Annotated in this window: 42 protein-coding genes and 1 tRNA gene (2 of these 43 cut by a window edge); 14 read left to right on the forward strand and 29 right to left on the reverse strand. The window is 39.6% G+C overall.

The features are described 5' to 3' along the window. On the forward strand, window positions 1-432 hold the 3' portion of the coding sequence (locus tag ACVWYN_RS05220; protein ID WP_457287775.1) for a GNAT family N-acetyltransferase. The gene continues 6 nt to the left of window position 1, outside the view; 432 of the gene's 438 nt are visible here — the last part of the coding sequence; its start codon lies beyond the left edge, outside the window; its stop codon occupies window positions 430-432. A gap of 22 nt (window positions 433-454) precedes the next feature. Here ACVWYN_RS05220 and ACVWYN_RS05225 read toward each other — a convergent pair whose 3' ends face one another. The 3 genes from ACVWYN_RS05225 to ACVWYN_RS05235 form a co-directional block, all read right to left on the reverse strand. Beyond that, on the reverse strand, window positions 455-1,015 hold the full coding sequence (locus tag ACVWYN_RS05225) for an NADPH-dependent FMN reductase (protein ID WP_457287776.1): 561 nt from the start codon (window positions 1,013-1,015) through the stop codon (window positions 455-457). Between the two features lie 172 nt (window positions 1,016-1,187). Beyond that, window positions 1,188-1,439: a hypothetical protein gene (locus ACVWYN_RS05230; protein ID WP_457287777.1), complete on the reverse strand. Its 252-nt coding sequence runs from the start codon at window positions 1,437-1,439 to the stop codon at window positions 1,188-1,190. 309 nt (window positions 1,440-1,748) lie between these two features. Beyond that, window positions 1,749-1,824: transfer RNA gene (locus ACVWYN_RS05235), tRNA-His, on the reverse strand. Between the two features lie 176 nt (window positions 1,825-2,000). On the opposite strand from ACVWYN_RS05235, the gene rnhA reads away from it, so the two are divergent. Together rnhA and ACVWYN_RS05245 are read left to right on the forward strand one after the other, a co-directional pair. Further along, the gene (gene rnhA / locus ACVWYN_RS05240; RefSeq protein WP_457287778.1) at window positions 2,001-2,474 is read left to right on the forward strand and encodes a ribonuclease HI; all 474 of its coding nucleotides are present in this window, start codon (window positions 2,001-2,003) and stop codon (window positions 2,472-2,474) included. Window positions 2,475-2,560: 86 nt separating this feature from the next. After that, window positions 2,561-4,942 (forward strand): GH92 family glycosyl hydrolase, encoded by a 2,382-nt coding sequence (locus ACVWYN_RS05245; RefSeq protein WP_457287779.1) that lies wholly within the window; start codon window positions 2,561-2,563, stop codon window positions 4,940-4,942. Here ACVWYN_RS05245 and ACVWYN_RS05250 read toward each other — a convergent pair whose 3' ends face one another. Continuing rightward, entirely contained in the window at window positions 4,943-6,325 is a 1,383-nt protein-coding gene (locus ACVWYN_RS05250; RefSeq protein WP_457287780.1) for a sugar porter family MFS transporter, read from the reverse strand. It abuts the gene before it with no gap. 38 nt (window positions 6,326-6,363) lie between these two features. Continuing rightward, a complete protein-coding gene (locus ACVWYN_RS05255; protein ID WP_457287781.1) occupies window positions 6,364-8,166 on the reverse strand; it encodes a class I mannose-6-phosphate isomerase in 1,803 nt (600 codons plus the stop codon). A gap of 154 nt (window positions 8,167-8,320) precedes the next feature. On the opposite strand from ACVWYN_RS05255, the gene ACVWYN_RS05260 reads away from it, so the two are divergent. Next, window positions 8,321-9,052, forward strand: a complete 732-nt coding sequence (locus ACVWYN_RS05260) for a GntR family transcriptional regulator (RefSeq protein ID WP_457287782.1) — start codon at window positions 8,321-8,323, stop codon at window positions 9,050-9,052. Here ACVWYN_RS05260 and ACVWYN_RS05265 read toward each other — a convergent pair. From ACVWYN_RS05265 to ACVWYN_RS05280, 4 genes are read right to left on the reverse strand one after another with little or no spacing between them, the layout of a single operon-like run. Further along, window positions 9,049-12,192, reverse strand: coding sequence for a GH92 family glycosyl hydrolase (locus tag ACVWYN_RS05265; RefSeq protein WP_457287783.1), 3,144 nt, complete (start codon window positions 12,190-12,192; stop codon window positions 9,049-9,051). The genes ACVWYN_RS05260 and ACVWYN_RS05265 overlap by 4 nt on opposite strands. A gap of 12 nt (window positions 12,193-12,204) precedes the next feature. Beyond that, on the reverse strand, window positions 12,205-13,521 hold the full coding sequence (locus tag ACVWYN_RS05270) for a hypothetical protein (RefSeq protein ID WP_457287784.1): 1,317 nt from the start codon (window positions 13,519-13,521) through the stop codon (window positions 12,205-12,207). Between the two features lie 41 nt (window positions 13,522-13,562). Then, complete coding sequence (locus ACVWYN_RS05275) at window positions 13,563-14,054, reverse strand: metallophosphoesterase family protein (protein WP_457287785.1); 492 nt, start codon at window positions 14,052-14,054, stop codon at window positions 13,563-13,565. A gap of 40 nt (window positions 14,055-14,094) precedes the next feature. After that, entirely contained in the window at window positions 14,095-14,799 is a 705-nt protein-coding gene (locus ACVWYN_RS05280) for a tRNA1(Val) (adenine(37)-N6)-methyltransferase (protein ID WP_457287786.1), read from the reverse strand. 103 nt (window positions 14,800-14,902) lie between these two features. On the opposite strand from ACVWYN_RS05280, the gene purL reads away from it, so the two are divergent. From purL to ACVWYN_RS05295, 3 genes are read left to right on the forward strand one after another with little or no spacing between them, the layout of a single operon-like run. Then, window positions 14,903-18,562, forward strand: coding sequence for a phosphoribosylformylglycinamidine synthase (gene purL, locus ACVWYN_RS05285; RefSeq protein ID WP_457287787.1), 3,660 nt, complete (start codon window positions 14,903-14,905; stop codon window positions 18,560-18,562). A 1-nt stretch (window position 18,563) separates the two neighbouring features. Further along, entirely contained in the window at window positions 18,564-19,190 is a 627-nt protein-coding gene (locus ACVWYN_RS05290; protein WP_457287788.1) for a M23 family metallopeptidase, read from the forward strand. Next, window positions 19,187-19,945: a hypothetical protein gene (locus ACVWYN_RS05295; RefSeq protein ID WP_457287789.1), complete on the forward strand. Its 759-nt coding sequence runs from the start codon at window positions 19,187-19,189 to the stop codon at window positions 19,943-19,945. The genes ACVWYN_RS05290 and ACVWYN_RS05295 overlap by 4 nt, the downstream gene beginning before the upstream one ends. A 51-nt stretch (window positions 19,946-19,996) precedes the next feature. Here the strand turns inward: ACVWYN_RS05295 and ACVWYN_RS05300 are convergent, their stop codons facing one another. Continuing rightward, window positions 19,997-20,854 carry an energy transducer TonB gene (locus ACVWYN_RS05300; RefSeq protein WP_457287790.1) on the reverse strand — a complete coding sequence of 286 codons (858 nt, stop codon included), beginning with the start codon at window positions 20,852-20,854 and terminating at the stop codon, window positions 19,997-19,999. A gap of 85 nt (window positions 20,855-20,939) precedes the next feature. Then, window positions 20,940-23,117: a GH92 family glycosyl hydrolase gene (locus tag ACVWYN_RS05305; RefSeq protein WP_457287791.1), complete on the reverse strand. Its 2,178-nt coding sequence runs from the start codon at window positions 23,115-23,117 to the stop codon at window positions 20,940-20,942. A 255-nt stretch (window positions 23,118-23,372) separates the two neighbouring features. On the opposite strand from ACVWYN_RS05305, the gene ACVWYN_RS05310 reads away from it, so the two are divergent. Next, window positions 23,373-25,556, forward strand: a complete 2,184-nt coding sequence (locus ACVWYN_RS05310; protein ID WP_457287792.1) for a glutamine synthetase III family protein — start codon at window positions 23,373-23,375, stop codon at window positions 25,554-25,556. An 81-nt stretch (window positions 25,557-25,637) separates the two neighbouring features. Continuing rightward, window positions 25,638-26,822 carry an AIR synthase related protein gene (locus ACVWYN_RS05315; RefSeq protein ID WP_457287793.1) on the forward strand — a complete coding sequence of 395 codons (1,185 nt, stop codon included), beginning with the start codon at window positions 25,638-25,640 and terminating at the stop codon, window positions 26,820-26,822. A gap of 536 nt (window positions 26,823-27,358) precedes the next feature. Here ACVWYN_RS05315 and ACVWYN_RS05320 read toward each other — a convergent pair. From ACVWYN_RS05320 to ACVWYN_RS05340, 5 genes are all read right to left on the reverse strand, one after another. Beyond that, the gene (locus tag ACVWYN_RS05320; protein ID WP_457287794.1) at window positions 27,359-28,474 is read right to left on the reverse strand and encodes an FRG domain-containing protein; all 1,116 of its coding nucleotides are present in this window, start codon (window positions 28,472-28,474) and stop codon (window positions 27,359-27,361) included. A gap of 2 nt (window positions 28,475-28,476) precedes the next feature. Continuing rightward, on the reverse strand, window positions 28,477-29,187 hold the full coding sequence (locus ACVWYN_RS05325) for a hypothetical protein (RefSeq protein ID WP_457287795.1): 711 nt from the start codon (window positions 29,185-29,187) through the stop codon (window positions 28,477-28,479). Window positions 29,188-29,478: 291 nt separating this feature from the next. Then, on the reverse strand, window positions 29,479-29,691 hold the full coding sequence (locus ACVWYN_RS05330) for a KTSC domain-containing protein (RefSeq protein WP_457287796.1): 213 nt from the start codon (window positions 29,689-29,691) through the stop codon (window positions 29,479-29,481). 7 nt (window positions 29,692-29,698) lie between these two features. Then, a complete protein-coding gene (locus ACVWYN_RS05335; protein ID WP_457287797.1) occupies window positions 29,699-31,600 on the reverse strand; it encodes an ATP-binding protein in 1,902 nt (633 codons plus the stop codon). Beyond that, window positions 31,593-32,834 carry an SIR2 family NAD-dependent protein deacylase gene (locus ACVWYN_RS05340; RefSeq protein ID WP_457287798.1) on the reverse strand — a complete coding sequence of 414 codons (1,242 nt, stop codon included), beginning with the start codon at window positions 32,832-32,834 and terminating at the stop codon, window positions 31,593-31,595. Before ACVWYN_RS05340 ends, ACVWYN_RS05335 begins: the two co-directional genes overlap by 8 nt. Window positions 32,835-32,987: 153 nt before the next feature. On the opposite strand from ACVWYN_RS05340, the gene ACVWYN_RS05345 reads away from it, so the two are divergent. Beyond that, complete coding sequence (locus ACVWYN_RS05345) at window positions 32,988-33,149, forward strand: hypothetical protein (RefSeq protein ID WP_457287799.1); 162 nt, start codon at window positions 32,988-32,990, stop codon at window positions 33,147-33,149. Window positions 33,150-33,711: 562 nt separating this feature from the next. Here ACVWYN_RS05345 and ACVWYN_RS05350 read toward each other — a convergent pair. The 12 genes from ACVWYN_RS05350 to ACVWYN_RS05405 all read right to left on the reverse strand — a co-directional run bounded on the left by ACVWYN_RS05350 (window position 33,712) and on the right by ACVWYN_RS05405 (window position 52,742). Continuing rightward, the gene (locus ACVWYN_RS05350; protein ID WP_457287800.1) at window positions 33,712-34,410 is read right to left on the reverse strand and encodes an SGNH/GDSL hydrolase family protein; all 699 of its coding nucleotides are present in this window, start codon (window positions 34,408-34,410) and stop codon (window positions 33,712-33,714) included. Window positions 34,411-34,496: 86 nt separating this feature from the next. After that, window positions 34,497-35,744 (reverse strand): L-fucose:H+ symporter permease, encoded by a 1,248-nt coding sequence (gene fucP / locus ACVWYN_RS05355; protein ID WP_457287801.1) that lies wholly within the window; start codon window positions 35,742-35,744, stop codon window positions 34,497-34,499. 23 nt (window positions 35,745-35,767) lie between these two features. Further along, window positions 35,768-38,206 carry a glycoside hydrolase family 95 protein gene (locus ACVWYN_RS05360; RefSeq protein WP_457287802.1) on the reverse strand — a complete coding sequence of 813 codons (2,439 nt, stop codon included), beginning with the start codon at window positions 38,204-38,206 and terminating at the stop codon, window positions 35,768-35,770. 4 nt (window positions 38,207-38,210) lie between these two features. Further along, a complete protein-coding gene (gene xylA, locus ACVWYN_RS05365) occupies window positions 38,211-39,539 on the reverse strand; it encodes a xylose isomerase (RefSeq protein ID WP_457287803.1) in 1,329 nt (442 codons plus the stop codon). A 23-nt stretch (window positions 39,540-39,562) separates the two neighbouring features. After that, window positions 39,563-41,050 carry a xylulokinase gene (locus tag ACVWYN_RS05370; protein ID WP_457287804.1) on the reverse strand — a complete coding sequence of 496 codons (1,488 nt, stop codon included), beginning with the start codon at window positions 41,048-41,050 and terminating at the stop codon, window positions 39,563-39,565. Window positions 41,051-41,066: 16 nt separating this feature from the next. Further along, a complete protein-coding gene (locus tag ACVWYN_RS05375; protein WP_457287805.1) occupies window positions 41,067-42,335 on the reverse strand; it encodes an MFS transporter in 1,269 nt (422 codons plus the stop codon). A 46-nt stretch (window positions 42,336-42,381) separates the two neighbouring features. Continuing rightward, entirely contained in the window at window positions 42,382-44,595 is a 2,214-nt protein-coding gene (locus ACVWYN_RS05380) for a DUF7133 domain-containing protein (protein ID WP_457287806.1), read from the reverse strand. A 104-nt stretch (window positions 44,596-44,699) separates the two neighbouring features. Further along, the gene (locus ACVWYN_RS05385) at window positions 44,700-46,898 is read right to left on the reverse strand and encodes a GH92 family glycosyl hydrolase (RefSeq protein WP_457287807.1); all 2,199 of its coding nucleotides are present in this window, start codon (window positions 46,896-46,898) and stop codon (window positions 44,700-44,702) included. 64 nt (window positions 46,899-46,962) lie between these two features. After that, window positions 46,963-47,802 carry a ThuA domain-containing protein gene (locus ACVWYN_RS05390; RefSeq protein ID WP_457287808.1) on the reverse strand — a complete coding sequence of 280 codons (840 nt, stop codon included), beginning with the start codon at window positions 47,800-47,802 and terminating at the stop codon, window positions 46,963-46,965. 41 nt (window positions 47,803-47,843) lie between these two features. Continuing rightward, window positions 47,844-48,491 (reverse strand): DUF6266 family protein, encoded by a 648-nt coding sequence (locus tag ACVWYN_RS05395; RefSeq protein WP_457287809.1) that lies wholly within the window; start codon window positions 48,489-48,491, stop codon window positions 47,844-47,846. After that, window positions 48,491-49,141: a DUF6266 family protein gene (locus ACVWYN_RS05400; protein WP_457287810.1), complete on the reverse strand. Its 651-nt coding sequence runs from the start codon at window positions 49,139-49,141 to the stop codon at window positions 48,491-48,493. Before ACVWYN_RS05400 ends, ACVWYN_RS05395 begins: the two co-directional genes overlap by 1 nt. Window positions 49,142-49,547: 406 nt before the next feature. After that, the gene (locus tag ACVWYN_RS05405; protein WP_457287811.1) at window positions 49,548-52,742 is read right to left on the reverse strand and encodes a TonB-dependent receptor; all 3,195 of its coding nucleotides are present in this window, start codon (window positions 52,740-52,742) and stop codon (window positions 49,548-49,550) included. 339 nt (window positions 52,743-53,081) lie between these two features. On the opposite strand from ACVWYN_RS05405, the gene lpdA reads away from it, so the two are divergent. The 4 genes from lpdA (at window position 53,082) to ACVWYN_RS05425 (ending at window position 57,645) form a co-directional block, all read left to right on the forward strand. Then, window positions 53,082-54,470, forward strand: coding sequence for a dihydrolipoyl dehydrogenase (lpdA, locus tag ACVWYN_RS05410; RefSeq protein ID WP_457287812.1), 1,389 nt, complete (start codon window positions 53,082-53,084; stop codon window positions 54,468-54,470). A gap of 211 nt (window positions 54,471-54,681) precedes the next feature. Further along, window positions 54,682-55,521, forward strand: a complete 840-nt coding sequence (locus ACVWYN_RS05415) for an MBL fold metallo-hydrolase (RefSeq protein ID WP_457287813.1) — start codon at window positions 54,682-54,684, stop codon at window positions 55,519-55,521. 195 nt (window positions 55,522-55,716) lie between these two features. Next, entirely contained in the window at window positions 55,717-56,577 is an 861-nt protein-coding gene (locus ACVWYN_RS05420) for a sigma-70 family RNA polymerase sigma factor (protein ID WP_131552811.1), read from the forward strand. A 123-nt stretch (window positions 56,578-56,700) separates the two neighbouring features. Beyond that, complete coding sequence (locus ACVWYN_RS05425; protein WP_457287814.1) at window positions 56,701-57,645, forward strand: M28 family peptidase; 945 nt, start codon at window positions 56,701-56,703, stop codon at window positions 57,643-57,645. Between the two features lie 3 nt (window positions 57,646-57,648). Here ACVWYN_RS05425 and ACVWYN_RS05430 read toward each other — a convergent pair whose 3' ends face one another. Beyond that, window positions 57,649-57,671 carry the end of a hypothetical protein gene (locus ACVWYN_RS05430; protein WP_457287815.1) on the reverse strand. The gene runs 244 nt beyond the window's last position, so only the last 23 of its 267 coding nucleotides appear in the window; its start codon lies off the right edge, out of view; it ends in the stop codon at window positions 57,649-57,651.

Consider the following 57,671-nt stretch of genomic DNA (forward strand, 5'->3'; position numbering starts at 1 on the left):
CTACATAAAGCAATAACAAAAACAGATATTGAGCGCTGCCGCAATGTGATCATAGGATTACGGCCGGAGCTATCCACAGAAAATTACATAGAAAAGGTATGGGAAATGATACAGGAAGGATATGAACTTCATTTCATTCTTGATGACGAAACCGATAATGCAACTTGCTTTATCGGTTTCCGCACTTTTCAAATGTTGCGTACCGGCAAGATGATCTATATAGATGACCTTTTTACCTTACCTGAATACCGCGGAAAAGGATATGCCGGAATGTTGCTGGACCACGTCGAACAGCTTGCGCTTAAAAACGGCGCAAGTAGCTTACACCTCGACAGCGGTTATTCGAGACATGATGCTCATAGATTATACTTGAATAAAGGCTACATTATGGAATGTCAACATTTCGCTAAACAAATAATAAACCAGCCTTAATATAAATTAACCGGGGAATCGCTTATTTATCGTTAATCGCTGTTCGTTCGATCCATTTCATAAACGCCACCCAATAGTCATCAATATATTTTTGTGTACGCGGGTTATTAATCTTACCGTCTTTGTCTAACACGTTAACAATCTCTTCCAAATAAAATTCTGGTTGTTGCATTGTCGGCGTGTTGATATACATTAAAACCTGTCGTAAATGATTAACGGCCCCGAAAGCCCCAAGGCGAAAAGGTGTACAACCAATTACTCCTGCCGGCTTTCCGTACCAGCTATTCTGTCCGCTCGGGCGAGAACCCCAATCAATTGCATTTTTTACGACAGGAGAATACGAACGGTTATATTCGGGTGTAGCAAATAAAATTGCATCTGCTTCCTGTATAGCACTTCTTAGGTCAATTACAGATTTCGGTAAATCAGTTTCCAGATCTTCGTTTATTAGGGGAAGGCCTGAGATGTCTATGATTTCAAAATCTGCTGCTGCCGGTACACTTTTCTCAAATGCTTTAAGCAATTTTAGCGTATAGGACTCCTTGCGTAAACTGCCACTTATTGCGATTATTTTATATTTCATGGTGCATATTTAATGAATTACTAAAAATGAGATTTTTGTTATCCCTATTAGGTTGGGTTATTATAAAATAAGAAGTATTTAACCAATAGGTTTTTTAAGGGTTTTAACTCTTAAAATATTAAAACAAAATTAAAAGCTTTTAGTACGATATAAGGTACCAGAAGCAACCATTTTAACCCAATCTTTCTGAAAGCCATTTTATCGTACCTCTGTAAGTTGAAATGGAGTTTCCATTATCTGTACGCTCTTTAAGGTCTTCCATGAAAAAGTCAAACGCTTTGGAAGTCGGAGTTAACTTTCTTTTATCCTCTGTTGAAATTTCAGCTGCTTTAATCAGCTCTGCCGCTTTTATTTCTATTGCAGCTTCCTGATGGTTGATATAACCAAGTGTTTCCAGGTGTTTTGCAAAAGGGTTGTATTGCAAATTTCTTAAAGCATACTCCCAGTCACTTCTTAAAGATTCAGCATTCTTTTCTCTCTCTACACCTTTATACCGGTTGATATCACCATATTTTTTTTGAATCGCTTTGTTTTACGAAAACAAAACTCTCGAAGCTCTACAGGTACCCAAAAGGTAAATTCTATGTACCATTTTTTAGGATTACTGTTTTTGATAGTTGGTTTGGAGAATAGTTTCATAGGTGAATACCCGTTTTTATGTTTGTCCCCTTGGTGTCCCTGATTTGCCCAAAAACAAGGAAAACAGCCTTTAAAGACTGTTTTCAACTATCACGGGTGGAATATGGGGCTCGAACCCACGACCCTCGGTACCACAAACCGATGCTCTAACCAACTGAGCTAAAACCACCATGTGTTTTTCAACGCTACAAAAGTACGATTAAAAACATTTTATTCAAATCTTTTTAAAGTTTCAGCTCTTATTTCTTTTAATCCTTTAAATTTCAGTCTATTGAATTTCTCCCCAAATACTATTGACAATACAAAAATTGCTTTTATGGCTTAAAAACATAGATTTGCTGTAGTTATGATCGAAATTTATACCGACGGAGCAGCAAGTGGAAACCCCGGACCAGGTGGTTATGGCGTTATTCTACGATCCGGAAAGCACTACAAGGAAATTAGCGGCGGATTTAGGATGACCACCAATAACAGAATGGAACTGCTGGCAGTAATTGTTGGTCTTAATTCGATTAAAAGCCCCGGACAAGAGGTTACCATCTTCTCTGACTCTAAATATGTAATTGACTCGGTAGACAAAAAATGGGTATTTGGATGGGTTAAAACAGGCTTTAAAGGAAAAAAGAACAGAGATCTTTGGATGCAGTTTCTGGCCGTCTATAAGCAACATCAGGTTAAGTTTGTTTGGATAAAGGGCCACAATAACCACCCAGAAAATGAACGTTGTGATGTGCTTGCCGTCGCCGCTTCTAAAAACCGTGCAGCTCTTGCGATTGATGCAGAGTTCGAAAAAGAGAGGGATAAGCCATCTCTTTTATAAGTTTCTATACCCTATCCAGTAATTTCATTCAAAAATAATTAGTATGTTTATACATAGTTTTAAATAATCGACTAAAATATAAACTCATGTACATACAAACACCTGCCTCTTGTTATAAGAAATTCTACATCTTGTTTTTTTTAAGTTGTTTAGCTTTAGCTTCATGTACCATACAACAGGAATCTGTGTTAAAGTATGTAGATCCAAACATCGGCACAGCCCATAGCAGGTGGTTCTTTTATACACCGGCGGCACTTCCATATGGTATGGCTAAGTTGGCTCCATCTACTAATGGCCATTATGGTAATCCTTCTGGCTGGGAAGCAGTGGGTTATGATACCCGGCACAATTCTATTGAAGGTTTTGTTCATTTTCATGAATGGCAAATTGGTGGCGTATCTTTTATGCCAACAGCCGGACCTTTAAAGGTTAAACCAGGTACGCTTGAGGCTCCGGAAACTGGATACAGATCTAAGTTCGATAGGAAAAATGAGGTGGCAGAACCGGGTTACTATAAGGTTTTGCTGGATGATTACGGGATTAAGGCAGAGCTTACCGCAACGGAAAGAGTAGGTTTCCACAGGTATACTTTTCCTAAAAATGATCAGTCGCGCATTATTCTCGATATTGGCAACAAACAGGGCGAAAGCTCTGACGTGACAAATGCATCAGTTAGAATGACTGACGGTACTCATTTTGAAGGTTATGTTACTACCTATCCCAAATACATCCAACAGTATGATTCCAAAGGGAAGATCTCTATGTACTTTTTTGGAGAATTGAGCAAAAAGCCGCAGCACATTGGTGCATTTGATGCTGCCGAAGCTCATCCTGGCGCAAGTAGCGCAAAAGGTAAAGGCGCGGGCTTATACCTGGAATATAGCACCGCTGCGCAGGAAATAATAGAAATTAAAGTAGGCATGTCATACACTTCGGTGGCCAATGCAAAGATCAACCTCCAAACTGAAGCCTCCGGATTAACGTTTCAGCAGGCTAAGGATAAAGCGCAGCAAATCTGGCAAAGGGAACTGAGTAAGATCTACGTGCAGGATACCAGCAAGCAAAATAAAACTAAGTTCTACACCGGTTTATATCATGCGCTACTTGGTCGCGGTATTGCCAGTGATGTTAATGGCTATTTCCCTAAATATGGTGCGGATTCTATTGGCAGGTTACCTTTAAAAGCTGATGGAAAACCCAACTATAATTTTAACAATACAGACGCCATTTGGGGCGCTTTCTGGAACCTTACGCAGCTTTGGGCACTCTCTTATCCTGATAGATATAAGGATTTTGTGCAAACACATTTGGAAGTTTACAAAAACAGGGGCTGGTTTGGTGATGGCATCTCTAACGGCCAGTTCACCTCTGGTGTGGGCACCAACTTTGTGGGTTTATCTATTGCCGCTGCCTATAATTCGGGCATCAGGGATTATGATATTGATCTTGCTTATAAAGCGATAAAAGGGAATGAGCTAAATGGAAAAGACCGACCTGTAGGTTCTGGAAAACTAGATGTAGAGATTTTCAATAGGAACGGTTACGTACCATTCATCGAGAAAAGTACGACGGATGAAACGGGCTCTCAATTCTCTGCCTCTCATACTATGGAATACAGTTATAGCGCTTTTGCGGCAGCGCAGATGGCTAAATCTCTTGGAAAGACCGCCGATTATAACGATTTCATCAGCAAATCTAATGGCTGGAGGTTACTGCTTAATCCTTCCAGCAAATTAATACAACCAAAATATGCGAATGGAAAGTTCATTGACAAATTTGATCCGTTACAGCCATGGCGCGGTTTTCAGGAAGGAAATGCTGTACAATACACTTTTTACGTGCCACAAAATCCAGGCGGACTAATTGCTGCTATTGGAAAAGATGAGTTTAATGATAGGCTGGATAAAATCTTTACCATTGCACAGAAGGATGGTTTTGGTGGCGGTAAAGAGATTGATGCTTTTGCAGGTATCAAATCTAACTACAATCATGGCAACCAACCCAACCTACACGTAAGTTGGTTGTTTAATTTTTCCGGAAAACCGTGGTTAACGCAAAAATGGGTAAGGTCCATCTGTGATGAGTTTTATGGCATTGAAAGCATACATGGGTATGGTTACGGACAGGACGAAGATCAGGGTCAGTTGGGTTCCTGGTATGTAATGGCCTCCATGGGATTATTTGATGTAAAAGGACTAACAGACCTGCGCCCTATTATTGAATTGGGTAGTCCTGTTTTTCAAAACACCAGCATCAGCCTTGGAAATGGTAAACACCTACAGATCATTGCCAACAACAATAGCAAGGAAAATGTATACATTCAATCTGCAAAGTTTAATGGTGTTGTGCTCAGCAATTGCTGGTTATACCGGGATGAGTTAATGAAAGGCGGTAAGTTAGAGTTCGTTATGGGCAATCAGCCAAATACAGAATGGGGAGTACAAACGCCTCCCCCTTCTGCACAATAGCTATTTCTTCTCTTTCCAGAAGGTTTCAATTTCTTCCAGCGACTTCCCTTTGGTTTCTGGCAGGAGTTTGTAAACGGTAAGGAATGCGATGAAGCAGAAGAACCCGAATACCCAAAAGGTGACTGCAGTTCCTGCTTCTTTTAATAGTATAGGGGTAACCTGACCCATAATGGTATCAGCTACCCACATCACCATAATACTTACTCCCATTGCTTTACCCCTGATTCTTGTTGGAAAAATCTCAGATGCCACAACGAATTTTAGTGGACCAATAGAAAAGGCAAAACAGGCCAGGAAAAGCGTCATGCTTAAAATCAAGAATACACTGGTAGTTAAACCCAGGTAAAATAATACCCCCGTGGCAACTAAACTTACTGTCGCACCAATTGTTCCGGCAATGTAAAGCGGCCGCCTACCCCATTCGTCTACCTTCCAGATGGCAATAAAAGTAAAGACCAAATTGGCAATACCGAATATGACCTGTCCCAAAAAGGAGTTACTCAGCGCAATACCGGCATCGTTTAGTATAGACGGACCAAAATAGATGATGGCATTGATGCCACTTAATTGAGAAAACAATGGAAGTAATATACCCAGTAACAATGCTTTTCTTAACGTCGGACTGAACAGTTCTTTGTAAGTCCCCGTCTCATCGCTTTCTTCGATATTCATGGCATTTGCAGGCTGTTCTTTACCATTATTGATTTTTTCAAGGATACTTAGACCTTCTAATTTAAACCCTTTTCTAAGCAACCAACGCGGACTCTCAGGCACAAAAAATAATCCAATAAGGAACAGAACAGCTAGTATGGTGCCGATACTAAACATTCCTCTCCAAACTTCGGTTACAAATACCAGATCTGTTAAAGAGCTCGTGGCATGTGACATGTTTAGCTCTGAATGATTTAACAATAGCGAATTTGTAATATAAGCCAGCAAAATTCCTACAGTTATGGCCAGTTGATAGCAAGTAACCAGTCTGCCCCTCACATTTGCAGGAGCAATTTCTGAGAGGTATAAAGGCACTACAATAGAAGCGATTCCTACCCCTACTCCACCAATAAGTCTGGCTACGATAAGCAAGTTTAGGGAATGCACCAGTGCGCATCCAATGGCTGAAATTAAAAACAACAGGGCAGAAAGGAACAGTAATTTCTTACGTCCAAGCCTATCGCTCAAATCTCCGGAAAAGGCAACCCCAACAATACAGCCCACCAGTGCGGAGGAAACAAACCAGCCTTCTTGCAGGGCTGTTAAATCAAATTGTTTACGTACAAAAGGCAGTACACCAGAGATAACTGCCATGTCAAAGCCAAATAACAAGCCGCCAAGAGAGGCGACCACGGTTATCAGGGCCAGGTAAAATTTATAAGATGTGTTCATACTTTATTTGGTTATTATATTAGTTCTATTTAAATTTTTCAGGTTGGATTGATCTCGGCCTTAATAAATGACTGGATCACTTTAGCACGCTGACTACCTTTATTTATCAGCTTATAGCTTTTAGCCGCCGCTGGTATTACAAATGTTTCGGCATATGCAAATTGCTGTGCAGGATATCCCTCTATTTGTACCGTTACAGCAGTTCCTTCTACCAGCATCAATACCTGACAGGATTCTTCTGTTTTTAATTCTACCTGTGTATCAAATTCTATCCTACTAATATCATAAAAATGATCTTTATGGGTAGATAAATGAATCAACTGCCAGTCATCCCCTTCGCCAACCACTACGGGATGCGCCACATGCTCTTGCTCCACTACCGCGCCTTTTCTTTCAAACCTGAGGTTGTTAAAAGCATGGGCAATGTTGATTGGCCGCGGATTACCGTTAAGGTCCAGCGATAACCAATCGTACATTTTAAATGTAAAAATATAGGGTGTAGCGCTGATTTCAAGCACCATATTATTTACACCAGAGCTATGTACGGTACCATTAGGGATAAGGAACAAGTCGTGCTTATGCGATGGAAAAGCTTGAACAAATTGTTCTACATCAATCTCTTTATGCTGTTCCTTACTCTCTTCCAATGCTAGTCTGAATTTTACAGGATCAATATCTTCCTGAAAGCCCAGGTATACTTTAGCGTCTGGCTTACAATCTAAAATATAATAGGTTTCATCTTGTGTAATGGTTTCTCCAAAATTCTCCTTGATGTATTGTTTTGAGGGATGGCATTGTATGGAAAGATTACCGCCATCATAGGTATCTAGAAAATCAAACCTGATGGGGAAGTAAGGACCAAAATCATGAGCATGCTTACCCATAATAGCCTCATATTCATAGCGCATCAGAAAATCAAATGAAACTTCCAGCAGGTGTGTATCGCTTTCAAATATGATCCCGTTTTCTGGTGTGATCAGTTCAAACGACCAGGCATAGTTCACTTCGTCTGCATTCAAGCCTTTAATGTGTTCTTTCATCCATTGGCCACCCCATGATCCTTTTTCAAACCATGGCCTTACACGAAAAACAGAATGTGCCATATCTTTTAAGCCGACTATAAGGTCTATTTTATACATCCAGTTGAGAGCAGGGGATTGCTGTGCATCTGCCACAACCTCCACCCTTGGTAAAAGTTGATTTCTGTGCTGATCCAGCATAACCCAGTCTACAAAGTAAAACCGCTTGTACATTGCCGCTGGTTTTTCTGACTTGCCTTTTCCAATATTAAAAATTTTCCCTGCACGCATACGGTACTGGATTTCGTTTTTAGGGATATCAAAATAGGCTACCGGACAATTCCAGTTGAGCAATCCGGCACCTATACCAATAACGATATTGACGTTATACGCATCATCTGGCAATAATTCCTGCAGATCAGCACGGTATAAGTCGCCCAGATTTAAACTTGTTTTAGTACCCCACACATCCTCGGCTTGATTTAAAAAAGGCGCTACCAAGGCATCAATCTCTGCTTCGCTTTTGAGGTAATCTGCCGTGAAGTACCAATTGGCAATTATTCCGCTAGCCGCAAATTCCTGCTGGATTTGTTGATGAACCTCATCAAAAAAAACTCCGCAATAGCCATCTAGCAATACCGTTCCATTGGCTTTGATCCAGTTTACCAAAGATGCATATCCTTTAAAAACCTTTCCATCACCTAAAGCATGGTATGGAAAAGGATTATAAACACCATCATCGGTAGCATTTGATGAAATTTTATAAGGTAAAAGTGGCTGTGAACTCTCTCTCCAAGAAGTATTGATTATGGGCTCGATCATGAACTATTTAAATAATTGTTAGTCAAATATAATCAATATGTATCAACATATAAAATAGAAAAACAAACATATTGTACACACATAGTTTTCTCCTTAAAACACTCATTTTTGTTATATTGCATCCATTAAAACAGGCTAACGACTAATTACATCTATGAAAATTGCACTTAATCCTAAAAGCTCAGTACCACTGCACCTGCAGGCAGAGGAGTTGTTGCGTAAAATGATCAAAGACCCATTTTATCAGAACGGAAAATTGCTCCCTAATGAAGTAGATCTGGCCAGTCAGCTTAACATTTCCCGTACCACATTGCGACAGGCACTAAACAAATTGGTTTATGAAGGCCTGCTGATCAGGAAAAAAGGTGTGGGCACAAAAGTGGCTGATGCCATGATCAGTTCCAAGTCTGCTAACTGGCTCAGCTTCTCGCAGGAAATGAAGGCAAGAGGGATTCCGATCAAAAACTTTGAACTGCATGTAAGTTGGGTTTATCCCGAAGAGAAAATTGCCGGCTTCTTTAACATACCAGCCGATCAAAAAATATTAAAACTAGAGCGACTTAGGGGCCGCGTTGAAGGCCCCTTTGTGTATTTTGTATCTTACTTTCATCCGCGTACCAGCCTAACCGGCGAGGAAGATTTTAAACGCCCCTTATACGATATCCTGGAAATGGACTACAATGTAATCTCTGCGCTTTCTAAAGAAGAAATAAGTGCAAAATCTGCAGATAAGTTCATTGCATCCAAACTGGAAACTGAAGTAGGTAGCCCAATACTATTCCGTAAACGATATGTATACGACCAGGCTGATAGGCCTATAGAGTACAACCTTGGCTACTACAAGGCAGATAGCTTTATCTATTCAGTAGAAAGCAGAAGGAGCTAATCTATACCCCAGTTCATATTAGGCTTTGGTCCCATTTGTAACACCAGCTTCCCTCCTTTCAAAAGTTCTGAAGCAGGAAACTTAAACGAATTCAACACTTTACCATTTAATGTTGCACTTTGAATGTATTTATTGTCTCTGGATACGTTTGGCGATTCTATAACGAAAGACTTGCCCCGTCCGTATTGTCCGCCCAGATCAATGGAAACTTTTGGATAAAGCGGACTACTTATTTCGTAAACCGGATCAGCACTACAGCCCCCATCGGTTTGAAATAAACCCATTGCTGCCATCACAAACCAGGCACTCATTTGCCCCTGATCTTCATCACCCAGGTAGGCATTTGCCGGTCCGTAACCGTAATACCTATCTATTATTGCCCTACTCCAGCGCTGTGTTAGCCACGGTTTTTTAACCCAGTTGAACAGGAATGCAAAATGCATACTTTGCTGGTTTCCTTGTATAACAGGATAATCCCAATATTGATCACCAGGCGCATTATACCTCATTTTGTCGCTCTCTCCAAAGCCCCATGAAAGCCTATCAATAAACCTGTCTACCCCAATTGCTTTTGCCAGTCCCGGAACATCCTGAGGAACAAAATAGGTGAGCTGCCAGGCATTTCCTTCTACATAATGTTCATTAGCACCTGATTTAAAGGGATCAAAATTTGGAAACCAGGTACCATCGGATTTCTTTAGCACAGCAAATCCTGACTTTTCATCAATCACATTTCTCCAGTAGTTGGAACGCAGAGCGAATTCTTCTTCTTTGTCATTTTTACCCAATGATTTTGCGAATTGCGATACTGTCCAATCATCGTATGCATATTCCAGTGTATTGGAAAACCGGCCTTTATCGTAAGGCACGTATTTATATTTCAAATAGGCCTCCAGATCACGGTTACCTGCAAAGCCTAGTCCTACTTTTTGTGCTGGTGTAGTTTGCATCTTATTTACCGCTTCAAATGCTTTTTGAGCATCGAAATCACGAATACCCATTTGATAGGCACCCACAATTAATGGAATTTCATGTTCTGCCACCATTACGGGAACGTAGTTCATCCCTGCCGGTCCTTTAGCCAGCCAGCCATTGGCATCGTACATCGCCAACTGCGACTTCACCCATCTTGACGACCACTCTGGCGTAACTAGGTTCCAGAACTGGTTTAAGTTCCAAAAAGTATTCCAGAATGCATCACAACCCAGGGCCAGTGCATTTGGATCTGTTAATTTTTGAACCTTTTGTTTGGCATCTACCCAACTGCCATCCAGATCGCTCCAGGTATTTCTGCTGGCCAGTCCACGGTACATGTTGGTATAAAATCTTATTTTTTCTCTTCTATCGTTGGTAGTAATGTCCACTCTACCGATGAGCTTATTCCAGGTGCTGCGCTGTCCTTCTCTCACTTTTTCAAAACTCCAACCATAGGGCTTTGCTATCTCCTCCTCCAAGTTCTGTGCTGCGTTTTCCATATTAACAATAGAGATACCGGTACGAACCTGTACTACCTGATTGGTTCTGGTATCAAATTCTACATAAGCTCCAGCATCTTTAACCTCTCCTGTTTCCGTGAAATTATTACCGGTAATCTTATCGTTAACCCAGGTACCAAATTTCTTAATTGGCTGATCAAATTCAATCACGAAGTGGATGGTATAGTCCTGATTTACATCACCCGACCATGCATTTGCCGTAAACTGTCTGCTAAATCCTTCTATGCGATGGTCACTCACTTTTTTAAGCGTCGCATTTTTCAAAACGTAACTGTATTCCGCAGGGATTTGTAAGTCGATCATTACCCTGGAATCCGTTGCTTTGGGGTAAGTATACCGCTGGAAACTACACCTGATAGTAGCTGTCAATTCTGCCTTTACGTTGTAGTTCTTCAAATTTACTTTATAATAGCCTAAAGGAGCCTCTTCGGTAGCTTTATCGATCTCTGAACGGTAACCATCTCCTTTAATCCGCTCATCTCCCCCTTTAATCTTCAACGGACCATTAACAGGGAGCATTCCAAGTCCGGCCATTGTCCATTCATGTATATGGCTAAACACACCAATACTTTCAAAAGTGGGATCATAACCTGCCTGCCAGCCTGGGTTTTGGTTATCCGGACTAAGTTTTACCATACTGAATGGCATCCATGGTCCGGGTGCAATCATCCACCTGGAATGTGCAGTACCCATTTTGGTATCCACATAATCTGCAGGTGTAAAAAGTTGCTGGGCGCCACGGGTAACCTTTCCTTTTTCTAACAAATGTCCGTTACTAAAGATTTCGTAGGTGCTGGACCGGGGTGATTTAACTGCAGTCATAGGCACTTCAAACTGATACCTGGCGCTATCAAGTGTGCTTTTAAAGACCTTTACACCATCAACATGTACTGTTATAACAGGTTTACCTGCAAGATGTTCCACATCTACCAGCAATGGCTGAACCTTTTTACCTGAATCATTTAGCTCATATGTGGCAGCCTTCACCCCCCTGATAAATAAATTGGAGTTATTGGTTAAGGTTGCGGATGCTGGGCCGAGCAGTTTAACCTGATCAAACACCAGCCAGGAACCGTCAAGGATGGTCATCAGTACTTCGTTACCACCTCTTTTTAACAAACCTTTTGGAATTGGCAATTCCCATATCAATTCTTTAGCCCCTGAAAGATCGCCTTTTACAGCATCATCTGGCAAGTGCTTGTCCAACTGTTTTAAAAAGCTCTTTCCGTTAATAGTAACTTTAAATAAGGGTGGTGTAACGGATTGGTAGCCTACAAGATCTATAACCAATTTATAGGCTCCGGTAACTGGAGCCTCCTTAAATCCAAACAAGATATTAGCGTTTTGTGTACGCAGTCCTGAAGTTGGACCGGTACCGCCCCATGAATCATCCGGTCCTGGTAATACATAAGGGAAATCCTTTTCAGGTTTAGAAAACCCGATAAGAAAAAAGCGGTCTTCCCATCCAAAATCCTGATCAAGGAACTTGGCGTAACCCGAAGGAGCCAGTGCCATCCCATCACTTTTATTGTCTGCCTTGCCAATTTCCCAAATTACCTTTGTCTGGGCATAAGTGATGTTACTACCTATGCAAAAAAGTATGGCTATAAGTAAGGAGCACCTGTTGAATTTCTTGCTGATCATATCTTTAAGATGTTATTTCATTTTTAATTCTGCTTTTTCCAGCTGGGAGATTGCAGTCCAAAGTACACCTGCTTCGCCACGGAAACTAGATGAGCCCTGCGGGCGATTATCAGGGGTGTACCATTCATAAAAACCTTTGTTCTTCATAACCCGTTCCAGCATGGGCGTTAAAGCTTCTTTGGCTTCTTTCATATACCCAAACCGAATCAATTCAGAGATCATCCTGCCACCAAACCAGGTCCAATCGCCCCCATTTTGATAATTATATGGATTCATACCGCTATTTTTAAATGTACCCTTAGGATAAACCGGATAAATAGTTAGCCCAATAGTGGCGGCCTTGGCAGCCTTTACATTTTGTTGCATTTTTACGTAGGCTTGTTTTACTTCCTGCTTGCTCATCAATCCCGCTTCGATGGCAATGGTTGTACCACCATGATAATAAATCTCTTCTTCATTTAAAGTGGATGGAAATGGAGACCCATTTAAATAAATGTGTGGCTTAAACTTTTGCAATTTTTTATCCCACAAATGTTTACGAACATTTAATTTAATCATTTTCATAATTGAATTCCAATATTTACGATCGGCATTACTCAAATCGGCAAACCCCAAATAATTATCAATAGCGATTACAAACATGGCATTATCATAGATATCAATTGCTTTATGTGTCTCCTTATTAATTTCTACACCCCAGTCATGCTCTGGTTGAATATCACCCCAGTCTGAAGTGGTAGCTCCCCAGATCAAGCCATATTTTGCTTCAAAGCGATATTTTAACAGAAATTGCATGGCCATACCCAACTGCTTTTGCATTGTACTACCAGCAACAGTGTCTGTCAATATTGATTTATCACCGGTGCTTTTTATGTATTTAGAAACAGCCTGTATTAAAGACGACTCCTGGTCTGTCTCTACGGTATTTTTATGCCCGGCGTAGCCGGGTGCCAAACTAGAATGGTAATAGTTGTATGGAACACCAGATCCCTTTGGATTGGGTACATATCCATCCAGGATACTGCCATCTGGCTGTTGAAACTTTAGAAAAGTGATTAAGTTTTTCTTAATTAGTTCGTGATCGCTTACTTTACAAGATACATTCATAAAGGTGTTAAAGTCGCGGATCCATACCTCTCCGTAACCATCTCCTGCCGTAAAACCCTTTTTAACCAGATTCTCTGCCATAGATTTCACTGTCTTTAACATCGTGTCCAAAGAATCGGCTGGAACTATTGCCGGTGCGGCAGACAAACTAGGGGCGACAGACAAACTAAATGAGGTACAAAAGTTGACGAGTAAAATAGAAAACAGGATTTGGAATTTCATGTATAACAAATTGAATGTACATACATAGTTACGAATAATATTTATCGATTCCCAATCTCAATAACAGTCATATCATGCATTTTACCATCGGTGATGGAAAACTTAATAAGTGTTTTGACCTTATGCCAGCCAGAATTACCTGCAGCGCCTGGGTTTATGTGCAAACAATCTATTTTTTTATCAAACATTACTTTCAGGATATGAGAGTGACCCGTGATAAAAAGCTTTGGCGGGTTGGCATAGATTTCATTTTTTATGTTCAAAGCGTACCTGCCAGGATAGCCACCGATATGCGTGATCCAAACATCAAGCCCTTCTACCATAAACCTGAGGTGCTCTGGGTATTCCGCTCTTATTTGCTGGTCGTCAATATTTCCATATACTCCACGAAGCGGTTTAAATGCCGCCAGTTTATCGGCTACGCCGGAGCCAAAATCACCGGCATGCCAGATCTCATCGCAATCTGCAAAGTGCTTAAATACCGCATCGTCTAAAAACCCATGTGTATCTGATATTAAGCCTATTTTTACCATGTCAGTTATATCGCAGTGTTAAAACTAAATTAATCATTGTTTAAAAAGCGAGGAAGAAATCTTTAAGCAAAAGTTTATAAGCAGCTGTATGCTTACCAATATCTTCATAAATATAAAAGTCTTCCTGCAATAGTTTTACCTGAACCCTACCCATACAAATTATTTTTCTGATAACTGGCTTATTGATGTCAGACCTGATGCTAATTTCATGTTGAAGGAATAAATTATAGCTGGTCGACCGCTCAATGATAAAGTCGGCCTGCTTTACCGGTACGATCAGCCACAACAATCCATCATCAGATAAAAGTTCTTCACTTTTGGCTATTATGGATTCAAAGAACTTCCAATCCGCATGGCGCGCAATACTCTTCCTGCCCTCCGGATTTTTAAGGTCGTTTACAAAGAATGGGGGATTGGAAACGATCAGATTATAATGGTTAGTGGTAATATAGGCTTCCAGCGAAGTGCCATGAGCGCACAACCTATCAGAAAAAGATGAGCTATCGAAGTTCTTTGCAGCTGCAAGCGCCGCCGATTCATCAATTTCTATCGCATCAATTACAGCATCGGTATAGCTCTGTGCCAACATTAACGCAATAACACCGGTACCTGTTCCAATATCCAAAATACTTTTTGGTTGTTGATGCGCAGCAATAGCACCCAGCAATACCCCATCAGTATTGATCTTCATGGCACAACCACTTTGGTCCACATTAAACTGTTTAAATTTAAAAACACTGCCCATACGGTATCGGATTAGGGCAAAGGTAAAAAAGCACAGAGATAATGCGAGGTATCCTCGGCGTTTTAAAATTTTAAAGCTAAATTTGCATCTTCAAAAAATAAGCATGATTTATTTCTTTTCAAGCCAATCCAAAACGGTTTTCGCTTTACAAATAGAACGGGAACTAAGCTCAATAGATACTTCAAAACTAGAATGGCTCTTTGGCGGCGCAAAACTTCAACAGGAAACTATCCTTAAAGGCTTTTTTGTAGGCCCACGTGCAGCAATGATCACTCCATGGAGTACCAACGCTGTAGAGATCACCCAAAACATGGATATCCAAGACGTAATCCGCATCGAAGAATTCAATAAAGTTGAAGAGAATGATTCAAACTATGACCCCATGCTTTCGCAAAAATATGCAGAACTGAATCAGGAAATATATACCATCAATATCCAACCTGAATCTATCCTTCAGATCACTGACATTACTGCTTACAACAAACAGGAAGGTTTATCCTTAAGTGAGGAAGAAGTTCAGTACCTGGATTCGCTTGCCGACAGGATAGGCAGACCACTTACCGATTCTGAAGTCTTTGGCTTCTCGCAGGTAAACTCTGAGCATTGTCGCCACAAGATCTTCAACGGTAAGTTTGTAATTGATGGTGTGGAGCAACCAAGCTCTCTTTTTAAATTAATCCGTAAGACTTCAGAAACTCATCCTAATGATATCGTTTCTGCTTATAAAGATAACGTGGCCTTTATTAAAGGTCCAACAGTACAGCAGTTTGCACCAAAGCGTGCTGATGTGCCCGACTATTACACCCTGAGCGATTTCGAATCTGTAATTTCGATAAAGGCTGAAACTCATAATTTCCCGACTACCGTAGAGCCATTTAATGGTGCGGCAACTGGTTCAGGCGGCGAGATCCGTGATAGATTGGCTGGCGGACAAGGCTCTTTACCCCTTGCTGGTACTGCGGTTTACATGACTGCTTTATCTCGTTTGGAAGATAACCGACCATGGGAAAAAGGTGTTGAAGAAAGACAATGGTTATATCAGACTCCAATGGACATCCTGATCAAAGCCTCAAACGGAGCGACAGATTTCGGCAATAAATTTGGCCAGCCCTTAATTACAGGCTCTGTACTCACCTTTGAACACGAAGAAGATTCCAGGCGACTGGGCTTTGATAAAGTGATCATGCTTGCAGGTGGTGTAGGCTATGGAAAAGCCAGTCAGGCACAAAAGAAAAAACCTGCAGCGGGCGACAAAATTGTTATCCTTGGGGGCGAAAACTATAGAATAGGTATGGGTGGTGCGGCAGTTTCTTCTTCAGATACTGGTCAGATGAGCAGCGGCATTGAACTGAACGCGGTTCAACGTTCAAACCCTGAAATGCAAAAAAGAGTTGCTAATGCCGTTCGCGGTATGGTGGAGAGTGAAAACAATAGCATCATTTCTATACATGACCATGGTGCTGGCGGACACCTAAACTGCCTTTCTGAACTAGTAGAAGAAACTGGTGGTAAGATCGATTTAGATAAATTACCTGTTGGTGACCCTACCCTTTCCGCTAAAGAAATTATCGGAAACGAATCTCAAGAACGTATGGGTCTGGTGATTGGCGAAAAAGATATTGAAACATTACAAAAGATTGCAGACCGGGAGCGCTCACCAATGTATACGGTAGGTACCGTAAGCGGCGACCATCGTTTTACGTTTGAATCTGCATCAACAGGTGTTAAACCGATGGATCTGGAACTGAAAGATATGTTTGGCAGTTCTCCAAAGGTAGTAATGGATGATAAAGCGATTAACAGAAAATACAAACCGGTAACCTATGATCCAGCTAAACTAAACGAATATTTAGAACAGGTTTTGCAATTAGAGGCAGTGGCCTGTAAAGATTGGCTAACCAATAAGGTTGACCGTTGTGTGGGTGGCCGTGTAGCTAAACAACAATGTGTAGGCCCTTTGCAATTGCCTTTAAACAATTGCGGTGTTATGGCATTGGATTTTCAAGGTAAAGAAGGCATCGCAACTTCCATCGGCCATGCGCCTATTTCTGCATTGATTGATCCCGCAGCTGGAAGCAGGATTGCAATAGCAGAATCTTTATCCAACCTGGTATGGGCACCGCTTAAAGCTGGTTTAAAAAGTGTTTCACTTTCTGCCAATTGGATGTGGGCTTGTAAAAATGAAGGTGAAGATGCCAGATTGTACGATGCAGTAAAGGCATGTTCAGATTTTGCTATCGAACTGGGCATAAATATTCCTACCGGGAAGGATTCTCTTTCCATGAAACAGAAATATAAGGATGGTGAAGTCATTGCTCCAGGTACAGTAATTATCTCTGCTGCAGGCAACTGTAACGACATTACCAAAGTTGTTGAGCCTGTACTACAGAAAGATGGCGGTGCCATTTATTACATCAACCTTTCTAACGACAATTATAAGCTTGGTGGATCATCCTTTGCACAGATATTAAACAGAGTAGGTAACGAAACTCCAGATGTTAAAGATGCCGAACAGTTAAAAATAGCATTTAATGTACTGCAACAATTAATTAAAGCAGATAAAATACAGGCTGGTCATGATATTGGTAGCGGAGGTCTGATCACTACCCTATTGGAAATGTGTTTTGCCGACCGTGATCTGGGAGCAAATCTTAATCTTGATGTTCTAAAAGAAGCTGACCTGATTAAATTACTCTTCTCAGAAAATATTGGTGTGGTTTTCCAGGCAAATGATACTGTAGAGCAAACCTTCAAAGCAAACAATATTTCGGTTTACAAATTAGGTACAGTTACCTCAAATGCATTACTGAATGTTGTACACACAGATACTTCATATGTTTTTGATATAGAACACTTAAGAGATGTTTGGTTCAAGACTTCATACCTGTTAGATATTAAACAAAGCGGACCAGCTAAAGCTAAAGAACGTTACCAAAACTATAAAAACACACCATTAAAATACAGCTTCCCAACACAATTTGATGGAAAGAAACCAGTAATTGACCTAACTAAACCGCGACCGAAAGCTGCCATCATACGTGAGAAGGGCAGTAATTCTGAAAGGGAACTAGCTAATGCCATGTACCTTGCCGGTTTTGATGTAAAAGATGTTCACATGACCGATCTAATCTCTGGTCGCGAGACTTTGGAAGACATTAAATTTATCGGTGCGGTTGGCGGCTTCTCCAACTCTGATGTTTTAGGCTCTGCAAAAGGTTGGGCCGGTGCATTTTTGTACAATGAAAAAGCGAGAGTTGCCTTAGAAAACTTCTTTGCCCGCCCTGATACGCTTTCAGTTGGTGTTTGTAATGGTTGTCAGCTGTTTGTAGAGCTTGGTTTAATTAATAAAGACCATCAAGAGAAACCTAAAATGCTGCACAACGAAAGCCATAAGCACGAAAGTATATTTACATCCCTAACGATAAAAGAGAACAACTCCATCATGCTTTCCACATTGGCAGGCAGCACCCTGGGTGTTTGGGTTTCACATGGTGAAGGCCGATTCCAATTGCCATACACAGAAGATAAATACAGCATTGTAGCCAAATACACGTACGAAAGCTATCCTGCCAGCCCGAATGGTTCAGACTATAACACAGCAATGCTTTGTGATGAAAGTGGCAGACATTTGGTGATGATGCCGCATATTGAGCGTTCTTTATTCCAATGGCATTGGGCCAATTATCCGGCCGGCCGCAAGGATGAAGTATCTCCATGGATGGAGGCATTTGTTAATGCCAGAGAATGGGTAGAGAAACACTAGTATGAAATGTATATCCCTTACTTTACTGATCTTTTTAAGCACGCTCATCAACCCAACAATTGAGAGCGACAAAGCAAGGTGGAAACCATACTATATAGAAACCAATCCGACTACTACCGTAACGGATTGGTTTCTACCTTTTGATGCCATAAACCGAAAGGATATCAAACAAATTAAGATCATCAGTATTTTCGGTGATCATCGCGATAGTTATTTAAAAGGCCATATCCATACAGCAATTGACATCAACCCCGTAAATCCAAAAAGCAAGCTAATACCTGTCTACGCTATGGCGAATGGTATTGTTTGTTCCGTGCATTTAGGGGAAAACCAAAAAACAGTTGTGGTTAAACATAAACTCAAGGACGGCAGCATAATGTTTAGCTCCTACAAACACCTAAAAGAGGTATATGTGGCACAAGGGATGCAAGTTACCCCTTCTACAAAACTGGCCAGGTTATTTACCGTACAGGAATCCAAAAAGTACAATGGCGACTACCACCACCTTCATCTGGAAATAAGAAAGGCTTTTGACGATTACGGGTGTGCTAGTTGGCTTACTTTGACTAAAGAGCAGTTGAATGCCCGGTTCTATAATCCTTTATCCTTTTTGAAAGAGAAGTTATGAAAAAATTATCCTTATCATTCCTATTAGCATTAGTAATGTTTTGTTCATTTGGACAAGACCTTAAGCCCAAAGAGCAAAAGACAGTTACTGATTTTATAGAAAAAGTAAAACAAGGTCAAAAGGAAACGTTGGCAACTCAGGTATCCTTTCCATTAAAAAGGCAATACCCTCTGCCATCGATAAATGACAAACAAAGTTTTTTAAGCAGGTACAATGAAGTATTTGATGAACAGCTGATAAAATTGATTGTCAATTCCAATCCATCTGCTGACTGGTCGGCCGTTGGATGGCGAGGCATTATGCTAAAAAATGGTATTGTCTGGCTGGATTATAACGGTCAGCTTTCCGCGGTAAATTATCAATCTGTCAATGAAAAACAGAAGCGGTCACAACTAATTAAACAAGACAAAGCCAGCCTCCATTATTCCCTTAGCAATTTCAAAGAACCTATCCTTATTTGCGAAACATCGAAATTCAAGATCAGGGTAGATGATATGGGTGGCCAACAATACAGGTACGCTTCATGGAAGTTAAATAGCAAAAAGGGCGACAAGCCTGAATTGATCATCTTAAAAGGCAAATTAACGTTTGAAGGAAGTGGCGGAAACCACAAATATGAATTTAAGAATAGTGGGTACGTTTACACTTTGAGCGTTTGGGTTATAGGAGAAGAAGGCCGTCCTGCAGGATTATTGACAGTTTATAAGGGAAAGAAGCTAATTTTAAAAAGCAACATCGAATCCATAGCAGAATGAGAGCTGCTTAATCTCAACACTTAGAAATACCGCAGCTTCTCATTATAAAACCTACAAACTAAGACTAAAAGTAATGGGCATATTAAACCTTACCCTTACCGGCTTGCCGTTTTGCCTGCCTGGTTTCCAGTTTGGCGATTTTTTAATTACTCTTGATGCTTCTTCATCCATTCCATAGCCTACTCCCCTCACCACCTGAACATTAGATATAGAGCCATCCCGTTCTACCACAAAACTGATGAAAACCTTACCCCCTTTACTTTGATCAACCGCCATCTCCGGATATTTGAGGTTTCTGGATACATACTTATACCATGCCTTCATTCCTCCTTCAAATTCAGGGAAAGCTTCAATTCCTTGCCCCTCAAATATTTCATCTCCATTGGCATTTGTGCCGCCTGTTCCGGCATTTACACCAGATCCGTTACCATTGCCATCAGCAGGTACCAAAACTAAATTGGTTGCCAGCCCATCTTGTACAGTCGGGCCAATTACTGCCTTTTCCACTTCTTTTATATTTGGTAGATCAACAGGGGGTGCATTCTCAACAGGCACCGGATGATTAGGTAGTTTAATCATTTTGACCTTCTGTTTAATCGGTTCCGCAGCAGGGGGTTTTATTTCCTCCTTAGTTGGTTTTGGTGCCTCAGGGGGTCTCAGCTGGCTTACTTCTACAATTCTATCATCTGGTAATTTCACATTTTCAATGGAAGAACCTTTGCTTAAAAGCGAATAAATCTTTGGTGCAGCAAACAACAGAATAAATAATGTTGCGCCTATAAATAAAGCGCGTAGGGTGTTGCCTGCAGATTGTGATCTTAAAGCATAGGCGCCATACGATTGGTTCCTGTTTTTAAATACAAGATTGAGCCACTCAGTCTTGTACAAATTTGTTGAAGTGTTAATCATGGTTCTTAAGTATTAGTTTGCTCATATGATGAGTTCCACACTTAAATTCCATATTAAGTTTATAATTTATTTTTTCACGAGCACCCTAATTTATCACGCTACTGCCCCAACTCTTATTTGGTCGGCTACCCATTTGAAATTGCAACACTCCTCCAGCCAAGATATCTCGATGCGTAAACCAGGGGTTATTTAAAGGCTTGCCGTTTAAAAGCGCGCTTTGGATGTAAATGTTCTCTTTTGAATTGCCAATCGCATTAACTGTAAACGTTTTCCCATTGGAAAGATTGATACTGATTTTGTTAAAAACTGGACTACTTATACTATATACCGGAATTCCAGGAGTTACAGGAAAGAAACCCATCATGGAAAAAACAATAAAGGCCGACATACCTCCTCCATCTTCATCACCCGGAATACCGAATAAATTATCTGTATACCAAGTATCCAAAAGCATTCTTATGCGCTTCTGTGTTTTCCATGGAGCACCCATGTAATTATAGAGATAAGGGATATGAAAACTAGGCTCGTTACCCATAACAAATTGACCTACCAGTCCGGATGCATCTGGCTGGGTTTTCCAGAAGTTAAATTTTGTAGCACCCAAATCTGCTCTAAAGAGTTCGTCCAGCTTGTCCTCGGCGTTGTGTGGGCCACCCATTAGATTAATCAAACCTTTGATATCGTGCTTTACCACCCAATTATAAGTGTAAGCGTTATTTTCTGTAAAGAACTCTCTACCGGCAGCCTTTGGATCCATATTATCTATCCAGTTGCCATTCTTGTCTTTCGCCCACATAAATCCTTTATCTGCCCGGTACACATTTTTGTAGTTTTCCGATCGCTTTAAGAACAGCTTTTCATCATCCTTAAAATTCAGCACGTTAGCCAGCTGGGAAATATTCCAGTCGCTGAAACTATTTTCTAGTGTCACAGATACCGACTGCCTCTTCTCCCATACATTTTCAACCTGGGGGACAGTCTCTGCTTCGCCATAAGGCAAACCTGGCATGTATCCTTTTTCATTATAAAAGGAATCTAGTACAGTATTCGGACCATTATTCCAAGGTAACAGGGTCGCATGCAGCGAGTTTTTCTTCAAACCTTCATAAGCCAATTTAAGATCGAAATTGCGTATCCCTTTAAAATAAGCATCAGAGAACCAGGAAGCAGCATGGTTACCAGTCATCGCTGGCCAGTCGCCAAAAATTGTGGCAAATGCTGGTATATATCCTCCCTGCTGATACATAGTGATATAAGAATTGATTTTATCGGCTTCCTTTGCCGGGTCAAGGATCATGTGCAATGGTTCAAGAGCAATGTAAGTATCCCAAATCCAGTTGTCTACAAAAAAAGGCTTGTCACTTTTATGAATTTGATGATCGTATGCACTGTAATACTGACCATATTCGTTGATATCAACCATCCGCTCATAACTACGGTATAAAGAAGTATAGAAAACACGCTTTTGCGCCAATGTACCGCCCTCTATATTAATTTGCGACATCACTTTATTCCAGGCGGCATACGCTTTGCTTTTAACCGCACTAAAATCCCAGGTGGGAATCTCCTTTAAAAGATTTTGTTTAGCCTGTTCTATACTGATGTAAGAGATGCCGTATCTGAAACCTACCTCTTTTGTTGTCTTTACCAACAATTGTTTCTTATCACTAGCGTTTTGATACTTTACGTCAGACAGATCAGCATTGGTCTCTGCATAGAAATAGGCTTTCATTCCTCTAAATATTTCAGTTCCACTCAATGTCCTTTTTCCGGTAACGTTAATTTCTCCACCCTCATTAAAAATCCCCATCCTTAAATAGTGAAGTTGATCATCCTGAAATTTCACCTTAAAATAGCCGCTTTTTTCTGAAGGACTAAATTCTATGACCGTACTTTCCTCACCTAATTCAGATTTATAGTAGTATGGCGTTAAAATTTCATGATTATATACCGATTTCTTATTCCAAAAGGAATTATCTGCCTTTCCGCTTAGCGGCATAAACTGAAAAAGAGAAACAATACGATGAGAAGCCACCGTTAAAGGAAAAAAACTGATCTGATCATCAATCGCATCTTTTCTAACCGGAAAAACACGAATTAGATGATTGGGTAGCTGAACAGTAGGCCTCGTAGGTTCAAGAATGAGACCTACACCCCCTATAGAAGGGTCTACATAATCAAGGTTAGCTATTTTGGTTTGAGAAAAAATGTTCGTTATAGTAGTTAAAACGAAGATTAATGCGATAAACAACTCTTTTTTCACTTGACACAGGTTAGGTTAATAATTGGCTTTCTAAACCTATAAAAAACTACTTGTATATACAAGATGTATAAATACTTATATTTTAACCAAGATTGAATCTCCCCAAGATTGTCTAAAAAATGTTTAAATCTTAAAATATTATCAAAAAATAATAAAAAAACCTTTGATTATATATTCACATTCGTATTTTTACAGTCAATTCACTAGAATAACTGAAATAAAAAGTTTATTTTCAAAACAATATCAAACAAATAAATGAAAAGCTTAAGGACAATTGCATTAAAAGAGGCACAATCAAGAATTAATCCAGAGGTTAAAGCCCCGGCGGCTAAAATTTCTGAATTTTTTGGCATTAATGTTTTCGATAAGAAAAAAATGAAAGATTTCTTATCTAAAGAGGTTTATAATAAACTTATTTCATCCATAGATAATGGTGAATTAGTCAACTTTGAAGATGCAAATCACATTGCTAATGCGATGAAAAGCTGGGCTATGGCTAAAGGTGCTACGCACTATACGCACTGGTTCCAACCATTAACTGGTACTACTGCAGAGAAACATGATTCATTTTTTGAGCCAAGCAGTGATGGTCCGATTGAGATATTTGCAGGCAGTGCTTTAGTACAACAAGAGCCTGATGCATCTAGCTTCCCTAATGGTGGTATCCGTAATACTTTCGAGGCACGTGGTTACACTGCCTGGGATCCTTCTTCACCTGCATTCATTATGGAAAGCGCTGCTGGTAAAACACTTTGTATTCCAACAGTTTTTGTTTCTTACACTGGTGAGGCATTAGATTACAAAGCTCCTTTGTTGAAAGCATTAAATGCAATGGACAAAGCGGCTGTTGATGTTTGTCAGTTCTTTGATAAAAGCATTACCAAAGTAAACGCATCTTTAGGTATCGAGCAGGAATACTTCTTAGTAGATCTTGCTTTGTACAATGCACGTCCGGATTTAGTATTGACAGGACGCGCTTTATTCGGACACATGTCTGCTAAAGGTCAGCAATTAGAAGATCACTATTTCGGTTCTATCCCTGAGCGTGTTTTTAGTTACATGGTTGATTTTGAACAAGAAGCTTTAAAATTGGGTATTCCTTTAAAAACAAGACATAATGAGGTAGCTCCAATGCAATTCGAGTGTGCTCCTATTTATGAAGAAATCAACTTAGCGATTGATCACAATCAATTGTTGATGGATTTGATGGAGAAAGTTGCTTTAAGACATAAATTCAAAGTGTTATTACACGAGAAACCATACGCAGGCATCAACGGATCAGGTAAACACAACAACTGGTCATTGATTACTGATACTGGTAAAAATCTTTTGGCACCAGGTAAAACGCCTAAAAACAACTTGATGTTCTTAGCGTTCTTTGTAAACACCGTTAAAGCTGTTCATGAGCATGCAGATTTATTAAGAGCTTCTATCGCATCTGTAAGCAACGATCACCGTTTAGGTGCTAACGAGGCTCCACCAGCGATCATCTCTATCTTCCTTGGTCAGCAGTTAAACGAAGTGTTGGACGAGATCGAACACTCACGTATCAGCAAAAAAGTTAAAGAAGACAATACACTGTGGTTAGGCATCCCTAAGATTCCACAAATATTGTTAGACAATACAGACCGTAACCGTACTTCTCCTTTTGCCTTCACTGGTAACAAGTTTGAATTAAGAGCAGTTGGTTCATCGTCTAACTCATCAGCACCAATGACGGTATTAAATGCAATCGTTGCTGATCAATTGGTTAAATTCAAAGTTGATGTAGATAAACTGATCAAAAAAGGCGAGAAAAAAGATGTTGCCTTGTTAACAGTAATCAAAAAATACATCAAAGAATCTAAAGACATCCGTTTCGAAGGAAATGGTTACAGCCAGGAATGGGCTGATGAAGCTGAAAAACGTGGCTTGTCAAATATCAAAACTACTCCAGTAGCTTTAGACGCTTACGTTAGCGAAAAATCTACTGAATTGTTTACTAAAACCAACATTTTCAGTAAACGTGAACTTCATGCCCGTCATGAAATTTTGTTAGAGAGCTATTACAAAAAGCTTCAAATTGAAGCAAGGGTAATGGGTGAAGTAGCAAATAGCATGATTATTCCGGCTACTATCGCTTACCAAAATACTTTAATCGAAAACGCCAAGGGATTGAAAGAACTTGGCCTTGGAGATGATGCTTTAGAAACTCCTCTTGCTATCATCAACAAAATCTCATTACACTTAGGTGTGGTTAAAACAAGCATCGATACCATGTTAGAGGCACGTAAAGTGACCAACCACATTGAAGATACACGTGATAAAGCAATCAGCTACGATTTAGAGGTTAAATCTTACTTTGACACCATTCGTTACCATACTGATAAATTAGAGCAAATTGTTGACGACAGTGTTTGGCCTCTGCCTAAGTTCAGAGAATTGTTATTCTTGAAATAAACAGTCCACCTATACTAACTATTTTTTAGTTTTATAACCTCTGCTGTAATGGCAGGGGTTATTTTTTTATATTTGCAGCACATGAGTGATAATAGGTATAACCAGCGCGGGGTTTCTGCTTCTAAGGAAGATGTACACCAGGCTATTAAGAACATCGATAAAGGTATATTTCCACAGGCTTTCTGTAAAATCATTCCAGACATTCTGGGTGCTGATGAGGCATTTTGCAACATCATGCATGCCGACGGCGCCGGTACAAAATCTTCTTTAGCTTACGTTTACTGGAAAGAAACCGGCGACATATCTGTATGGCGAGGTATTGCGCAGGATGCCATCATCATGAACATAGACGACCTGATCTGTGTAGGCGCAACTGAAAACATCTTGTTATCTTCTACTATCGGTCGCAACAAAAATCTAATCCCCGGAGAAGTGATTGCGGCTATTATCAACGGCACAGAAGAAATCCTTGCCGAATTGCGTGATCAAGGTATTTCCATATATTCTACCGGAGGTGAAACTGCTGATGTAGGTGATCTGGTACGTACCATCATAGTGGATTCTACGGTAACTTGCAGGATGAAACGTGAAGATGTGATCAGTAACCATACCATCCAGGCTGGCGACGTGATCGTAGGATTATCTTCTAGCGGACAGGCCACTTATGAAACGGAATACAATGGTGGGATGGGTTCCAATGGACTAACTTCAGCCAGGCATGATGTTTTCAATAAATCGGTTGCCAATACTTTCCCTGAAAGCTTTGATCCTGCTGTACCTTTTGATCTTGTTTTTTCGGGAGGCAAAGGCTTAACAGATCCAGTTGCAATAGATGACAATGGCACAACTGTTACCGCAGGTAAATTAGTTTTATCACCAACGCGAACCTACGCCCCAGTCATCAAAAAAGTGTTGGAAGGATATAGAAGTAAAATCCATGGCATTGTACATTGCAGCGGTGGCGCACAAACTAAAGTGCTCCATTTCATTAATGATAACGTGCATGTAATTAAGGATAACTTATTCTCTATCCCTCCGCTATTTAAACTGATCCAAGAGCAATCTGGTACCGATTGGAAAGAAATGTACAAGGTTTTTAATATGGGTCACCGTATGGAACTTTATGTACCCACAGATATTGCTGCATCAATTATAGACATAGCTAAAAGCTTTAATATTGAAGCTCAGATTATTGGTAAAGTTGAATCTTCTGATAAGAAGCAGGTTACCATCAATAGCGAATTCGGAACTTTCGTTTACAATTAAATACCATAGTACCCGTTAAGGGCAATATGTTTTGTATTGCAGACTTAAACTGAAGGTTTTATTATTGCCTGATGGCAAAAAATACGTCAAAGAACTTTTTCACATGCATCACTGCTTGCTAACATCGCGTTGTGTAATACAAATTTACCCAATAGTTGTGTACTTAAAAAGGTCATATGAGCTAAGTTGGTACATCATTTGACTATGTTTTGGTACCTCATATGACCGAAAAATGGTACAAGTAGAACATGATCAGCGACTTGAAACTTGCACCTATATTGTCAATTCATTTAGTATCTCCTTCTCGAGTAATGCCAAAATCTATCGAATTTAAGAAAGCTTAAAATATAAGCGAGCCATATTGTTGAAATTACCCTTCGAAAAAAGGATTCTCCATTGTCCGACAATGAAGGTAAAAACGGAAAAACCACTTAAGTCACTGATTATCAAATTTTTGTTCGAAATTCCCAAATATCTCCGTGAATTAAAATTTACAACTTAAATTCAGCTTTGCAAGCAGTCAATATTAGAAATATTTAATCAACGATATAGAATCCTTCCAGGAATTTCGCAAATATCGGATCATCATGTCGTTGGCCCTCTTTAAAATTGCTTATCAATTGGGCAAAGCTGTCCTGTATAGGGAAAAGTTCCATAGGTAATTTGATGCTGCCAAAATCACCTGTAGGATTAAGATATAACGCCAAGAAAATCCTCGTTGCAGCAAAGTTCTTATTCAAGCCCCACCCAGTGTGCATAAATCTGGCTTTCTGCATATCCGGTCTTAAAAATGGCAGTACACTTGGTTTAAAATCAAAATAGTTTAATTGTTGAGCTTCAGTAGGAGCCATAATGTAAATAACGGGAGGCTTATTGGGGTCGCCATCCTTATTGTCAATGTATTTATAGTGGCTGCTTGTTCCTGCCGTCACAAATTTCTTAAATGCGAAAAAAAGAGCAACATCAAGATCGGGAGTTACATCTAATCCGACGCTTGGCAGACCGTAGTGCTGGGACATAGCAAGAGCAAATCCACTAAAATTCGAACCACACTGAAAATTTCTTATTTCCCGTTCGACCTGACTCAAAACTTTTCCGGGCAACTCATTCAAAACACTATCTATATACAAATTTAGTATAGGCATCCATGATGGAAGTATTTCTTCCAGTTTGAGGTTCTTCCTTGCGGCAGAAGTAATCAGTGAAGGTTCAATTACATCTGTACTGCCATAAAGTGTGGTTAATGCATCTTTACCGCGTTGAACACAATGCTCAGAAGATTGTCCCCTGTATAATAAAACCAAATTGGGATCTCTTGATTCGATCGAAGAAATGATACTAAGTAATTCCTGTTTATCATTTACATAGATACGTGGGATTTTCCTGAATGGAACTCTAAGAAATCCAAAGTTGGCTAATTGATCTCCCGAGTAGGTGGGCAACAAGTCGGTTTGACCATAAATTGCAGTTTCACCATTTAAAAAATAGTCGTCATACACCAAGCCATAATTTTCATCAATGAAGGCTCGACCCTTTGTTGAGCTTTTGGAGATGTTGGAAATTTTGGCAAAAGGGGATATAATATTCCTATGAGTCAGTACATTCTTCTCCAGTTTATTTGATGTCGAAGAAAATTCTACAAAGCCTGCCATGTTTATGAATTTGTAGATTGAGCTTGATTGAATGCTACTTGCTTTGCCACATCAATTATTCTTGCGTCAAATGGATATTCATCAATTACTCCAATGAACCTATATCCATTAAAAATGTTCTTTTGGGGAGTGGCTATACCAGCATCAAATGGATGCATTGCCCCATAGTAATCTGCCACATGTCCCTCAATATAAATAAATAGGTCTGAGTGATGCTTTGGCAAATAATAGGTGATGGCACCTATTGCTTGTAGTTCTTTCCAAGTACTACAGATATGTTCGATAAACCCTAGAAGCATATTTAAAGGTGCGTGGAGAATATCTACTATTGCGTCCTCTGCAATTATAGCAAACAAAGGACGAGCACCAGGAGTTAGTCCACTCGTATCAACCTGAAATTTTGTTTCAATTCTTCCAGTGAAGGTGTAGTTATAAAAATAGTCCCAAGTTACTTGCGAAATTTTTTCACCAAGGCGAGTATAGAGACGAAGTATATCAAGGATTTGATGAGGGATTCTCAAGTTGCTCAAAAGCTCAGTCAATAAGGCCAACGCATTGGCATCCTGTGCATCATCCAGGGTGTTCGATGCCAGGACATACGGTACAATTTTCGTTGCGTTTTCTTTGTTCTCCTCGAAACTAAGAAGGGAGTTCTGTAAGTCTGTCACAAGTATCTGACTAAGTATCTGTCGTTGAAAATCTATTCTTTCCATATGCTTGTATTTATTCAATATAAATTTTTTGTATGCAAGCCTCATATTCACATTCCGAATTCAGCCCTATTGGTAATAGACAAATTTTATCAGATCGACCTAATTACCGACTGATAATGTTGCAGATATTTCTCATCAACCTTGCCCAATGGCAACACTTGTCCTTTAACAAACGCACTTTCGAATAGTGCTTTCTTCTGGTCCTTTATCTCTTGGCAATAAAAATGTACTGTATTTTTAACGAGCTTACTTGTAGGGGGATTTTAAGTTTATTAGAAACGAATAATTTCACTAAACCCTAGCATAACGATATTTTCCCTTTAAGTACTGATGTATAAATTGTCCTTTAGAAGAAGCTGCCTTAAAATCCTCCCATACATTTGATCCAACATCGTAATATTGATATACGCTACCATTATGAAATTCAACCTCTAGAGTGGAGCTAGATTCTTCATAGCTTATACTAGCTACATTTGATGAACTAAAATCGTTATAATTTTCCATTAGTTTTTTATTTTTTGTCTTTTAATGAATTAGCAATTTTAGGACTTTGCTTTCTCCAAGCTTCAATAAATTGTGAATATTCTTCTTTTTCAGTTTTCGGAGCGTCCCAACCGCCAGTAACATTAAAAGATAAATCGGGTGGAAGTTCGCTACATACAACTGGATCTTGACTGTCAGGTCTTCTATCTTTAGGTGGAGCCTCTATTAATGTTCTCATAGGAAGCTTAACAGCTTCACCTAAAATTATGGCTTCACCCGTTCTTAAAATTGGCAACATATCAGTTAATCCGTCTAAATTATCCGTAATCGCACCTTTGATGTGTGCACGATCAGTATTGTTTGACAATCTTAGTGCAAAAAATGTTCCGCATTGAGAAAGGATAGTTGAATTAATTTCTGAAGGTCGTTGACTCACAATCATGGCTCCTATCCCATATTTTCTTCCTTCCTTTACTATTTTCTGAACAATTGTTGATGCCATGCCATGAAAGTTATCATTCAAATATGCATGTGCTTCTTCCATAACAACGAGGAGAGGTCTTTCTTTACCTCCTTCAGGTAAATTCCTAGACCAAAATAAACCGTCATAGATTATTCTTAGACAAATGCCAATAATATCATTTAAGACTGATGATGGTATTCCCGACAAGTCTAAAATGGTGATTGGTTTTTCGTTTCCTATCCAGTCTTTAATAAATTCATCTAAATCTTTATCAACTTCGCCATCCAACTTTGGTGTCCATTCCCCAGGTTTAAGTAGGAAGTCGAATCTCGGTATCCTTAGCTTAGCTCCTAAGTTTTCTAATTGATTTCTTATGTTAAGAGGGTTCGGTAAATAATTTATTTTTTCGTCATCCTCTTTTATGTCTTTTACCTTTCTAAATTTCGGGGCAATTCCCCTTTCTGGATCACCTTTTAAATCATTACCCCGTTCATCTTTTTCATAAGCCCAATTAGCTTCAATTGGAGGTTTATTTTTAGAATAATAAGTTCCAAATTCAGCACAATACAATTCATGCCAAAGTTTGTTCAAACTGAATGGCACTGGACTATCAACGCTGAGATTTTCAGATGTAAGGCTGCTTTTTGGATATTTTTTTAATGCGTCTAATTTATATTCTATGATCTTTTCAAGTACAATATTTTTACTTTTCGAATTGTCGCCAAAATTACCAAAAGTGATTTGCAATAGCTCATCTGCATTTAATGCCCAAAAAGGAATTTTCAATGATTTCTCACCATCAACCCTATGTTCTGGATTGATTTTGTAAATATTTGCCCGATCTCTTAGAGCTTTACCATATTCGCCATGAATGTCTAGCACAATAATTCTTGCAGAAGGAAATTTTTCAATATCAGATAGCGCGGTTAATAATCCTGCAACCGTAGTCGATTTGCCGGAACCAGTCGTGCCTACGATAGCAGAATGTCTTGTGATTAATTTATTTATATCTACAAGGGCATCAATAGACTCTGAACCAGCTATGTGCCCAACTCTTACCATGTGATGTTGATGCCCTTCTTCACCATAGATTTTTGCAAGATCTGCCTCTGACACTAAGTGGACCTCATCATCGATAGTCGGATATTGAGAAATCCCTCTCTGAAACTTTCCTTTTTTATAGCCCTCTCCAATTAATTGTACTGTTAACCATCTATAACCTTCAGGCTCCTTATCAGCTAGATTCTCAGGGACAGATCGAGCTCCAATTTGTGAAACAATTCCAAATAAATCAATATATCCTATGGGTATCCTTACAAAGCTACCTACTTGGCCAATTCTGTAACCTTGACCGTGAACAAATGTTAGACCTGAAAAATGGCCCACAGTAAGTTTTACACTTATAGAAGTTCCATTGACATCTTGTACAGAACCAAGATGGGTTGACTGATTAGACGAACTATTCATTATCTTGATTTTGATTAACGCTCATCTCTTTAAGAAATTGACCAAAATTTGCAAAATCACCTAAAGTAAATTCATAAGTTACAATTTCATTCTTTTTGTCACCATCACTTTCTTCTTTGGTGTATTTCGTTAAAACTTTAGCAGGTATTTCACTAATCAAATCATCGTTTGTTAAAGTCCAATCACCTTCTTGTCTTCCGACTATACCTTTATCGAATGCAATTATTGTAAGGTTGGGAACTTGCATTGCACATTGCTTTACCTTAAAATATTTATTATCATCTAGTTTTCCATAGATAAAAGCAAAACTCATCGCTGTAGGATTACTTTGTAAGCCCTGAACTATTACATCGTTAATGTGATCGTCACTAAATGAATATCCTGATAGAAATAGAACTGAAGCTGGAGAAAGTATAAATTGCTTTAAGCGATCAAGCATTGCAATATAAGGCATCTTTCTACTTTGGTCATATTTTAAATGCGATGGATAAATTAGATATCCCTCACTTTCATCGATCTTATCACATCTAACAACTTTTTTATTTTTATCCGTTCTCCAATTTATTGACCCATGCACTTTCCATAATCTGCACCATCTTGGATGTAGTAAATATTCATCTTCAACAGTTCCTAAGTCAAAAAATGCTTTTCTACTTCCAATAAATCCATCAAAATAAGGACAAGCACTTTCTTCCAAAGCCTGTTCTACAAGGAGGTCATAATTTGTTGTAAAAATGTGAACTGGCTTAGCACGAGGTATCGCTCTTGCCCAGATTGCTAAATTGTGATAGGGAGATTCGTTATTTGGTAATTCTTTATTTACTTCTTTTGAGATGATTTTGCAAATATCAACATCTAATTCGTCCAAATCTTTTGCAACAAAGTCTCTTACCATTCCCTTTCCAGCCACATATCGTAATCCTCTTAAGTGACTTAAAATATCTTCGATATTAGGCTCTTTTAATCCATCACTCTTCATTTGAGCGACTAATTTGTCACAAGCAGACTTTTTTTCTTTTGTTCCTTTTAATCTATCAAGAATTATTGTCGTTAGCCCTGCGACATCTGGAATAACCGGATTTGAAAATTCCTTTTTTGTTTCTACTTCGCATTGATGGTCAACACGGATAGAAAGTGGGCAGCCTGCACCCAAAAATATTCCAACTGGTTTTCTATTTTGAGACAAGGCTTGTTGTATATATCCTATTTGTCGATAAGCATCATGTTTTGGCATATAGTAATTAATTGAGATAAAATATTTGACCGGAAACAGAATTGACAACTTGATCCTGAATTACATCCGAGACAAAAAATAACGTTATGACACAAGGTAGTAAAACTATCAGTAATAGTATCAAATTATACTTAATAATTTAATACTATTTATATGAAAAAGCGGCCAGCAAAACGTATTCAAAAACCACAACAAACTACCGATGAAGAAAAGCAACTATTAGATTTAATGGCAAGCCTTATTGTTGATTTTATGCTTCGAAAAAAGGATGATTCAGCGTTCGACAATAAAGATGAAAATGGTAAAACTAATTAAGTTGCTGATTATCAATTTTTTGTTCGAAACTCCCGTTCCGGGATAATTGAGAGTTGAACTCTGAAAAATTCCTTAATTAATCGATTTTCAATATTTTGATGAATTATCGCGAATTTAAGCAATTTAGAAAAATAACCCGTTTTAAAGCAAAAACCGCTAATAATCAAGTTATTATCGATTTTTGTAACTTATATAGCTTGTACGAGAATCGAACACCCCAGCAACAGTACTAATATTTTAAATTTCATATAAGATGGATTGAAAGATTCGATTTTCTATATATCAGATAAAGATAGGTATTGCACAAGACAACATGACGAGACAACAATTGGGCAGAATAGGAACTGCTTCGATACTTCTTCGATACAAGTACCATACTCCTTCGCAAAAAGGTACCTGTTTTGTGTAGAAGTATGGTCTAAATATGGTTCTTGTATGGTATTTGTGTAAAGGCAGACCTGTAGCTGTTTAAAAGAATTAGCTAAAGCAGCCTTGAGCTATATTATAAAAAAAAGGAGCTAATAAATCCTTAGCTCCTCAGGTTAACACATCGTAAATTGTATTATTTAACTCTTTGCTTTAACGCTTTTGCAATAGCTGCTTTAGCCAAAGGCTCCATTATAGCATAACCAACTTTAGTTGGATGGATGCCATCATTAGCTAAACTTTTAGGCAAACCATTTCTTTCATCTTTCATTGCGGTGTGATAATCAAGATAAGTAAGTTTGTGCGCTTCCGCATATGCTTTAATCCATTCATTAAGGGCAATGACTTTATTAGCTGGATCCATATTTGGCTTCCATGGAAAATCAAATGCAGGCAAAACTGAAGATAGCACAACCCTTATCTTATTTGCTTTTGCCATCTCTGCCATTCCGGCGATGTTATCCTCTATCATTTCCAATGTGGAGGGACCAGAATTACCTGCAATATCATTGATACCGCAAAGCATCACCACCACTTTTGGTTTAAGCGCAACCACATCCTGGTGAAAGCGAATCAACATTTGTGGGGTTGTTTGTCCGCTGATGCCACGGCCAACATAATGATTAGAGGTGAAGAACTCTGGTGAGGCATTTCTCCAGCCTTCGGTAATGGAATTACCCATAAACACTACCCTATTCTCTCCTGCTGCCGGAGCAGCAAGTTTTGAATTATCTTCCTGATAACGTTTTAGATTTGCCCAATCCTGTGCCTGCGCAAATTGAACAGATAATAGTAATGAGGCCCCTAGCAGCCATTTGTTTGAAATCAATTTCATTAGTGTAAATTAAATAATTATTAAACTTCTTATTAAATAACGGTGTTATTAAATTCTATGTATTTAGTGCCAAAAGAAAAGTTAGTTTAATGGTGTCTAACTTTGTATAATTTATAACCGAACATGAAGATGATGATGTAACAAATAATTGGAAGATAGTACGCATTCGCAACGCCATAATGGTCGGCAAATGCACCCATTATCAAGGGGAAAAAGGCACCACCAACTACACCCATTGAAATATATGAGGCAGCTTGTTGAGTCTTAGCACCTAAATTTTTAAGTCCTAAACTGAAAATGGTTGGAAACATAATGCTAAAGAAGAAATTGATCATCAATAAGGCGACAAAAGAAACCATACCATAGCCCTGAGCCACAATGATACACATCACAATATTTCCTAAAGCGAATGCAGCCAACAATTTATTTGGCGCAATAAATCGCATTAAAAAAGTCCCAATGATACGACCGGCTAGCATCATTCCCATAAAAACTCCACCCATTATGTAAGATGCATTATCAGCTTTTAAGCCAATTATTTCATGAGAATAGTTGATAAAATATGCCCAGGTACCAGCTTGAGCAGCTACATTAAAGAATTGAGCAATAACAGCCCAAACAAAATGCTTATGATTGGAGAGACTCTTTTCCGGAGCTACATCTACATTTAATGCACTGGCATCAGCAACGCTTACGCCATGTGGATCCACAGTGTCCGGTACTTTTACAAAAGAAAATAAAACGGCAACAAGCAAAACTACGGTTCCAATTACTGCGTAAAGAATCTTAACTGAAGTTAAATCCGTACTTCCTTTTACCTCATGACTTAATAAAAAATACCCACCAATAATTGGACCGAGCATAGTTCCTATCGCATTAAAAGTTTGCGCGAAATTGATCCTTAAATCACTTGTACGCTGATCTCCAAGGGAAGCTACGAAGGGGTGTGCTACAGTTTCTAAGGTAGATAAACCACATCCTAATATAAATAGCGCTCCGCCAAAGAATGGAAATGAAGATATATTTGCCGCTGGTATAAACAAAAAAGCCCCTGTAGCAAAAAGCGCAAGTCCAAACAATACCCCGTTTTTGTAACCGAACCTTTTCATAAACAGCCCGGCAGGAATACCCATTACCCCATAAGCTCCAAAAGTTGCAAATTGCACGAAACCGGATTGAAATCTCGACAAGTTCATGGTCGATCGAAAGTGAGAATTAAGTACGTCGGACATGCTAATGGCAATTCCCCAGAACATAAAAAGGGAGGTTACAAAAATAATGGTGACAAGGAATTTCTTGTCCGTAAAGGCAGGCTTGCTCGTTAAATCATTCATGGTTAATTTGGTTGTCTTTAGTTTTATAAGTTAAATATATAAGTTTGTCCCGGTTTTGTATCAAAATCATATAGTAATGTTTCCTTTACACCCGTAGGGTTCAATTTAGCTTTCTCTGAAATCAATGGTTTTGGTGTTTCGTTTACCTGGTAAAATACGTTGGTATTTTCTCCTTTTGCTGCTATTAACTTACCCTTAAGCGGAGTAGCAACACGTATTCTACATTTACCGCCCAGCGTGGATTTTATAGCCACCTTAGTCACTTTTCCATTCTCCCAGCTTAGGTTAACAATTTCGAAACCTCCCCTGGCCCTTAAGCCACTAACGCTTCCTTTTGTCCACACATCTGGTAATGCAGGCAATAAATGAATGTCGCCATCATAACTTTGCATCAGCATTTCTGCTATTCCAGCGGTACAGCCAAAATTACCATCTATCTGGAAAGGTGGATGTGCATCAAACAAATTTGGATAGGTACCACCAGATTCTGATCGGTTACTTGCCGGAGTCAATTGGTCGGTCAGCAATTTATAGGCATGGTTTCCATCCAGGAATCTTGCCCAAAGGTTAACTTTCCAACCCATCGACCAGCCAGTAGATACGTCGCCTCTATATAATAAGGAGGTACGCGCCGCATCAAATAATTCTGGTGTACGGTACGGCGAAATCTCTCCTGCCGGAAATACCCCAAACAAATGGGATACGTGCCTGTGTTTATCGCCTGGGTTGTCCATATCCTGCAACCATTCCTGCAGCTGACTGTATTGCCCAATTTGCATTGGCGGTAGTCGCTTTCTCAATCCTTTTAGCCGCTCTGCAAACGCTTTATCCTTGCCCAGTATTTCTGATGCACGGATCACATTAGAGAACAACTCAAATAGGATTTGATTGTCCATCGTTGTTCCGGCTTGTATAGATTTACCTTGGGCGGCAGCCGGTGCGTTTTCAGGTGAATTGGAGGGTGCTACCACCAACCATTTATGGCTAGGCTCTTCTACCAGAAAATCACTATAAAATTCTGCGGAGCCTTTGATCGCATCATAAACGGATGCTAAATAAGCTTTATCACCACTGTACAAATATTTATCCCAAAGGTGTCTGCTTAACCAAGCTCCTCCCATAGGCCACATACCTGAATATACGCCGTCAACCTCACCACTTATGCGCCAAATATCGGTGTTATGGTGTGCTACCCAGCCCTTTGAACCGTACATTACCCTTGCTGTTTCCTGCCCGGTTACGGAAAGCTCCTTAACCATTTTAACCAATGGCTCATGCATCTCCGTTAAATTGGTAGATTCAGCTGGCCAGTAATTCATCTCTGTATTGATGTTAATGGTGTATTTGCTACCCCATGGCGGACTCATTTTATCGTTCCAGATGCCTTGAAGGTTTGCTGGCTGGCCGCCCGGTTGTGAGGAGGAGATTAATAAATACCTGCCAAACTGAAAGTATAATGCCGCCAACTGTGGGTCATTTCCTTTCGCAAAGTTAGCCAAGCGTACATCTGTTGGTTGCTTTACTGCATCAGTCGTCCCTAAATCTAACTTTACACGGTTAAACAGCTTTTGGTAAGCAATAATGTTGGCTTGTTTTAGCGCTTCGTAAGACTTAACGCTAGCTTTCGACAAATAATCTGCTGCTCTTTTATTTTCATCTCCACTCAGATCTTTATAACTGTTAAAGTTTGTAGCAATGGAAACCAATATAGTAACGGAATTGGCATTGCTCACTTCAACTGACTGATCTGTTGTGGAAACCTTACCGCCTTCGGCGGAAACTTTTACGATGGAATTGAATTTAACCGCACCTTTAACTCCGTCCTTGTCGCCAGATATTCCATTCAGCAACAGCTCATTGCCATTTCTGGTGCTTACATTGGATTGTTGCGCACTTTCCATTCCGGCGCTAAAAGTCAGCATTCCCGGTTTGCTTGCAGTCAGTTTTATCGCAATAACCTGATCTCCCAATGAAGCAAAAAGTTCCCTGCTATAGGTTACGCCATTCACAACATAGGTCGTTTTTGTTATCGCGCGCTCAATATCCAGCTCACGGTAATAATCTGAATAGTTATCATGACCAGGAAATACCAGCTTAAGGTTGCCCAAAAGCTGGTAATTCATGCCATTTATTCTAGACTCCATACCAGCCGCTGCCACCTTACTCGCCTCGTCGTAGTTCCCCTCAAATATCAGTTTCCTGATCTCCGGAAGCGCTGCCAAAGCTTTAGGGTTGTCGTTACGGTTTGGTCCGCCCGACCAAATAGTCGCCTCGTTTAGTTTAATTAATTCACTGGCCGGGTTGCCATACACCATTGCGGCAATTCTGCCGTTACCAATTGGAAGTGCAGCTTCCCATGTTTTTTCTGCCGGCTTATTATACCAAAGTTTTAATGCAGTGGTCTGTGCAAATCCGGCTAAAAAAAAAAGTGAGAGAATTAAAACAGCGAGGGATTTTCTCATCAATCTATATGTATCTGTTAATTAAATTCTCCATGTATTCTTGTCTGCCGCTAATTTTTGCAGGCTCGCCTTTTTCAATGGCATACTCACGAAGGTCTTCTAATGAAAGTTTTCCGGCAGTAAATTCTGCTCCTTTACCTGTCTCAAATGACGCATAACGATCAGTACGGATCTTTTTGTATTCAGATTTTTCTAAAATCTCACTAGCAATAATCAATGCTCTTGCAAATAAATCCATACCACCAACGTGTGCATAGAAAAGATCAGCTGGATCTGTAGAGTTTCTGCGGATCTTCGCATCAAAGTTAATACCGCCACCTTGTAAACCACCGGCTTCCAAAATGATCAGCATAGATTCTACCAGTTCATTAATGTTGTTCGGGAACTGATCTGTATCCCATCCATTTTGATAATCGCCACGGTTAGCATCAATTGAACCCAACAAACCTGCATCTGCAGCTACTTGTAATTCATGTTGGAAAGTGTGACCAGCTAAAGTAGCATGGTTTACTTCCAGGTTTAATTTAAAATCACCCATCAAATCATATTTCTGAAGGAAGCCCAATACAGTAGCCGCATCATAATCGTACTGGTGTTTAGTTGGTTCGCATGGTTTAGGCTCAATAAAGAATGTTCCTTTGAAACCGTTTCTGCGCGCATAGTCTTTTGAAGCATGCAAGAATTTAGCAAAGTTGTCTTGCTCACGTTGCATATTGGTGTTTAAGAGCGACATATATCCTTCTCTTCCACCCCAGAATACATAGTTTTCTCCACCTAATGCAATAGTTGCATCTATTGCAGCTTTAACTTGAGCAGCACCATGAGCCAATACATGGAAATCAGGATTGGTAGATGCACCATTCATATACCTTGGGTTAGAGAACAAGTTCGCAGTTCCCCAAAGTAACTTAATGCCTGTTTGTGCTTGTTTTTCTTTGGCATAATCCACCAAAGCTTGTAATCTGCGGTCGTTCTCTTTAATGTCTAATCCGTAATCAACCACATCTAAATCGTGGAAGCAATAGTATGGAAGGTTCATTTTAGTCAAAAACTCAAAAGCAGCATCCATCTTATCTTTTGCACGTGCAACAGGTTCAGACTTTACATCCCATGGGAAATTATGTGTTGGCGCGCCAAATGGATCTGCACCATTACCGCAGAAGGAATGCCAATAGGCTCCGGCAAAGCGAAGGTGGTCTTTTAATGTCTTACCTCCTATTACCCTTTCTGCATCATAATACCTAAATGCTAATGGATTATCACTGCCCGGTCCTTCAAATTTTACTTGTTCAATTCCTTTAAAAAATTCGTTTTCAAAATTAAGTGCTGACATATTACAATGTTTTATTTGTGGTTCTAATTGTTTACAGATGCTAATTGTTGTTTAAGGATTTCTTTCCAATCCTGGTAGGGTGCTTCTAAAGCATTTCCTGATGGTTCGACTACTTTAAGCGGTTTTTTGTAACTGAATGCTTCTCCTGCAGATTGGTAAATACCTGCACCAATACCTGCACCAATGGCCGCTCCAAAGCTACCGTCGTTCTCATAAAGCTCTACCGGTACGCCTGTAATGTTTACAAACGATTGGGTAAATACCTCACTTAAAAACAGGTTTGATTGTCCGGCTCTGATTACGGCAGGCTCCATTCCGTTTTCCCTTAAAATATCGAGGCCATAACGGAACGAGAATGCAATGCCTTCTTGTACCGCACGAAAAACATGTGCGCTAGAATGCAGGTTAAGGTCTATGTTACGTAAGTGTGCGCCTGCTATTTTGTTGTTCAGCATACGCTCTGCACCATTGCCAAAAGGCAACACGCGTAAGCCTTCGCTTCCAGGTGCTACAGCAGCTGCTGCTTTATTCATTGCCGGGTAACTTAAATCAGCACCTGCCAGGTTCTTTGTCCACCTGTTCATGCTACCCGTTCCATTGATACACAACAATACGCCTAAGCGTTGTTTTTCTATACTGTGGTTTACGTGGGCAAAGGTATTTACCCTGCTTTGCTTGTCGCACAGCAACTGATCTGTTACGCCGTAAATCACGCCTGATGTTCCTGCGGTTGCAGCCACTTCTCCTGGCTCTGTAACATTTAATGAAAGTGCATTATTTGGCTGATCTCCTGATTTGTATGACACCGGAATTCCTTCCTTCAAACCAATCTGCTCAGCTACTGATTTACTCAGGTATCCGTGTGCAGAAAATACAGGGTTCACCTGCGGGATCAATGCCTCATCAAAGCCGTAATGCTTCATGACATCTTTAGAGAGCTCATTTTCCTTGAAGTCCCAAAAGATACCCTCAGACAATGCTGAAATACTTGTGGTTACCTCCCCTGTCAGCTTAAAAGCAATGTAATCTCCAGGTAGCATTACCTTTTTGATCTTTGCATAAAGCTCCGGCTGGTTGGCTTTTACCCAGGCCAGTTTAGAAGCCGTAAAATTACCTGGCGAATTCAACAAATGCGCTAACGCGCGATCTCTTCCTATTGCTTCCATCGCCTGATCGCCAATCTCTACCGCGCGACTGTCGCACCAGATGATACTGTTTCTCAGGCTTTCTCCTTGTTCATCTATGACTACCAACCCATGCATCTGGTAGGCAATGCCAATGGCAGCAATATCTGCAGGATTATATTTGATCTTTTGATTACAACCGATAATAGCTTTTTGCACATGCTCCCACCACATGTTGGGATCTTGCTCTGCCCAGCCGTGTTGCGGGGTCAGGATTTCTGATTCTGTATCGGGATATTGGGCTGTTGCCAGGATGCTGCTATCCGCAGCATCCACAACAGAAACTTTTATAGATGATGTGCCTACATCAATACCTAGTAACAGCATATATGTAATTATTGATTTAGCTGATCGCTACCTTCTTTTTTCTTGAATTCATATAAAATACCAATCCGCCGAATGCGAAAATCAGTATGATTGGAAGGATAAGGGTTACTTGTAACACCTCCGGACCAGCAAGATTCTTGGCTGCGCCAAGTGCTGTTGCCTGGGCCGTCCCTTCTGTCGCGGCAGAATAGGTAGCCAAATCCGCACCGCCAGGTAAATGTTTAACCACTAGTCCGTCATAATAGCTTCCCATAAATATGGTAAATACCGATACTGCAAACATACCTGCACCGCCCAGTAAATTTAAACCAAGGGCACCAGATTGTGGAATGTTTTCTGCCACAAAACCAATCATGGTAGGCCAGAAATAACATACGCCAATTCCAAATACTACTGCAGCAAAGAAAATAGAGTTACCTGTAAACGTACTTAACATGTACAATCCCGCTGCCGAGAATATGGCAGAAAATAATAATACGCCTGATGGTGCTAGCTTTTTAACAATAGGCTTAGCAAATGCACGACCCAATACCTGCATTCCTGCGGTTAAGGTAACCAGCAATATGGCGTTTTCTGTCACGTTTTTAAGCAACAAGCTGATCCACTGACCGGTAAATAACTCTGTAATACCTGTCATGAACATACAAACTACCATAAATAGGAACAATGGCGAAAGTACCGCCTTGTACATATCTGAACTTGAGTAGCCTGATGATACACGTTCTGTAACCGGAAACTCCAGTCTGGAGAATAAGAATCCATAAATTAAGGTAGGGATTAGCATCACTGCTACTTGTACCTGCCATCCAATACCAAGATGTACCAATAGTGTTACCAATAGCGTACCGATAACTATACCGCCCGGGAACCACAAGTGAAAGTAATTTAAGCGGGTAGTTTTGTCTTCAGGATATAAGGTTGCAACCAATGGATTACAAGCTGCTTCTACTGTTCCATTTGCGATACCAATTAAAAGGGTAGAGAAAAATAGTGTCCAGTAACCCTGAGCAAAAATAGTAAGGGCAATACCTGCAAGGTGAAAAACAAAGGCCATAACCAATAAGCGTTTCATACCGATAATATCCACGATAAACCCGCCTACTATTACTGCTAAGGGGAATCCCCAGAACGCAGTTGCCGTAATGGTTCCTAATTGAGTAGCGTTTAATTGAAAGTCTATTCCAAGCTGACCCATCATCCCGGCACGGATACCGAAAGAGAGCGAGGTTACTAAAAGTGCCAGACAGCTTGCCCAGAATAGTTTTGATGTTTGAATGTTTGCCATATATTTGGTTGTAGTGGTTACAGGGTAATAGTTGCTAAATATGTAATTATTTTTTCAAAGCATCAAGTTCCTTTATTGTCCATGGTTTATTTCGCTCTCCTACTAAGGCTCTAACTTTCTTTACATCAGCAGGTTTAACTACTGATGCTTTATTACCCATATCATTTCTGATATAACTTAATACGGATGCAATATACTCATCCGTGTTAAAACCCAAGGCAGGCATTACATCTGCGTAGTTTTTACCATCAATCGGACCAGATAGGCCATGAAGTAGTATTCTGATTAGTTTTTCCGGGTCGCCATTCAGGTCCTTAGCACCTGCTAGTACCGGAGCAGGCATTCCTTTACCACCGCTAATCACGCCTTTTCCTTCTGCACCATGGCAGGTGGCACACAGCTGTTTAAATATCGTGGCACCTTCCATTATGGTTTGCTGATCGGCCTGAGCCAATTTCTTATTCTCTAAATCTCTTGCCACACGTGCACTTATTTGATTTTGATATTTATTTTGAGATGCTACCATAGCCAAATCAGCCGGATGTGCAGCTACCAAATCCTTTTTAATTTTATTAGATTGATCTGATTCATTAAACCTTAGGGTTAATGCCAGCTGATAACGCACATCTGCACTTTCATCATTTTTAAGGAATGCTAATGCATTTACCAATTGCTCATCTCCTTTTCTTACCGCTTCATCACAAATCCAAACTGCAGTTTTACGTACCTGTGCATTTTTATCCTTTAAGGCACCAAGCAAAGTTTGCCTGTCCAGTGCTTCTAAACCGTTTAAAGTCCACAAAGCATGGATCCTGACCAAGGGAGAGGTAGCAGTAGTGGCCATTGTTTTTAAAGCAGGTGCGATGCTCTTATCACCCCTAATTACCAAAATCTTTTGGGCATTTTCCCGCCACCATCCGTTTGGATGTGCTAGGTATTGCACCAACTGCGCACTTGGTATGCTCAGCATGCGTGGCAAGGTTTTATCGGGTTTTATCCCATCATATACCACACGGTATATCCTACCTCTGCCAATGTTTTTATCTAATCCCCTCCTGGTAATTTGTGGTCTAAGGTAACTTCCGGGTTGCGTCCAGGCGCTTTCTTGTATAATACCACGGTACATATCTACGATATATAAGCAGCCATCCGGACCAGTAGCACTATTTACCGGTCGGAAATTCATGTCTGTTGAGGCTATAAACTCTTCTTTATTGTAGGCGTTTTTGAGGGTAATCTTTCCGTTGGTATTGGTTACCTTGGCGCGTCTTATTAAGCGTCCTACCGGCTCACAAATCAACAGATCTCCATCCATATCTGCAGGCAGGGAATTTCCTTTAAATATCGACTGACCGGTACATGCCGTAAAATGGTTAAGCGTACTATCCGGACGAAGTCTGCCTATGCCTCCCTGCACATCTGAGGTAGAGATCAATGGCCATACTGCCTGAAATTCGTTGTCGTATTGATCGCCAAAGTCTAAACTCCCATAATAAGGGTTTTGCTGGAAGTTCAATGCCGGAGCTTCTCCACCGGCAGCAGAAAAGTACAACCTGCCGTAGTTATCGTTAGCCAGCCCCCACTGTCCACCCGGACCTTCATGCAGGTATTCAGATTTGAGCATGCCGTTATCAAACTTATACCGCACATTTTCTACAGTAACATAAATCTTGTTGTCCAGGTTCCAAACCAGGCCACTTCTTTGGTGCTCCAGGTTATTTTGGTTCTTTGTTTCGTTACTAAAAACCTTTTTCTTTTCATCTGCCTTACCATCACCATTGGTATCCCTATAGCTGTAAATGCTATTGTCGTACGTTTCTGCTACCAGCAAGCGATCATCAAGCGTCATAATCATTCTTGGCAACAGCAGGCTATCGATAAATACAACAGCTTTATCCATTTTACCATCACTGTTGGTGTCTTCCAATCTTTTAATCGTACATACCGGCTTGCCTTCGCCTGTACCGTTGGCATCCTGCATGTATGTATTCATTTCGGCTACAAATAAACGCCCATTACCGTCCCACGCAATAGCTACCGGCTCATGAATCATCGGTTCACTAGCTACAAGCTCCAGGTGATAGCCTTTCTGGAGATGTATGGTTTTCATACTTTCCTGGGGACTAAGGTAAGCGGGAGAAGGATTAAGGTTTACGATGATCTTTCCAGCTGCATCGCGCTGCAATGCTGTTTGTGTAACCTTGCAGGTAATAGCCAGCAAGGATAACCCGACTAAGCAGATTATAGATTTTCCCTTCATGAATCAATTGGTGTTACAGGTTTATAAATAGTTAGTATGAAGGTAATACATATATCCAATTACTTGAATATATGTATCATAAACTATACAAGCAATCTATTCAGCTATTTTACACCCCACTTCTTGTTTGGTAATGGACCCATTTCCAGCTCCAGCTTACCACCAGCAACTAATTGTTCATGCGTAAACCAAGGTGTATTTATTGGCTGACCGTTAAACTTAGCACTTTGTATGTATTTATTGATTCCAGAACATTTGTTGGCAATCATAGAAAACTGCTTACCATTTGGCAAATCAATAGTTACCTTTTCAAACACCGGACTACCTATCGTATAAACTGGATTTCCAGGTGTTACAGGATAAAAACCCATGGAAGAGAATACCACAAAGGCAGACATACCGCCACCATCTTCATCGCCCGGAATACCGAATACATTGTCCTTATACCAGGTATCCAGTAAAAAACGTATTTTCTTTTGTGTTTTCCATGGTGATGAGGTGAAATTAAACAAGTAAGGGATATGGAAACTAGGCTCATTGCCCATAGAATACTGGCCGTTTATTCCTGTAAAATCAGGAAACTTTGCCCAAAGCTCGTACTTACTTCTGCCAAGTGGCTCACGGAAAAGCTGATCAAGCTTGGCCTCAAAGCTTGGCACACCGCCAAACAAATCAATCAAACCCTTAACATCATGCTGTACCTGCCATAGGTAAGTCCAGCCGTTGTTCTCATCATAGTAATCTCTACCACCCATTCCACCATCAAACTTAGGATCTATTTTAACCCAGTTGCCTTCATTGTCCTTAGGCAAAAACATTTGCGTTTTCGAATCCCAAAGGTTCTTATAGTTATTTGCGCGTCCGGAGAATTTGGTAAAATCAGCTGTTTTATCCAACTCTTTAGCAAACTGACCAAGCGCCCAATCGTCATAGCTATGGCCCAAAGTAATGGCCACCGCCTGGCGTTTTTCAAAACCATGTACCGTTGTATTCGTTTCCTTCTCGCCTATTTTTAAAGAAGGGAAGTAACCTTTATCATAGTAAAAATCTTCAAGATCAGTCTTAGGTCCGTTTTTCCATGGCAGCATTGTGGCTTGGGTCGCATTTTTATACATTCCCTCATAAGCAGCCTTAACATCATAATTACGGATTCCTTTGCGGTAGGCATCCAGAAAAGTTATGGTAGAATGGAAACCATTCATACAAGGATTATCGCCATACAACAATGGGAAAGTTGGCACCCAGCCACTTTGTTTATACATATCTACATAAGAGTTCAACATATCTCCCTCTTGTGCAGGATTTAAAATCGTCCTTAATGGATGTTGCGCTAAATAAGTATCCCATACCCAATCATCTACAAAGAATGGCCTATTGGTGGTATGAATTTTTTTATCGTAACCACTATAGTACTGACCGTCTTCAGTAATGTCTACCATCCGCTCATAGCAACGGTATAGGGCGGTATAAAATGACCTCTTTTGTGCATCTGTACCGCCAGTAGCACCAATTTGGTTGATTACTTTAGCCCATGCAGCTTCTCCAATTTTAGATTGTTGATCAAAAGAAACATCCTTCAGTTCATTGTTAAAGTTCTTTTTAGCCTGTTCTGCACTGATGAACGACAATGCATATCTAAATTCAATAGTATTGGGTGCTTTACTATCGAAGCTTACCAATAACCGATCACCATCTTTCTGAGCAGTAGCACTGGCATTGAAAGTACCATACATAAATACCTTTACACCATCCCAGGTTTCTACACCAGTAATTTCTTTATCAGTAGTTAATTTATAGTCGCTAAAACCACCATTGTATCGATCCAGGATCAAAGCTTTAATACTTCCTGTCGGATAAGCAAACTTAAAGATCCCAGCCTTTTTACCCGGAGTAAAATCTACTTTAATGTCATTATCAATCAGATAAGTAGAATAATACCAAGGGCGATTAACTTCCAGATCATGATCATAAGTCATGCGTTTGTTATCCGTAACACTTAGCGTTGGCTTTATGGCAAACACTTGTCCGTTACGGTGAGAAACCACCGTTAATGGAAAGCTGCTGATCTGATCATCAATATAATCGGCACGCTGAGGCGTCATCCTGATCACCTGGTTAGGCAATTGAATCGTTGGTCTGGTTGGCTCCAATATCGCACCAACATTTCCAATACGCGGATCTACATATTTCAAATTACCTGCTCCTGGAAACTGCATTTGTCCAAAAACAACTGCAGAGGGAAAGCAAGCCATTAGCAATACTAAAATTGCCTGGTAAGATTTAGATAGTTTTAGTTTATTCATATCAATCAAATATATATTAAGTCATTAATTTTCGCTTAATAAAAGGTTAATCAGCGTATTAAAATCATTTACCAAGCCACAATAAACTGGATATGATAAATTTATTTTGAATCTCGCTATCGAAAGTATGCGATAGTTCTTTATTAATAGGTCCATGTTCATAGTCCATATCATTATGCCCCATGTTTACATAAACCATTTTGTATTTTTTATTGGTCCAGGCTACCGGGTAATAGCCGCTGTGCCAAATCTCATATTCTTTAGGACCGGTACCCAGCGGGAAACTGCTGCTGTCTATAGACAATAGTATCTTAATATTCGGATTTTTACGCAGGTCGTTTTCCCATCTGTACCATTCATTAGGCGCAGATTTAAAAGTAACCGGCAATTTACTGGTAGCCGGATGCTTAAGATCCTCTACCCTTAAAACCGCAGAAGTTGGTCGCCATGTATTGCTCCCATACCCCCCCGATCCCAAAAATTCCTGATGGTACCAATCCCAGTTTTGCGGATACGTTGATGGTGTTAAGGCAAATGCCGAAAAATGAAAACCCATCCATGCCCCGCCATTTTTCATATAGGCTTCAAAAGCAGCACGCTGTTCGGGCTTTTCCGGTCGGGTATCTAAAAACAACACCACCTGGTATTTCTTAAGAAATTCAGGATTGAGATTGTCCCAGTTGCTGGTAGAATCGTAAGCGAAGTTGTATTTCATACCCATTTTAGGAAACCACTTATTCGCCTCATGCACATAGCTAACATGGGCCTGATCTTCCTTACCGGTATAAAAAGCAATGACATTAAACTTCTTTTTTGCAGACTGAGCGCTTAAAAAAACGGGAATACAAAATAGCGTTAACAGTAAAATAGCGCTTTTTAATGCAGTCAAAGAATTAAATTTCATTTGGTTATTGGGTATGCTGATGAAGATAAGAAAATTTATTCTTATTCGCCAAGCACTTTAATCATACCCAAATAAATGCTGTTCCCCTGCGTTTTACCATCGGCTGAAGCAAAGCTGATATAGCAATGAACATCGTGACCAATATCCGGCCTTACATCTAAGCTGACACCTAAGTCTGATCGATCGCGGTAGTTCATAAAATATGCCGAATCCCCTATGGTCTCATTATAGATCAGGAAATTGACGGTATCACTGCCCTGGCAAAATAGCGATTGTGGTTGTTCCAGCCAGCTCATGGTGATATGGCCATTTTCAGAAACCATTTGAAGACTCTCAGGCCCTTCAACATTTCCTACGCTATACACCAGTTTGGGAAGATTGAGCTTGATCTCACCTTCGCTAACCACAAATGCATGATCACAATTGTAAGAATACGCTGTGTTTATGGGATTACCACCCTTGGCCAGTTTTTTAAATCCTGGAATAACCAACTCTGAAATGTTGTTTAGAAAAACATTAAGCGTAGCAAATTTAAACCGCGACTCCTTTTGTTTAACCGTTCCTTCCTTTGGAGTCTTATTTGTGCGGTAGAGGGAAGTCATCACATCCTGACCACGATGCTTGCGCCCTATTACTGATCCTGTTTTATTGCGGAATGGGCCTAAAATCCCTGTGCTTAAAATTCCCACTATTCGGTTTCCGTTAAATTAATGCTTCCGGTATAACTACTGTCTGATATTTGTTTCCTATCCGCAGAGATAAAGCCGATATAGGTTTCGGCGTATTTACCTCTTAAACTTGGCGATAAGACCAGTTGATCTTCACCTGTAATCCTGTTGTTGCCAAAAAGCTTATGTACGGCCTTGTTTTCTGTTGGGAAGTAAGCAATCATCATCACCTGATCTGTTGACTCTGCCCATGGCATTTTAGGATCTGTATCCCAGGTAAAAGAAATACCCTCCACAGTTGCGATAGCCTTCAAACCTTCGCTGGTTTTGAGCACGCCTCTACTAAACACCAATTTTGGATAATCAATTGTAAAATCAGGATAAACACCTTTTAACATGCTCTTTTTATTCTCCTGAATGGCCAGATTGAAAGCATTTTTATCAGTACCAAGCGCCTCGATACCGAAGCCAACATTGATATAATCCTGTAGCTTGCTGAAAAATTGACTCGAAAGCTTAGTTAACATCCTTGCGCTAAGCTGCGCCGTAGAAGCGGGCTTATAAGACTTACCCACCTTTCTCACTACATTTTTACCATTTAAAACGTAGTAAACCAGGTTATCCACCCTTCCGGTTACTTCGCCATGAAGGCCATTAATCGCAATTCCCATAATTAGTAATTTAACCGCAAGGTAAGCAGACAAACTAACATAAACAAGGTATCTGGCTATTAATATTAACTGATAAACAACTAATAAATAACTGATAAAAAACTAGGTTGCAATATCCTTGCAATATCCTTGAATTATCATTGAAATATCATTTCGTTATCCATTAAGATATTGCAAGGATATTGCAACCATAACGGAACGATACTATAACTAAGTCATTTATTAGTTGTTTGTCTGTATTTTATAAATTTTTATTAGGACTAGGTTAGGAATGAGTGTTACTGGATACCTTAATTGACTGGTAATTTGAGGTGAATGTGGATCATCCCCTGCTAAAATAAAAAGTAGGCATAAAAAAAAGGTGGTCCTTTTGGGACCACCTTTTTACTATAAGACTAATTGTTAACTAGTTGAAGTTGTAACGAAGACCTAATTGACCTTGCCATCTTGAGATGAACGAAGACAACTGATAAGCAGTTCCACCAGCTGGAGGAGCAAAATTAAAAGTACCACCAGTTGTTGCGTTGTAGTTATACTTGATCAAAGTTGATGCTGTATTAGATATAAAGTAAGCTTTTCCCCAATCTTTGTTAATTAGGTTACCAACGTTAGTTACATCAAACGAAATCTGGATATTGTTTTTTGAACCCTTAATAATTGTTCCTAAAGTTTGCATTATTCTTAGATCGAATAGATTTTCCCAAGGCATCCTTGCTCCATTACGAGCAGTATACTTTCCTCTCATTTTACTCAAATAAGGATCATTAGAAATATAGGCATCTAAATTAGCCCATTGAGTAGCAACTGGAATTACAGGAGTTGGATTTAATCCTGTAGTAGCAGGGATATCAGCCAATTTAATTTCAGAAAGATTACGCGGAACATATAATAAATCATTCCCAGTAGAGCCATCCTGGTTTAAGTCACCATCATACAAATACGTAAAAGGAGTTCCTGATTTACCAGAATAAAATAATGAAATGGTTGTAGAAGAAGCTTTTTGCTTACCATAAGCAAGCGTGTAATTTAAGCTTCCAATAACCCTATGGCGAATGTCAAAGTTAGAGATCGCTAAAGGTGGATTGTTAGGTCCGGTTAGTGTTTGAACAAAGTTTGTATTTGAAGAAGCAGTACTACTTGCTCCAGAATTTACATCTTTAGCTTCTCCGTATGTATAAGCTGCAGTTGCGTAAAGACCCATTCCAAAAGCTTTTTGCAATTGTGCAGTTAAGGAATAAGAATCACCTTTACTTGTATTATCTAGATAAAATACGTTTGTAAAAGTTGGATTAACCTTACCACCTGCAGTTGGATAAGCGAATATAGGGCGAGTATCGTTACCAGCAGAAAGATTAGGATTGATTCTTCCTGTAGAGTTCTTTAAGTTTAAATTACTGTAAAGAATGTTGTTGATGGTTTTAGAATAGATACCTTCTAAAGTTGCCATAATACCCAACGGCAATTTGAAATCGGCAGCAAGGTTACTTCTAAACAATTGAGGCATTTTCAAGTTAGGGTTAGCCAAATTAACCTCATAAGTTGTACCTACTGTACCACCAGCTGCTTTTTGATTTGCAGGATCTGCTATAAAAGTACCAGTTCCGTTAGAAGCACTAATCTGCGCAGTTAACATCCCATTATTTGTGAACTGGTTAGATAACCAAACATAAGGAGCACGACTTGTTAATAAAGCAGTACCACCTCTTAATTGGATAGACCTATCGCCAGTTAAATCCCAGTTGAAGCCAACACGTGGAGACACCATGATACGACCGCTAGGAATCTGATCTGTCTTTTGGAAAGCAAATGTAGAAGCAATTAAAGGGTTTGCAGGAGGTGTATCATTTATAATTGGCACATCAGCTCTTAAACCAGCAACCAATTTGAAGCCTGTAAATACATCAATCTCATCCTGAAAGTAAAAACCTAATTGTGCAGCACTAAATCTAGCAGCTGGTCTCGTATCACCGGGAACAATAGAGTAAGTAGAAGCGGCAAAGTTAGGTTTAGCATTATTGGTAAAGTCAGCAAGATTTGAATAAGTATAACTTCCAGCGAAGTTATTCATAAACAAGTTTCTGAATTTAAAAAACTCATTGTGAGTTCCAATTGTAAACGTATGCTTATTAGCGAAAATTTTAAAGTTATCTGTAAACTCAAGTACATTCTGATCAAGTTCATTAGCTGTTGAACTAGCCTCTGAACCAAGTATTACAGAGTTAGCAGGAATACCACCAATACTATTGATTTTTATTTGAGGGAACAACTGGCCTTCAGCAGCTCTGGAATCTCTGATTCTTGAGTAACCGACAATTAAGTTGTTAGACAATCTGTCTGAAATTGAACTTCTTAACTCCAATACAGAATTATTCTGTAAATCATTAAAACGATATAAGCTACTTCCAAAACGGAATGAACTACCACTTCTTGAAATGTTATCATCAAATGCTTTAATGTATTGATGACGAATAGTCAACTGGTTTTTTGCATTGATATTCCAATCTAAACGCGCAAATACCTTATCATTTTGTGTTTGCGAATTAACTAAATCATAAGATCCCGGATTGTAGCCATATCTTGTATTTAATGTATTAACGATAGATTGAGCATCTCCTAAAGGAAGTGCTGATCCTGGATCACCTACGTTAAAAGAAGTTGGCTGTTGAATTCTACCAAGCTCACCATTAACAAAGAAAAACAATTTGTTCTGGATGATCGGTCCACCTAAACGGAAACCATATTGTGTATTGTAAAATTCATTTGCTTTTGTTCTTGCTGCATCAGGACTTCTACCTACTGAATTTTGGTTTCTACCATAGAAGTAGGCAGAACCTTCAAATTTATTAGTACCTGAACGGGTTACTGCATTAATCCCAGCACCAGCAAAGTTACCATTGCTAACATCGTATGGTGATAAAACGATTTGAAGCTCTTGAATTGCATCCAGAGAGATTGGCTGGGTATTAGCCTGACCACCTGGAGCACCATTAGAAGCTAGACCAAATACATCATTATTTACCGCACCATCAATAGAAATATTGTTGTACCTATTATTTGTACCAGCAAATGACTGACCAGAACCTCCGTTGATTGAACCACTAGCCTGAGGTGTTAAACGCGTAAAATCATTTAATGATCGAGATAGGGTTGGAAGACTTTGTAGTTGTTCCTTACTGATATTAGTAGAAGGACCTACACGTTTTCCGTTAAAGTTAGCATCTTTAGTACCTTTTACTTCAACTTCAGTTAACTGATTAGCGTTGTCGTTAAGTTTTACGTTTAATGAAAAAGGCTCACCTAACTTTAAATAAATATCAGTAACTTTTTCTGTTTGATAGCCGATGTAACTGATTTCAATAGTGTACGGACCACCAACACGCATATTGGTGATGGTAAAACGACCATCAGCACTAGTTGTGGAGCTGTAAACCGTTCCAGTTGGTGTGTGGGTAGCTTTAACGCCAGCACCAGGGAGTGATGATTTGGCGTCTTTTACAGTACCTGTTAATGTTGATGTGGTAACCTGCGCATTTACTGCAGCAATTGAACCGACAAAAACGAATAACAAGACTACAATCTTAAATAGTAGAGATTTATTCATACTTCTGTGTTTTGTTTTTTTGTTTTTTTTGTGAATTAATAAAAATTGAGTGTAAGTGCGACAAAGGTATATATTATATTATATCACCTTTTGATTTCAATGTTAAATAATTATTAATAATCGCAGTATTTTTCCACAATTAATACTTAAAAGAAACATGTAAGATTCAGTTTGCCAGCTATTTGAAGTGATTCTATATAATTTGCCCGCTGGGTCCAGGTTAAATGTGAGTTAAAATGACGGAGAATCATTATACTCCAAATATTTTTAGCCTGCTTTAATGAACATTTTTTTCTAATTTTGGACTTTAAGAAAGATTATATTCCTTTATATTAAGATATGAACTACGATTTAATTGTAATAGGCAGCGGTCCGGGCGGATATGTAGCCGCAATCAGAGCTTCTCAGTTAGGTTTAAAAACTGCAGTAATAGAGCGTGAATCTTTAGGTGGTATTTGCCTTAACTGGGGTTGTATACCAACAAAAGCCCTATTGAAAAGTGCGCAGGTGTTTGAATATATTACACATGCTGCTGATTATGGAATTAAAACAGCTGAGGCGGAAGCAGATTTTGCTGCAGTAATTAAACGCAGCAGAGGCGTTGCCGATGGCATGAGCAAAGGTGTTCAGTTTCTGATGAAGAAGAACAAGATCGAAGTGATCATGGGTACTGCAAAGGTTAAACCAGGTAACAAAGTTGATGTTAAGGATGCAGCTGGTGCTTCTAAAGAATATACCGCAACCAATATCATCATTGCTACTGGTGGCAGATCTAAAGAATTGCCTAATCTTAAACAAGATGGTAAAAAAATTATCGGATACAGGCAAGCAATGGTATTACCTGAGCAACCAAAATCTATGGTTGTTGTGGGTTCTGGTGCCATTGGTGTAGAGTTTGCTTATTTCTATGCTACTTTAGGAACTAAGGTTACGATAGTAGAATTTTTAGACAATGTTGTACCAGTAGAGGATGAAGATGTGTCAAAACAATTGCTGCGCAGTTTTAAAAAGGCAGGAATTGAAGTAATGACTTCATCAAGTGTAGAATCTGTTGATACCAGTGGTACGGGTTGTAAAGTACAGGTTAAAACAGCTGCCGGCATGCAAACTTTGGAGTGCGACATCGTACTTTCTGCGGCTGGTGTGGTGGCCAATATAGAGAATTTAGGTTTGGAAGAAACCGGCATCAAAACTGAAAAAGGAAAAGTTGTTGTGGATGAGTTCTACAACACATCTGTTAAAGGTTATTATGCCATTGGTGATATCGTAAGCGGACAATCTTTAGCTCACGTTGCTTCTGCCGAAGGTATTATCTGTGTAGAAAAGATAGCTGGTCATAAACCTGAGCCTTTAGATTACAACAACATACCGGGATGTACGTATTGCAGTCCGGAAATTGCTTCTGTCGGTTATACAGAAAAAGCAGCGAAAGCAGCAGGATATGAACTTAAGATTGGTAAATTCCCGTTCTCTGCATCTGGTAAAGCTAGTGCTTCTGGTGCTAAGGATGGTTTTGTTAAACTTATTTTCGATGCCAAATACGGAGAATTGTTAGGCGCACACATGATTGGTAATAATGTGACTGAAATGATTGCAGAGATTGTTGTGGCGCGTAAACTGGAAACTACAGGACACGAAATCATCAAGTCGGTACACCCACATCCTACAATGAGTGAGGCCATTATGGAGGCCGCTGCTGATGCTTATGGAGAAGTGATCCATTTGTAAAAGGCAAATTGAGTGATCTGCTTTCGGGCTGCATTAATTGTGCTGAAAAAGCACAATGACCGCTAAGCCCTCTCTCAGACACTAAATTTGCTACCGATATATGGAAGGGCTGCTATTACTTAGTGGCCCTTTTTTATTAGCTTTAGTTTATGAATTTGTATACGAAGGGCTATGAATTACAATCGTAGTTTAATTTACATAGAATAGAATCATGAATTTACATACGATTAATACTGGCATGTTTAAATTGGATGGAGGTGCCATGTTTGGTGTTGTGCCGAAATCTATTTGGCAAAGAACCAATCCTGCTGATGCCAACAACTTGTGTAGCTGGGCCATGCGTTGCCTGTTGATTGAGGATGGCGATAGGTTAATCCTGATTGACAATGGTCTTGGAAATAAACAGGACGAAAAGTTCTTTGGTCATTATCACCTCCATGGAGATGATACGCTGGATAAATCGCTTGCAGCCAAAGGGTTTTCTAAAGATGACATTACTGATGTGTTTTTAACCCACCTGCATTTCGACCATTGCGGCGGATCAATTGTTAGGGAGGGCGACAAGCTTCGTCCTGCATTTAAAAATGCATTTTATTGGAGTAATAGTAAACATTGGGACTGGGCAGTGAACCCAAACGAGCGGGAAAGGGCCTCGTTTTTAAAAGACAACATCCTTCCTATACAGGAAAGCGGACAGTTAAGGTTTATTGAAGAAGCTGATGGCGTTATCTTGCATAATGATATCTCGGTAAGGTTTGCATACGGCCATACGGATGCCATGATGCTGCCACAGATTAAATATAAGGACACAACGATTGTGTATATGGCAGACCTTCTACCATCTGTAGGACATATTCCCCTACCCTACGTAATGGCATACGATATGTTTCCATTAAAAACACTGACTGAAAAGAAAACATTTTTTGAAGAGGCTATAGAAAATAACTATATACTATACTTGGAACATGACCCTGAAAATGAGTGTTGTACGTTAAAACAAACAGAAAAAGGCCCCAGAGTTGACCGTGTTTTTTCACTGTTATCAATGTGATAGGTGAATCCTAGAAACTGCTCGTTAACCGCTTATTTAGCGACTGACAAAAGTATTTTGGAATAATTTTTGCTATTGAAATACAACAGCAATAACTGGCGTAAAGTGTAACGTTTTCAGGAATTTATCTATTAGATTCTCTTTAAATCACTACTTTTGCATTTTGAAACACATAACGAGTACCAAAGCATATAAATGAGACAACTCAAAATCACCCAATCGATCACCAATCGCGAAAGTCAGTCTTTAGACAAGTACCTTCATGAAATTGGTAAGGTAGATTTAATTACAGCCGAAGAAGAGGTAATACTAGCAAGAAAAATACGCGAAGGAGACCAGGCAGCATTAGAACGTTTAACAAAAACAAACTTACGTTTCGTTGTCTCAGTTGCGAAACAATATCAGAATCAAGGCTTAACATTAGGCGATTTAATTAATGAAGGTAACCTTGGGTTGATTAAGGCCGCAAAGCGTTTTGATGAAACTAAAGGATTTAAATTTATATCATACGCAGTATGGTGGATTCGTCAATCCATATTACAAGCGATTGCAGAACAAAGCCGTATTGTAAGGTTGCCTTTAAACCAGGTTGGCTCTTTGAGTAAAATCAGCAAGGCATTCTCAAAATTAGAACAAGAGTTTGAACGTGAGCCTTCACCAGAAGAACTTGCAGAGATTCTGGAAACTACTGTTGATAAAATCTCTGATACTTTAAGTAACTCTGGAAGACACGTATCTATGGATGCGCCGTTTGTTCAGGGTGAAGAAAATACATTATTGGATGTATTGGAAAATCATGAGCCAAATACAGATAGCAACCTGATTAACGAATCGCTTTCTGAAGAGATTAAGCGTTCTTTATCTACCTTAACCGAACGCGAGCGTGAGATTATTGTGCTGTTCTTTGGATTGAGCACCAATCACCCTTTATCACTGGAAGAAATTGGTGAAAAGTTTAACCTAACGCGTGAACGTGTTCGTCAGATTAAGGATAAAGCATTACAACGTTTAAGACATACATCCAGAAGTAAGATCCTTAAATCTTACCTGGGATAATAGTTTTGCGCTAGTAATTTTGGGCTAGTAGTTTATATTGAAGAACCAGGTGTTATTGCGATGCACGAAGCAATCTCATTAAGCATTTGGTTAGATTGCTTCATGCATCGCAATAACTAACTTATGAAATCTTATTTCTTTATTCCATTCGCATTATTTCTAAGCTGTAGCACTGTTAAAAAGAGCGGCGCACAGGACACTAATTCTCAGTTGTTGAAGGATATAGAGGTATTATCTTCAGATGCATATCAAGGCAGGAAGACTGGTACTAAGGGCGCTGAAATGGCTAGAGCTTATATCACCGACCGCTTTAAAGCGATAGGCATTGCGATGTTTGCCGGCTCTGCTAGTTATGAACAGGAATTTAGCTTTAAACGTGGCAGTGATGCGGAAGTAAAAGGAAAAAACATTGTTGGCTACATACAGGGAAAATCAAGTCAGGCAATCGTTATTTCTGCACACTACGACCATCTGGGCATCATGAATAATGAAGTTTATAATGGTGCGGATGACAATGCCTCGGGTGTGGGTGGTCTTTTGGAATTAGCCACGTACTTTTCAAAGCACAAACCCAATAACACCATGATTTTTGCAGCATTTGATGCAGAGGAAATGGGCTTGCAGGGTGCTAAAGCATTTGTAACCAAACCACCTGTTGCAGTGGATAAAATTAAGCTAAACATTAATATGGACATGATTGCCCATAATGATAAGGGTGAACTATACGTATGCGGAACATTTAAGTACCCAGAGCTTAAAAAGTATTTGACTATAAATACTGCTGCTATTAAAATAATACCAGGTCATGATGATCCTAAATTAGGTAAAACTGAGGACTGGACTGATCAAAGCGATCAGGGCGCTTTCAATGCCAAGAACATTCCTTTTCTATACTTTGGAGTGGAAGACCACAAAGACTACCATAAGGCTACTGATGAGTTTAAAAACATCAATAAAACTTTTTATATCAATGCTGTTGCAGCCATCCTGACAATCACAGATAACATTGACAAAGAGCGTGATATCCAGCAGATATTTAAGCAAAAGCTTAAGATGAAGAAGCAGTAAAATTTAGAAGTCTACATCAATTAGGC

It is taken from the genome of Pedobacter sp. UYP24 (assembly GCF_054057295.1).

Bases quoted from the DNA above. Each gene is read 5' to 3' on its own strand.
- ACVWYN_RS05225 (WP_457287776.1), bottom strand. From the start codon at position 1,015: ATGAAATATAAAATAATCGCAATAAGTGGCAGTTTACGCAAGGAGTCC.
- rnhA (WP_457287778.1), top strand. From the start codon at position 2,001: ATGATCGAAATTTATACCGACGGAGCAGCAAGTGGAAACCCCGGACCA.
- ACVWYN_RS05245 (WP_457287779.1), top strand. From the start codon at position 2,561: ATGTACATACAAACACCTGCCTCTTGTTATAAGAAATTCTACATCTTG.
- ACVWYN_RS05250 (WP_457287780.1), bottom strand. From the start codon at position 6,325: ATGAACACATCTTATAAATTTTACCTGGCCCTGATAACCGTGGTCGCC.
- ACVWYN_RS05255 (WP_457287781.1), bottom strand. From the start codon at position 8,166: ATGATCGAGCCCATAATCAATACTTCTTGGAGAGAGAGTTCACAGCCA.
- ACVWYN_RS05260 (WP_457287782.1), top strand. From the start codon at position 8,321: ATGAAAATTGCACTTAATCCTAAAAGCTCAGTACCACTGCACCTGCAG.
- ACVWYN_RS05265 (WP_457287783.1), bottom strand. From the start codon at position 12,192: ATGATCAGCAAGAAATTCAACAGGTGCTCCTTACTTATAGCCATACTT.
- ACVWYN_RS05270 (WP_457287784.1), bottom strand. From the start codon at position 13,521: ATGAAATTCCAAATCCTGTTTTCTATTTTACTCGTCAACTTTTGTACC.
- ACVWYN_RS05275 (WP_457287785.1), bottom strand. From the start codon at position 14,054: ATGGTAAAAATAGGCTTAATATCAGATACACATGGGTTTTTAGACGAT.
- ACVWYN_RS05280 (WP_457287786.1), bottom strand. From the start codon at position 14,799: ATGGGCAGTGTTTTTAAATTTAAACAGTTTAATGTGGACCAAAGTGGT.
- purL (WP_457287787.1), top strand. From the start codon at position 14,903: ATGATTTATTTCTTTTCAAGCCAATCCAAAACGGTTTTCGCTTTACAA.
- ACVWYN_RS05290 (WP_457287788.1), top strand. From the start codon at position 18,564: ATGAAATGTATATCCCTTACTTTACTGATCTTTTTAAGCACGCTCATC.
- ACVWYN_RS05295 (WP_457287789.1), top strand. From the start codon at position 19,187: ATGAAAAAATTATCCTTATCATTCCTATTAGCATTAGTAATGTTTTGT.
- ACVWYN_RS05300 (WP_457287790.1), bottom strand. From the start codon at position 20,854: ATGATTAACACTTCAACAAATTTGTACAAGACTGAGTGGCTCAATCTT.
- ACVWYN_RS05310 (WP_457287792.1), top strand. From the start codon at position 23,373: ATGAAAAGCTTAAGGACAATTGCATTAAAAGAGGCACAATCAAGAATT.
- ACVWYN_RS05315 (WP_457287793.1), top strand. From the start codon at position 25,638: ATGAGTGATAATAGGTATAACCAGCGCGGGGTTTCTGCTTCTAAGGAA.
- ACVWYN_RS05320 (WP_457287794.1), bottom strand. From the start codon at position 28,474: ATGGCAGGCTTTGTAGAATTTTCTTCGACATCAAATAAACTGGAGAAG.
- ACVWYN_RS05325 (WP_457287795.1), bottom strand. From the start codon at position 29,187: ATGGAAAGAATAGATTTTCAACGACAGATACTTAGTCAGATACTTGTG.
- ACVWYN_RS05330 (WP_457287796.1), bottom strand. From the start codon at position 29,691: ATGGAAAATTATAACGATTTTAGTTCATCAAATGTAGCTAGTATAAGC.
- ACVWYN_RS05335 (WP_457287797.1), bottom strand. From the start codon at position 31,600: ATGAATAGTTCGTCTAATCAGTCAACCCATCTTGGTTCTGTACAAGAT.
- ACVWYN_RS05340 (WP_457287798.1), bottom strand. From the start codon at position 32,834: ATGCCAAAACATGATGCTTATCGACAAATAGGATATATACAACAAGCC.
- ACVWYN_RS05345 (WP_457287799.1), top strand. From the start codon at position 32,988: ATGAAAAAGCGGCCAGCAAAACGTATTCAAAAACCACAACAAACTACC.
- ACVWYN_RS05350 (WP_457287800.1), bottom strand. From the start codon at position 34,410: ATGAAATTGATTTCAAACAAATGGCTGCTAGGGGCCTCATTACTATTA.
- fucP (WP_457287801.1), bottom strand. From the start codon at position 35,744: ATGAATGATTTAACGAGCAAGCCTGCCTTTACGGACAAGAAATTCCTT.
- ACVWYN_RS05360 (WP_457287802.1), bottom strand. From the start codon at position 38,206: ATGAGAAAATCCCTCGCTGTTTTAATTCTCTCACTTTTTTTTTTAGCC.
- xylA (WP_457287803.1), bottom strand. From the start codon at position 39,539: ATGTCAGCACTTAATTTTGAAAACGAATTTTTTAAAGGAATTGAACAA.
- ACVWYN_RS05370 (WP_457287804.1), bottom strand. From the start codon at position 41,050: ATGCTGTTACTAGGTATTGATGTAGGCACATCATCTATAAAAGTTTCT.
- ACVWYN_RS05375 (WP_457287805.1), bottom strand. From the start codon at position 42,335: ATGGCAAACATTCAAACATCAAAACTATTCTGGGCAAGCTGTCTGGCA.
- ACVWYN_RS05380 (WP_457287806.1), bottom strand. From the start codon at position 44,595: ATGAAGGGAAAATCTATAATCTGCTTAGTCGGGTTATCCTTGCTGGCT.
- ACVWYN_RS05385 (WP_457287807.1), bottom strand. From the start codon at position 46,898: ATGAATAAACTAAAACTATCTAAATCTTACCAGGCAATTTTAGTATTG.
- ACVWYN_RS05390 (WP_457287808.1), bottom strand. From the start codon at position 47,802: ATGAAATTTAATTCTTTGACTGCATTAAAAAGCGCTATTTTACTGTTA.
- ACVWYN_RS05400 (WP_457287810.1), bottom strand. From the start codon at position 49,141: ATGGGAATTGCGATTAATGGCCTTCATGGCGAAGTAACCGGAAGGGTG.
- ACVWYN_RS05405 (WP_457287811.1), bottom strand. From the start codon at position 52,742: ATGAATAAATCTCTACTATTTAAGATTGTAGTCTTGTTATTCGTTTTT.
- lpdA (WP_457287812.1), top strand. From the start codon at position 53,082: ATGAACTACGATTTAATTGTAATAGGCAGCGGTCCGGGCGGATATGTA.
- ACVWYN_RS05415 (WP_457287813.1), top strand. From the start codon at position 54,682: ATGAATTTACATACGATTAATACTGGCATGTTTAAATTGGATGGAGGT.
- ACVWYN_RS05420 (WP_131552811.1), top strand. From the start codon at position 55,717: ATGAGACAACTCAAAATCACCCAATCGATCACCAATCGCGAAAGTCAG.
- ACVWYN_RS05425 (WP_457287814.1), top strand. From the start codon at position 56,701: ATGAAATCTTATTTCTTTATTCCATTCGCATTATTTCTAAGCTGTAGC.